The organism is Streptomyces sp. NPDC001700 (assembly GCF_053596435.1).
The window spans coordinates 110,307-166,024 of record NZ_JBSFGE010000005.1 but is presented as its reverse complement, the minus strand read 5'-3'; the positions used below and the strand labels follow the sequence as shown (position 1 = coordinate 166,024).

53 protein-coding genes and 1 tRNA gene (2 of these 54 cut by a window edge) are annotated in these 55,718 nt (G+C 71.9%); 36 read left to right on the top strand and 18 right to left on the bottom strand.

The window, feature by feature from the left end; all coding sequences use genetic code 11:
- Positions 1-64, top strand: the 3' portion of a protein-coding gene (locus ACWC5C_RS11870; protein WP_450875295.1) for a TetR family transcriptional regulator. Its footprint begins 563 nt before the window's first position; 64 of the gene's 627 nt are visible here — the last part of the coding sequence; its start codon lies off the left edge, out of view; its stop codon occupies positions 62-64.
- Here ACWC5C_RS11870 and ACWC5C_RS11865 read toward each other — a convergent pair.
- Positions 30-1,355, bottom strand: coding sequence for a M6 family metalloprotease domain-containing protein (locus tag ACWC5C_RS11865; RefSeq protein ID WP_450875294.1), 1,326 nt, complete (start codon positions 1,353-1,355; stop codon positions 30-32). The two genes, ACWC5C_RS11870 and ACWC5C_RS11865, sit on opposite strands and share 35 nt — an antisense overlap.
- 278 nt (positions 1,356-1,633) lie before the next feature.
- Between ACWC5C_RS11865 and ACWC5C_RS11860 the strand changes: the two genes are divergently transcribed.
- Positions 1,634-2,299, top strand: a complete 666-nt coding sequence (locus tag ACWC5C_RS11860; protein WP_450875293.1) for a TetR/AcrR family transcriptional regulator — start codon at positions 1,634-1,636, stop codon at positions 2,297-2,299.
- A gap of 191 nt (positions 2,300-2,490) precedes the next feature.
- Positions 2,491-4,011, top strand: coding sequence for an MFS transporter (locus tag ACWC5C_RS11855; protein ID WP_450875292.1), 1,521 nt, complete (start codon positions 2,491-2,493; stop codon positions 4,009-4,011).
- 118 nt (positions 4,012-4,129) lie between these two features.
- On the opposite strand, the gene ACWC5C_RS11850 is transcribed toward ACWC5C_RS11855, so the two are convergent.
- Entirely contained in the window at positions 4,130-4,648 is a 519-nt protein-coding gene (locus ACWC5C_RS11850) for a MarR family winged helix-turn-helix transcriptional regulator (protein WP_385444467.1), read from the bottom strand.
- A gap of 145 nt (positions 4,649-4,793) precedes the next feature.
- On the opposite strand from ACWC5C_RS11850, the gene ACWC5C_RS11845 reads away from it, so the two are divergent.
- Entirely contained in the window at positions 4,794-5,555 is a 762-nt protein-coding gene (locus tag ACWC5C_RS11845; protein WP_450875552.1) for a dioxygenase family protein, read from the top strand.
- Between the two features lie 92 nt (positions 5,556-5,647).
- Here ACWC5C_RS11845 and ACWC5C_RS11840 read toward each other — a convergent pair whose 3' ends face one another.
- Positions 5,648-6,058: a hypothetical protein gene (locus ACWC5C_RS11840; RefSeq protein WP_450875291.1), complete on the bottom strand. Its 411-nt coding sequence runs from the start codon at positions 6,056-6,058 to the stop codon at positions 5,648-5,650.
- 350 nt (positions 6,059-6,408) lie between these two features.
- Between ACWC5C_RS11840 and ACWC5C_RS11835 the strand changes: the two genes are divergently transcribed.
- Positions 6,409-7,410, top strand: a complete 1,002-nt coding sequence (locus ACWC5C_RS11835; RefSeq protein WP_385444372.1) for a sigma-70 family RNA polymerase sigma factor — start codon at positions 6,409-6,411, stop codon at positions 7,408-7,410.
- 118 nt (positions 7,411-7,528) lie between these two features.
- Here ACWC5C_RS11835 and ACWC5C_RS11830 read toward each other — a convergent pair whose 3' ends face one another.
- Positions 7,529-8,266: a 3-oxoacyl-ACP reductase family protein gene (locus tag ACWC5C_RS11830; RefSeq protein WP_450875290.1), complete on the bottom strand. Its 738-nt coding sequence runs from the start codon at positions 8,264-8,266 to the stop codon at positions 7,529-7,531.
- Between the two features lie 310 nt (positions 8,267-8,576).
- Here ACWC5C_RS11830 and ACWC5C_RS11825 point away from each other — a divergent pair, with 310 nt between their 5' ends.
- The 3 genes from ACWC5C_RS11825 to ACWC5C_RS11815 all read left to right on the top strand — a co-directional run bounded on the left by ACWC5C_RS11825 (position 8,577) and on the right by ACWC5C_RS11815 (position 12,446).
- The gene (locus ACWC5C_RS11825; RefSeq protein WP_385444376.1) at positions 8,577-9,338 is read left to right on the top strand and encodes a DeoR/GlpR family DNA-binding transcription regulator; all 762 of its coding nucleotides are present in this window, start codon (positions 8,577-8,579) and stop codon (positions 9,336-9,338) included.
- Positions 9,335-10,279 (top strand): 1-phosphofructokinase, encoded by a 945-nt coding sequence (gene pfkB, locus ACWC5C_RS11820; protein ID WP_450875289.1) that lies wholly within the window; start codon positions 9,335-9,337, stop codon positions 10,277-10,279. The genes ACWC5C_RS11825 and pfkB overlap by 4 nt, the downstream gene beginning before the upstream one ends.
- An 85-nt stretch (positions 10,280-10,364) precedes the next feature.
- The gene (locus ACWC5C_RS11815) at positions 10,365-12,446 is read left to right on the top strand and encodes a PTS fructose transporter subunit IIABC (RefSeq protein WP_450875288.1); all 2,082 of its coding nucleotides are present in this window, start codon (positions 10,365-10,367) and stop codon (positions 12,444-12,446) included.
- A 7-nt stretch (positions 12,447-12,453) separates the two neighbouring features.
- On the opposite strand, the gene ACWC5C_RS11810 is transcribed toward ACWC5C_RS11815, so the two are convergent.
- Together ACWC5C_RS11810 and ACWC5C_RS11805 are read right to left on the bottom strand one after the other, a co-directional pair.
- Positions 12,454-13,416, bottom strand: a complete 963-nt coding sequence (locus ACWC5C_RS11810; protein WP_450875287.1) for an FAD-dependent oxidoreductase — start codon at positions 13,414-13,416, stop codon at positions 12,454-12,456.
- Between the two features lie 60 nt (positions 13,417-13,476).
- On the bottom strand, positions 13,477-14,643 hold the full coding sequence (locus ACWC5C_RS11805) for a P1 family peptidase (RefSeq protein WP_450875286.1): 1,167 nt from the start codon (positions 14,641-14,643) through the stop codon (positions 13,477-13,479).
- A gap of 169 nt (positions 14,644-14,812) precedes the next feature.
- Here ACWC5C_RS11805 and ACWC5C_RS11800 point away from each other — a divergent pair, with 169 nt between their 5' ends.
- On the top strand, positions 14,813-15,388 hold the full coding sequence (locus ACWC5C_RS11800; RefSeq protein WP_450875285.1) for an AMP-binding protein: 576 nt from the start codon (positions 14,813-14,815) through the stop codon (positions 15,386-15,388).
- A 3-nt stretch (positions 15,389-15,391) separates the two neighbouring features.
- Positions 15,392-15,580, top strand: coding sequence for a hypothetical protein (locus ACWC5C_RS11795; RefSeq protein ID WP_385444387.1), 189 nt, complete (start codon positions 15,392-15,394; stop codon positions 15,578-15,580).
- Positions 15,581-15,656: 76 nt separating this feature from the next.
- On the opposite strand, the gene mscL is transcribed toward ACWC5C_RS11795, so the two are convergent.
- The 5 genes from mscL to ACWC5C_RS11770 form a co-directional block, all read right to left on the bottom strand.
- A complete protein-coding gene (mscL, locus tag ACWC5C_RS11790) occupies positions 15,657-16,142 on the bottom strand; it encodes a large conductance mechanosensitive channel protein MscL (protein WP_450875284.1) in 486 nt (161 codons plus the stop codon).
- Between the two features lie 93 nt (positions 16,143-16,235).
- Positions 16,236-16,847 carry an RcpC/CpaB family pilus assembly protein gene (locus tag ACWC5C_RS11785; protein ID WP_450875283.1) on the bottom strand — a complete coding sequence of 204 codons (612 nt, stop codon included), beginning with the start codon at positions 16,845-16,847 and terminating at the stop codon, positions 16,236-16,238.
- Positions 16,848-16,996: 149 nt separating this feature from the next.
- Positions 16,997-17,845, bottom strand: a complete 849-nt coding sequence (locus ACWC5C_RS11780) for an S-methyl-5'-thioadenosine phosphorylase (protein ID WP_450875282.1) — start codon at positions 17,843-17,845, stop codon at positions 16,997-16,999.
- 96 nt (positions 17,846-17,941) lie between these two features.
- Positions 17,942-18,322 (bottom strand): FmdB family zinc ribbon protein, encoded by a 381-nt coding sequence (locus ACWC5C_RS11775; protein ID WP_450875281.1) that lies wholly within the window; start codon positions 18,320-18,322, stop codon positions 17,942-17,944.
- 110 nt (positions 18,323-18,432) lie between these two features.
- Positions 18,433-19,941 (bottom strand): potassium/proton antiporter, encoded by a 1,509-nt coding sequence (locus tag ACWC5C_RS11770; RefSeq protein WP_450875280.1) that lies wholly within the window; start codon positions 19,939-19,941, stop codon positions 18,433-18,435.
- Positions 19,942-20,275: 334 nt separating this feature from the next.
- On the opposite strand from ACWC5C_RS11770, the gene ACWC5C_RS11765 reads away from it, so the two are divergent.
- Positions 20,276-23,044: a penicillin acylase family protein gene (locus ACWC5C_RS11765; protein WP_450875279.1), complete on the top strand. Its 2,769-nt coding sequence runs from the start codon at positions 20,276-20,278 to the stop codon at positions 23,042-23,044.
- Between the two features lie 190 nt (positions 23,045-23,234).
- Here the strand turns inward: ACWC5C_RS11765 and ACWC5C_RS11760 are convergent, their stop codons facing one another.
- On the bottom strand, positions 23,235-23,834 hold the full coding sequence (locus ACWC5C_RS11760; protein WP_450875278.1) for a 5-formyltetrahydrofolate cyclo-ligase: 600 nt from the start codon (positions 23,832-23,834) through the stop codon (positions 23,235-23,237).
- Positions 23,835-23,907: 73 nt separating this feature from the next.
- On the opposite strand from ACWC5C_RS11760, the gene galU reads away from it, so the two are divergent.
- The 9 genes from galU (at position 23,908) to ACWC5C_RS11715 (ending at position 31,500) form a co-directional block, all read left to right on the top strand.
- Positions 23,908-24,810: a UTP--glucose-1-phosphate uridylyltransferase GalU gene (gene galU, locus ACWC5C_RS11755; protein ID WP_450875277.1), complete on the top strand. Its 903-nt coding sequence runs from the start codon at positions 23,908-23,910 to the stop codon at positions 24,808-24,810.
- A 4-nt stretch (positions 24,811-24,814) separates the two neighbouring features.
- Positions 24,815-26,149, top strand: a complete 1,335-nt coding sequence (gene glp / locus ACWC5C_RS11750; RefSeq protein WP_450875276.1) for a molybdotransferase-like divisome protein Glp — start codon at positions 24,815-24,817, stop codon at positions 26,147-26,149.
- 62 nt (positions 26,150-26,211) lie between these two features.
- Positions 26,212-26,694: a cyclic pyranopterin monophosphate synthase MoaC gene (gene moaC / locus ACWC5C_RS11745; protein WP_385444405.1), complete on the top strand. Its 483-nt coding sequence runs from the start codon at positions 26,212-26,214 to the stop codon at positions 26,692-26,694.
- Positions 26,691-27,299 (top strand): MogA/MoaB family molybdenum cofactor biosynthesis protein, encoded by a 609-nt coding sequence (locus tag ACWC5C_RS11740; protein ID WP_450875275.1) that lies wholly within the window; start codon positions 26,691-26,693, stop codon positions 27,297-27,299. The genes moaC and ACWC5C_RS11740 overlap by 4 nt, the downstream gene beginning before the upstream one ends.
- On the top strand, positions 27,296-27,919 hold the full coding sequence (locus tag ACWC5C_RS11735) for a GNAT family N-acetyltransferase (RefSeq protein ID WP_450875551.1): 624 nt from the start codon (positions 27,296-27,298) through the stop codon (positions 27,917-27,919). Before ACWC5C_RS11740 ends, ACWC5C_RS11735 begins: the two co-directional genes overlap by 4 nt.
- A gap of 142 nt (positions 27,920-28,061) precedes the next feature.
- Positions 28,062-29,243, top strand: a complete 1,182-nt coding sequence (gene sepX, locus ACWC5C_RS11730; protein ID WP_450875274.1) for a divisome protein SepX/GlpR — start codon at positions 28,062-28,064, stop codon at positions 29,241-29,243.
- A 75-nt stretch (positions 29,244-29,318) separates the two neighbouring features.
- Positions 29,319-29,392: transfer RNA gene (locus tag ACWC5C_RS11725), tRNA-Ala, on the top strand.
- Positions 29,393-29,458: 66 nt separating this feature from the next.
- Entirely contained in the window at positions 29,459-30,127 is a 669-nt protein-coding gene (locus ACWC5C_RS11720) for a LysE family translocator (protein WP_450875273.1), read from the top strand.
- Positions 30,128-30,336: 209 nt separating this feature from the next.
- Positions 30,337-31,500 (top strand): trypsin-like serine peptidase, encoded by a 1,164-nt coding sequence (locus ACWC5C_RS11715; RefSeq protein ID WP_450875272.1) that lies wholly within the window; start codon positions 30,337-30,339, stop codon positions 31,498-31,500.
- Between the two features lie 75 nt (positions 31,501-31,575).
- Here ACWC5C_RS11715 and ACWC5C_RS11710 read toward each other — a convergent pair whose 3' ends face one another.
- Positions 31,576-32,124: a GNAT family N-acetyltransferase gene (locus ACWC5C_RS11710; RefSeq protein WP_450875271.1), complete on the bottom strand. Its 549-nt coding sequence runs from the start codon at positions 32,122-32,124 to the stop codon at positions 31,576-31,578.
- Between the two features lie 64 nt (positions 32,125-32,188).
- On the opposite strand from ACWC5C_RS11710, the gene ACWC5C_RS11705 reads away from it, so the two are divergent.
- Positions 32,189-32,992, top strand: coding sequence for an exodeoxyribonuclease III (locus ACWC5C_RS11705; protein ID WP_450875270.1), 804 nt, complete (start codon positions 32,189-32,191; stop codon positions 32,990-32,992).
- Here ACWC5C_RS11705 and ACWC5C_RS11700 read toward each other — a convergent pair.
- Entirely contained in the window at positions 32,986-33,744 is a 759-nt protein-coding gene (locus ACWC5C_RS11700; protein WP_450875269.1) for a MerR family transcriptional regulator, read from the bottom strand. The genes ACWC5C_RS11705 and ACWC5C_RS11700 overlap by 7 nt on opposite strands.
- A 153-nt stretch (positions 33,745-33,897) precedes the next feature.
- On the opposite strand from ACWC5C_RS11700, the gene ACWC5C_RS11695 reads away from it, so the two are divergent.
- From ACWC5C_RS11695 to ACWC5C_RS11680, 4 genes are all read left to right on the top strand, one after another.
- Positions 33,898-35,424, top strand: coding sequence for a flavin-containing monooxygenase (locus ACWC5C_RS11695; RefSeq protein WP_450875268.1), 1,527 nt, complete (start codon positions 33,898-33,900; stop codon positions 35,422-35,424).
- Positions 35,421-36,392, top strand: a complete 972-nt coding sequence (locus ACWC5C_RS11690) for an alpha/beta fold hydrolase (protein WP_450875267.1) — start codon at positions 35,421-35,423, stop codon at positions 36,390-36,392. Before ACWC5C_RS11695 ends, ACWC5C_RS11690 begins: the two co-directional genes overlap by 4 nt.
- Positions 36,389-37,294: an SDR family oxidoreductase gene (locus ACWC5C_RS11685; protein ID WP_450875266.1), complete on the top strand. Its 906-nt coding sequence runs from the start codon at positions 36,389-36,391 to the stop codon at positions 37,292-37,294. Before ACWC5C_RS11690 ends, ACWC5C_RS11685 begins: the two co-directional genes overlap by 4 nt.
- Before the next feature lie 121 nt (positions 37,295-37,415).
- A complete protein-coding gene (locus ACWC5C_RS11680; RefSeq protein ID WP_450875265.1) occupies positions 37,416-37,688 on the top strand; it encodes a hypothetical protein in 273 nt (90 codons plus the stop codon).
- 164 nt (positions 37,689-37,852) lie between these two features.
- Here the strand turns inward: ACWC5C_RS11680 and ACWC5C_RS11675 are convergent, their stop codons facing one another.
- Positions 37,853-41,203, bottom strand: a complete 3,351-nt coding sequence (locus ACWC5C_RS11675) for a S41 family peptidase (RefSeq protein WP_450875264.1) — start codon at positions 41,201-41,203, stop codon at positions 37,853-37,855.
- Positions 41,204-41,351: 148 nt separating this feature from the next.
- On the opposite strand from ACWC5C_RS11675, the gene ACWC5C_RS11670 reads away from it, so the two are divergent.
- From ACWC5C_RS11670 to ACWC5C_RS11620, 11 genes are all read left to right on the top strand, one after another.
- Positions 41,352-41,921, top strand: coding sequence for a TetR/AcrR family transcriptional regulator (locus ACWC5C_RS11670; RefSeq protein ID WP_450875550.1), 570 nt, complete (start codon positions 41,352-41,354; stop codon positions 41,919-41,921).
- A gap of 126 nt (positions 41,922-42,047) precedes the next feature.
- Positions 42,048-44,312 carry an MMPL family transporter gene (locus ACWC5C_RS11665; RefSeq protein WP_450875263.1) on the top strand — a complete coding sequence of 755 codons (2,265 nt, stop codon included), beginning with the start codon at positions 42,048-42,050 and terminating at the stop codon, positions 44,310-44,312.
- A gap of 165 nt (positions 44,313-44,477) precedes the next feature.
- Positions 44,478-45,641: an energy-coupling factor ABC transporter permease gene (locus ACWC5C_RS11660; protein WP_450875262.1), complete on the top strand. Its 1,164-nt coding sequence runs from the start codon at positions 44,478-44,480 to the stop codon at positions 45,639-45,641.
- 1 nt (position 45,642) lies between these two features.
- Positions 45,643-46,407, top strand: coding sequence for a cobalt ECF transporter T component CbiQ (gene cbiQ / locus ACWC5C_RS11655; RefSeq protein WP_450875261.1), 765 nt, complete (start codon positions 45,643-45,645; stop codon positions 46,405-46,407).
- Positions 46,404-47,171 (top strand): energy-coupling factor ABC transporter ATP-binding protein, encoded by a 768-nt coding sequence (locus ACWC5C_RS11650; RefSeq protein WP_450875260.1) that lies wholly within the window; start codon positions 46,404-46,406, stop codon positions 47,169-47,171. The genes cbiQ and ACWC5C_RS11650 overlap by 4 nt, the downstream gene beginning before the upstream one ends.
- A 55-nt stretch (positions 47,172-47,226) precedes the next feature.
- Positions 47,227-48,450, top strand: a complete 1,224-nt coding sequence (locus tag ACWC5C_RS11645; RefSeq protein WP_450875259.1) for a serine hydrolase domain-containing protein — start codon at positions 47,227-47,229, stop codon at positions 48,448-48,450.
- A 298-nt stretch (positions 48,451-48,748) separates the two neighbouring features.
- Positions 48,749-50,134, top strand: coding sequence for a hypothetical protein (locus ACWC5C_RS11640; protein WP_450875258.1), 1,386 nt, complete (start codon positions 48,749-48,751; stop codon positions 50,132-50,134).
- On the top strand, positions 50,131-51,081 hold the full coding sequence (locus ACWC5C_RS11635; protein ID WP_450875257.1) for a sigma factor-like helix-turn-helix DNA-binding protein: 951 nt from the start codon (positions 50,131-50,133) through the stop codon (positions 51,079-51,081). The genes ACWC5C_RS11640 and ACWC5C_RS11635 overlap by 4 nt, the downstream gene beginning before the upstream one ends.
- Before the next feature lie 172 nt (positions 51,082-51,253).
- A complete protein-coding gene (locus ACWC5C_RS11630; protein WP_450875256.1) occupies positions 51,254-51,682 on the top strand; it encodes a hypothetical protein in 429 nt (142 codons plus the stop codon).
- Entirely contained in the window at positions 51,676-51,990 is a 315-nt protein-coding gene (locus tag ACWC5C_RS11625) for a hypothetical protein (protein ID WP_450875255.1), read from the top strand. Before ACWC5C_RS11630 ends, ACWC5C_RS11625 begins: the two co-directional genes overlap by 7 nt.
- Before the next feature lie 39 nt (positions 51,991-52,029).
- Positions 52,030-53,115 carry an ATP-binding protein gene (locus tag ACWC5C_RS11620; protein ID WP_450875254.1) on the top strand — a complete coding sequence of 362 codons (1,086 nt, stop codon included), beginning with the start codon at positions 52,030-52,032 and terminating at the stop codon, positions 53,113-53,115.
- A gap of 10 nt (positions 53,116-53,125) precedes the next feature.
- Here ACWC5C_RS11620 and ACWC5C_RS11615 read toward each other — a convergent pair whose 3' ends face one another.
- The 3 genes from ACWC5C_RS11615 to ACWC5C_RS11605 all read right to left on the bottom strand — a co-directional run.
- Positions 53,126-54,010, bottom strand: coding sequence for an EamA family transporter (locus ACWC5C_RS11615; RefSeq protein WP_450875253.1), 885 nt, complete (start codon positions 54,008-54,010; stop codon positions 53,126-53,128).
- On the bottom strand, positions 54,007-54,501 hold the full coding sequence (locus ACWC5C_RS11610; protein ID WP_450875252.1) for a YbaK/EbsC family protein: 495 nt from the start codon (positions 54,499-54,501) through the stop codon (positions 54,007-54,009). Before ACWC5C_RS11610 ends, ACWC5C_RS11615 begins: the two co-directional genes overlap by 4 nt.
- A 204-nt stretch (positions 54,502-54,705) precedes the next feature.
- Positions 54,706-55,718, bottom strand: the 3' portion of a protein-coding gene (locus ACWC5C_RS11605) for a penicillin-binding transpeptidase domain-containing protein (protein ID WP_450875251.1). 631 nt of this gene lie beyond the right edge of the window; only the last 1,013 of its 1,644 coding nucleotides appear in the window; the start codon falls outside the window, past its right edge; the stop codon is at positions 54,706-54,708.

Genomic DNA, 55,718 nt, shown 5'->3' with positions numbered 1-55,718 from the left:
CGTCACCGCCCGTAAGCAGCTGCTGCTGGTCAGCCTCGGGCGCCGGCACTGGCGCGGCGCGTGACCTCGACGCGGTAGGAGCCGTCCGCGTCCCGGCCGGTGACCCGGACGCGGACGCGCACGCCGTCCGCGTCCCCCTGGTACGTCTCGCCGGGGCCGAAGGCCGCGTCGCTGAGCCCGGGGTGGACGTTGCGCTCCTGGGTGCATCCGTGGCCGCCGGGGGAGCTGTCCATGACGGTGACCGGGCCGCCGCCCGAGTCAATACGGGTGTCCACCCAGGTCACCAGGACGCCGGGCTTGCACACCGCCTCGTCGTTGCCGCCCTCGGCGCGCGCCTCCAGGGCGTATCCGGCGGAGTCCGAGACCGGGACGAAGACGAGCTTGGTGCCCTCCGGCCGGTGCAGCGGCGACAGCGCGTGCACCGTGGTGCCGGGGCGGGCGGCGCAGCCGACCTGGCGGGGGCCGAGCCAGCCGAGCTTCCACTTGTGCCAGGCCAGCACGTCGTTCCCGGCGCCCCAGTCCTCGGACATCACATCCCAGTGACCGACGTTGTCGCCGCCGCCACGGGTGTAGAGGTCGGGCAGGCCGAAGACATGGCCGTTCTCGTGGGGGAGGACCCGGAAGCCGGTCTTCCGGAGCGAACCGGAACCGTCGTCCTGGCGGCTGTAGACAAAGGAGACATTGGCCAGCGGAACCCCGTCCGCGGTCGGGGCGCGCTGGTTGTCGGCGTACGTCACGGAGAGCACCGCATGCGCGGCGGGCGGCCCGGCGTTGGGCGTGACCAGGACGTTCACCAGGTCGTAGCGGCGGAAGTCCACCTTCGGGTCGGCCGTTCTCGCTATGTCCGCGACCAGCTTGCGGTAGCCGGGCTCGAAGGGGCTGCCGCGCTTTATGCCGTACGAGCGGAACGAGTGCGGCATCCGCAGCCAGTGGCCGACCGGCATCGCGGGCCGGTAGTCGAGCCGTCCGTAGGAGCTGCGGGCGAACCACCGCGAGGTCTGCGGGAAGAACTCCTCGAAGCGCTCGCGGGCCGTGCCCTTGCCGCGCACATCCGGGAAGTCGATCATCAGGTTGAGGGCGTTGACCGTCCCCGTACTGCGGCTGTAGCCGTGGCTGGTGGGGATGCCCTCGGACATCTGCAGCCCGGGACCGGGGGCGAGGGAGCACGGTTCCAGCGATCCGGCCCGCGCGGTGGTCACGGGAGCCGGGGCCCGCTTGGCGGCGGCCGGTTTTCCCGGACGTGGCATCGCCGCCGGGGCGACCACCGCGACCGTGAGCACGGTGGCGATGGTGAACGCGCTGCCTCGGCGGAGCCTGCGTATTCGAGGGCGGGGGGCCTCGCGGGTCTGCTTCATTGCCGTTCACGGTGTGCCGGTGCGCGCGGGGGCGCCCGTGGGGTGCGTCCGTTCCGGCGAATCGGCTGGGCCGGGCGGGCGAAATGCGCGCGAATCAGGTGTGATGCAGGTCACTCGTGGACCGGGAAATTCCGGGGAGTGGTTCCCCGTTTAAACCGGTGATCGCACAAACGGGGACTGACTCCCCGGAAATCTTGAACCTCGAACCTCGAACCTCGAACCGAGCATCGTCGGATGCTCTGATCCCAGGACGATCGGACACGGAAGGGGAAGCTGCCATGGCCGGAGTCACCGCCGCACGCGCCGCGGATCGCGCACGGCACGCACCGCCCCGGCTGCGTGCCGACGCCCTGCGCAACCGGGAACGGATCGTCGGGGCCGCGCGCGAAGTGCTCGTCGAGTACGGGGCCGAGGTCCCGCTCGACGAGATCGCCCGGCGGGCGGGGGTCGGCAACGCCACCCTCTACCGCCACTTCGCGGACCGCCGTGAACTGATCCACCACGTGACCCTGTCGGTGATGTCGCGCGTCGCCGAACAAGCCGAATCGGCCCTGGTCGAGGAGCCCGACGCCTTCCTGGCGCTGCGGCGCTTCGTCCACGCGGCGGCGGATGAGCGGATCGGCGCGCTGTGCCCGCTGCTCTCCGACGGCATCGACAAGGAACACCCTGACCACATCGCCGCCCATGACCGTCTGGACGCCGGTATCGACGCCCTGATGGTGGCCGCCCGGGCGACCGGCCAGCTGCGCGCCGACATCGACGTCGGCGATCTGATGGTCGCCCTCACCCAGCTCACCCGCCCGCTGCCCGGCAGCGGCTGCGTGGACTTCGACGCCTTCGTGCACCGGCACCTACAGCTCTTTCTGGACGGGCTGTCGGCTCCGGCGCGCTCCGAACTTCCCGGCTCCGCCGTCACCTTGGAGGATCTGCAGCACCGGCCGTGACGTAGCTCGCACCCGGCCGCTCACCGCACACCGCTTATTTTTCGCGCGTCCACCGGTCTTCACCTTCGTGTGACGTCCTTGTGCGACGTCGCGCGGCGTCAGCTCTCTCACTCAATGACTCCGCCCGGTGCGAACCGGGTGACAACTCGTTCCGTTTTTCTCACTCTCCGCACCGCTAGGTAGGCCCATCCATGCCTGAAACGGCCCCACATAAGACGTCATATGCTGATCCCCGGCGATGGAACGCGCTGATATTCATCGCCCTCGCCCAGCTGATGGTCGTCCTCGACGCGACCATCGTGAACATCGCACTGCCCTCGGCCCAGGCCGACCTGAACATCTCCGATGGCAACAAGCAGTGGGTCATCACCGCGTACGCCCTCGCCTTCGGCGGCCTGCTGCTGTTCGGTGGCCGGGTCGCGGACCTGTGGGGGCGTAAGCAGACCTTCATCGTCGGGCTGGTCGGCTTCGCCGCGGCCTCGGCGCTCGGCGGCGCCGCGGTGAGCAGCGGCATGCTGCTCGGCGCCCGCGCACTGCAGGGCGTGTTCGGCGCGCTGCTCGCACCCTCCGCGCTCTCGCTGCTCGCCGTGATGTTCACCGACGCCAAGGAGCGGGCCAAGGCGTTCGGCGTCTTCGGCGCCATCGCGGGCGGCGGCGGTGCCGTGGGCCTGATCCTCGGCGGCGTCCTCACCGAATACCTGGACTGGCGCTGGACGTTCTTCGTCAACATCCCGTTCGCCGCCGTCGCCGCGGCCGGTGCGATCGCGGTGATCCGCGAGCCCAGCGAGAGCCGTAACCCCTCCAAGCTGGACATCCCCGGTGTGCTGCTGGCCACTTCGGGCCTGGTCGCGCTGGTCTACGCCTTCACCCGCGCCGAGTCCGACGGCTGGAGCGCGCGGCCGACCATCGCCCTGTACGTCGCGGCCGCGGTGCTGCTGACCGCCTTCGTGATCGTCGAGTCCCGGGTGAAGGCGCCGCTGCTGCCGCTGCGCGTCATCACCGACCGCAACCGGGGCGGGGTCTACGCCTCGCTCGGCCTCGCCGTCATCGGCATGTTCGGGCTGTTCCTCTTCCTCACCTACTACATGCAGATCGTCAAGGGTTACAGCCCGGTCGAGACCGGGCTCGCCTTCCTGCCGATGGTCGCGGGCATGATCACCGGCTCGACGCAGATCGGCGCGCGGCTGATGACCAGGGTTCCGCCGAGGCTGCTGATGGGGCCGGGCTTCCTGGTCGCCGCGTCCGGCATGCTGCTGCTGACCCAGATCGACCTGGACACCTCGTACCCGGCGGTGATCCTGCCCGCGATCCTGCTGCTCGGCCTCGGCATGGGTACGGCCTTCATGCCCGCGATGAGCCTGGCCACCCATGGTGTCGAGCCGCGCGACGCGGGCGTCGCCTCCGCGATGGTCAACACCTCGCAGCAGGTGGGCGGCGCGATCGGCACCGCGCTGCTCAACACCATCGCCGCCAGCGCCACCACGGCGTACGCCACGGGCCACGCGGCCACGGCCTCTTCGCCGAAGCTGCTGCAGCTGCAGTCGATGGTGCACGGCTACACCGCGGCCATCGCCTGGGCGGTGGGCATCCTGCTGCTGGCGGCGGCGATCGCCACCACGCTGATCAGCGCCGGGAGGCAGGACGGCGGCGGCGCGGTCGCCGGTTCGGGCGACGAGGCGGTGGAGGACGCCGTTCCGGTCATGGCGCACTGATGGCCCGTATGGGTGACGGCCCCTGCGGATGAGACAGCCCTAGCGGATGAGACGGCCCCGCTCCCCGGTGTTGCCCGGTGGAGCGGGGCCCTCCCTGTTGTTTGGCTCAGCTTTTGGCTCAGCGCAGCCAGGGGAGGTCGGCGCCCTCGGGCTGGAGTCCGTCGGCGATGATCCGGCAGGCGTCGCCGAACTGGGCGATCTGCTCCGTGGTGAGCCGGTCGAAGATCGCCGAGCGAACGGCGTCGACATGGCCGGGGGCGGTTTCCTTGAGGACGCCGAACCCCTTCTCGGTGAGCACCGCGTTCTGTCCGCGCTTGTCGGAGGAGCAGTCCTCGCGCCGTACCCAGCCGTCCTTCTCCATGCGGGTGATGGCGTGGGAGAGCCGGGAACGGGTGATCTTGGCGGCCTCGGCCAGTTCGGTCATCCGCATCCGGTGGCGGGGTGCCCAGGAGAGCTTCACCAGCAGGCTGTAGTAGACGTGCGGCATGCCCGCGTCACGCTGCAGCTGACGGTCGAGATGGTCTTCCAGCAACATGCTGGCCTGGATGTAGGCCAGCCAGGTGCGCTGCTCGTCATCGTTCAGCCAGCGCGGCTCGTCGGCGTCTTTGCCTGCGTCTGCGTCTGCGGGGGAGTTCATGGCATCCACATCGTTCATAGTAAGTCTACTTCTTGAAATTTAAACAAGTGTGCGGTACCGTCATCTCAGCTACTGCTTGAGACTTCAAGCTTTACTGCGTTCGTCTGGTCATTCGTCTGGTCGAGGAGCCGTCGCCGTGTCGCGTATGCCCGCCCTCTATCTCAGCCATGGTGCTCCGCCGCTCGCCGATGACCCGGTCTGGCCCGGACAGCTCGCCGCCTGGGCGGCGGAACTGTCCCGTCCCACAGCCATTCTGATGATCTCCGCGCACTGGGAGGAAGCCCCCCTCGCCATCGGGGCCACCACGACGATTCCGCTGGTCTACGACTTCTGGGGCTTCCCCGAGCACTACTACCGGGTTCGCTACGCCGCGCCCGGCGCCCCCGAACTGGCCGAGCGCGTCCGCAAGACGCTGCGCGCGGCGGGCACGCCGGTCCAGGACATCCCCGACCGGGGTCTCGACCACGGTGCCTACGTCCCGCTCGCCGAGATGTACCCGGACGCCGACATCCCCGTCCTACAGGTCTCGATGCCGACCCTGGACCCGCGGAAGCTGATGGACATCGGCCGCAAGCTCGCCCCACTGCGCGACGAGGGCGTGCTGATCGTCGGCAGCGGCTTCTTCACCCACAACCTGGCGGCGCTGCGTCACACCGGGCCGACCCCGCCCGGCTGGTCGACCGAGTTCGACGACTGGGGGCAGCGGGCGCTCGCCGGGCAGGACGTCGACGCCCTGCTCGACTTCGAGCACGCCTCGCCGAGCGGCGCCCTCGCCCACCCGCGCACCGAGCACTTCGCCCCGCTGTTCGTCACGCTGGGCGCGGCGGAGGCGGAGCTGGGCAGCCAGCGGAGTGTGATCGACGGCTTCTGGATGGGGCTGGCGAAGCGGTCGGTGCAGTTCGGCTGAGCCCTGGTCCTGGCTGCTGCTCAGCCCGACCGGGCGCGTCAGTCCGACCGGGCACGTCAGCCCGACCGGGCACGTCAGTCCGACCGGGCGCGTCAGTCCGACCGGGCGTGGATGACGTAGAACGTGACCGCGGCCATCGCCAGCGCCACCCCCAGGCCGACGCCGGACGCCCGCCCCACCGCCGCCCCGCTCAGGCAGTAGAGGAAGCCGATCACGCAGCCGAGGAGCGTTCCGTACAGCCCTGCCCGGACCTCCGGCAGTACCCGCCCCTGGACCCGCCCGGCCACGTAGCAGGCCACGCCGACGACGACCGCCGCCACCAGGCCGAGGAGTGCGGCGGAGGGCAGGGTCGAGCCCTGGTTGTGGTCGATGAACATCGCGTAGCCACCGCTGAGGACGCCCAGCACCACGGGGACCACCCAGGAGGCGGAGGCGTGGAGCGGGGTGGCGGGGAGACGCGGCCGGTGGCGCCTGCGCTCCGGGGCCGAGACGGAACTGTTCATGGCAGAACCTCCTCCCCTCCAGCGCACACCCGCGCCGGGTCTCCGGCAAGCCCGGACCGGGCAACCAGAAGGCCGTGGGATCCGTCTTGTGGAGTGAGAGGTAAGGCGGGAAGGCGAGGGGAAGGCGGGGCGGTCCCGGCGCCAAGGGGCGCCCCTGACCTGCGCTTTCTCGACGCTACGGCGTCACGCTGAACCCCCTGTGGCGGCACAGGGTACTGCATGATCGTAAAAAGGTGGGCGCGGCTTGGGAATTCTGTCCGGATTCCAGTCGTTGTTTCCATCGGACGGGGCACCCGCCCAGGGAAGGTCCGTTCATAGTCCGCGCCCGATCCATCTGTAAGGGAGCACGCATGGCAACCCGTGCCGTCGCCCGCAATCAGGCCACCACAGGTGGCGCTGATGGGGCCAACAGTGTTCGCGCCACAGGCGGGGAGATCGCCGATCGCGACCTGGTCGGCATGTATCTCGACGAGATCGCTCGCACCCCGTTGCTGGACGCGGCGAAGGAGGTCGAGCTGTCCCAGGCTGTCGAGGCGGGTGTGTATGCCCAGCAGATCTTGGACGGAGAGGCCGAGGACACCGGAGCCGCGGGTGCGAGCCGAGAGGAGCTCGAGGCCATAGCGGCCGAGGGCGCCCGCGCCAAGGATGTCTTCATCCGCTCCAACCTGCGCCTGGTCGTGGCCGTGGCGCGCCGTTATCCGCGCAGTGGTCTGCCCTTGCTCGACCTGATCCAGGAGGGCAACGCGGGCCTGGTGCGCGCCGTGGAGAAGTTCGACTACACCAAGGGTTTCAAGTTCTCGACGTATGCCACGTGGTGGATCCGCCAGGCCATCACGCGCTCGATCGCGGACCAGTCCCGTACGATCCGGCTGCCCGTCCACCTGGTCGAGGAGCTGGGCCGGATCCGCCGGGTGCAGCGTGAGTTCAACCGTGAGCACGGCCGCGAGCCGGAGCACGCGGAGATCGCCGAGGAGCTGGGCTCCACACCGGAGCGGGTCTCGGACGTGCTCGACTGGGCGCGCGACCCGGTGAGCCTCAACATGTCGGTGGACGACGAGGGCGAGACCCAGTTCGGCGACCTGCTGGAGGACACGTCGGCCGTCTCGCCCGAGCAGTCGGTGATGACGCTGCTGCGCAGTGAGGAGCTGGAGGACCTCATCGGCCGCCTCGACGACCGGACCGCCTCCATCATCAAGGCGCGGTACGGCATCGACGACGGGCGGGAGCGCACGCTCACCGAGGTCGGCAAGCAGCACGGGCTCACGCGTGAGCGCATCCGCCAGATCGAGAAGCACGCCCTGCTGGAACTGAAGAAGATGGCCCGCCAGACCGGCTTCGACGCCGCGGCCTGAGCCCGCCGCGCCGCCGCATGGACCGACTGTCCGCCACAGACCCCATAGACCGAGCCCCGGCGCACTCCCCCGAGCGCCGGGGCTCTTCCTTTCCTTTCCTTTCCTTTCCGGGTTTCGGTCAGGCGGCGAAGCCGCCGTCGACGGCGATCGACGCCCCGCTGATGTAGCGGCCGCTGTCGCCCGCGAGGTGGGAGACGGTCGCGGCCACCTCCGACGGCAGTCCGTAGCGGCCGAGCGCTGTGAAGCCGCTCTGCATGGGGGCGCTTTCACCGTCTGCGGGGTTCATGTCGGTGTCGATCGGGCCGGGGTGGATCAGGTTGACGGTGATCCCGCGCGGGCCCAGCTCGCGGGCGAGCGCCTTGGTCAGGCCGGTGAGCGCGGTCTTGCTGGTCGCGTAGAGGCTGCCGCCGGGGAAGGCGACGCGCTCGGCCATGCAGCTGCCGATGTTGATGATCCGCCCGCCGTCGGCCAGCCGCTCGACCGCCGCCTGGGCGGTCAGGAACGGCGCCCGGACGTTGACGTCCAGGACGCGGTCGACGTCCTCCAGCGACAGCTCGGTGACCGGACCGAGGGCTCCCGCGCCCGCGTTGTTGACGACGATGTCCAGGCGTCCGAACTCGTCGGCGGCCCCGGCCACGGCCGCCCGCACCGCCTCCGGGTCCGCGCTGTCGGCCCGTATCGCCAGGGCCCGGCGGCCCAGCGCCTTGATCTGCTCGACGATGTTCGCCGCGCGGTCGGCCTGGTGATGGTAGGTCAGGGCGACATCGGCGCCGTCCTCGGCGAGCCGGTGGGCGATGGCCTCACCGATGCCGCGGCTGCCGCCGGTGACCAGGGCCGCCTTGCCGTCGAGTGTCATGTGTGCTCCCAGATGCGATGCATACGAAGAATGTGAGGTGAGCGAGGGAGATCCGGATGTGCTGTGATTCCCTCGGACATGACTGATCCTGCCGGGGCGGGGCGGGGGTGTCTGGCGGCATTCGGACCTCGCATTGAAGGCGAGGCCAGGCCGGGCGGTGCTTTCGAAGATGACCCGAGTCTGTCGTGAAGATGATCAGACTCTGCCCGGTCGAGTTTGTTTCGTGCCCGAGTCTGTTTACTTTCCGGAAGTGGCGACGTAATCTGGCCGCGAAATCACAGGTTCGGGCATGGAAGGGACGTAAACCCACATGTACGCACCGGAGCGTCAGCAGGAGATCCTCCGGCTCGCCCGCGACAGCGGACGGGTGGATGTCCTGTCCCTCGCCGAGGAGTTCCAGGTCACCGCCGAGACCGTGCGGCGCGATCTGCGGGCCCTCGACCGGGCGGGTCTGGTGCGCCGCGTGCATGGGGGCGCGATCCCGGCCGGACGTCTCGACTTCGAGCCCGACCTCGCCGAGCGCGAGGGCACCGCCGCCGATGAGAAGGACCGCATCGCGCGCGCCGCCCTCGCCGAACTCCCCGCCGACGGCAGCGTGATCATCGACGCCGGGTCGACGGCGGCCCGGTTCGCCGCCGCCATCCCGCTGGAAGCCGGGCTCACCGTCGTCACCCACGCGCTGCCGATCGCCGCCCGCCTCGCTGACCACCCCGGCATCGCCCTGCACCTGGTCGGCGGCCGGGTCCGCCACCGCACCCGGGCCGCCGTCGACGCCTGGGCGCTGCGCGGCTACGGCGAGGTCAGGGCCGATGTCGTCTTCCTCGCCACCAACGGCTTCTCACCGGAGAGCGGGCTGACCACCCCCGACCTCGCGGAGGCCGCCGTCAAGCAAGCCATGATCAGCGCCGCCCGCCGGGTCGTGCTGCTCGCCGACTCCGGCAAGTTCGGCCAGGAGCACTTCGCCCGCTTCGGCGGTCTCGACCACGTCGACCTGCTCATCACCGACACCGGCCTCAGCCCACAGGACGCCCTCGCCATCGAAAAGCAGGGCACGGAAGTAGCACGCGCATGATCCTCACCGTCACCCCCAATCCCAGCCTGGACCGTACGTACGAGATTCCGGCGCTTGAGCGCGGCGCCGTGCTGCGGGCCACCAGCGACCGGGTCGACCCCGGTGGCAAGGGCGTCAACGTCTCGCGCGCCGTGGCCGCCGCCGGGCACCGCACCGTGGCGGCGCTACCGCTCGGCGGCCCCGAGGGCGCGCTGCTGGCCCGGCTCCTCGAAGAGCTGGGCATCGAGGCGGCGGGCGTGCCGGTGCGCGGCTCGACCCGGGTCAACATCTCCGTCGCCGAGCCGGACGGCACCCTCACCAAGCTCAACGCGAGCGGGCCCGAGCTGAGCGACACCGAGGCCGAGGCGCTGCTGGAGGCGGTGCGCAGCCGGGTCGCCGACGCCGACTGGATCGCCTGCTGCGGCAGCCTCCCGCTCGGGCTCGCCCCCGAGTGGTACGCCGAGCTGGTCGCCCGGGCCCACCGCGCGGGGGCCAGGATCGCGCTGGACACCTCCGGCCCCTCCCTGACCGCGGCCCTGCGCGAGCGCCCCGATGTGGTGAAGCCCAACGCCGAGGAACTGGCCCAGGCCGTCGGCCGCCCGATCTCCACCGTGGGCGAGGCGGTCAAGGCCGCCGAGGAGCTGCGCGAGCTGGGTGCCCGCGCTGTCCTGGCCAGCCTCGGCGCCGACGGTCAGCTGCTGGTCGACGGGACCGGTACGTACTTCGGCACGGCCACGGTCGCGGCCGTGCGCAGTAATGTCGGTGCGGGCGATGCCTCGCTCGCCGGATTCCTCGCCGCAGGCGGCACCGGAGCCGCGGCGCTCGCCTCGGCCGTGGCCCACGGCGCGGCCGCCGTGCAACTGCCGGGCAGCGTGATGCCGACCCCGGCCGACCTGAACCCGTCCGCCGTCACCACGACCTCGGACGTCCCGCTGGATCGCGTGCTCAAGGAGCCCGCGTGACCGGCCCGATCCACTCCCACCCCCTAGTCCCCACCCCCTCCGCCCGCCTGACACAGGGCGGCATCGCACCCAAGGGAGCCGCGAGATGAGTGAGCTGATCACCGCGGATCTGGTCGACCTTGACCTGTCCGCCGACACCAAGGAAGCCGCCGCCCGGTCGCTGGCCGAGCGCATGGTCGCGGCCGGCCGGGTCACCGACCTCGACGGCTTCCTCGCCGACGTGGCGGCCCGCGAGGAGCAGATGCCGACCGGTCTGGACGGCGGCATCGGCATACCCCACTGCCGCAGCGAGCACGTCACCGAGCCGACGCTGGCCTTCGGGCGGAGCGCGGCCCGGATCGACTTCGGCGCGCCGGACGGACCGGCCGACCTGATCTTCCTGATCGCGGCCCCCGCGGGCGCGGACAGCGATCACCTGACGATTCTGTCCAGCCTCGCCCGGTCTCTGATGAACGCCGAGTTCACCGGCGCCCTGCGGGCCGCCGACGACCCGGCCCGGGTGGCCGCCCTGATCCGCGGTGACGAGGAGCCGTCCGCCGAGGCGGACAGCACCCCGGACGGCGCCACGGACAGCGCCGCTGAGGAGCCCGCGGCCGAGGAGCCGAAGGACGCGGCGAGCGCTCCGGAGGAGCCGACGGAGCCGACGGCTCCCTTCCGGATCGTCGCCGTCACCTCGTGTCCCACCGGTATCGCGCACACCTACATGGCCGCCGAGTCGCTGGAGAACGCGGCCCGTGAGGCCGGTGTCGAGCTGGTGGTGGAGACCCAGGGCTCGGCCGGGTTCGAGAAGCTTCCCGCCGCCACCATCGCCGCCGCCGACGCGGTGATCTTCGCGCATGACGTGGAGGTCCGGGACAAGGAGCGGTTCGCCGGGAAGCCCACGGTGGACGTCGGGGTCAAGGCGGGCATCAACCGCCCGGCCGAGCTGGTGGCCGAGGCGCGCGACAAGGCGGCGCGCGGCGAGACCAGCGCACCGGCGGGCGCGGCCGATGACGCCTCGGAGGGCTCCGCTCCGATGGACGCGGGCGGCGACGGCTTCGGCACCCGGCTGCGCAAGTGGCTGATGACGGGCGTCAGCTACATGGTCCCGTTCGTCGCCGCGGGCGGTCTGCTCATCGCGCTCGCCTTCGCGATCGGCGGCTACGAGATCGCCAGCGCCAAGTCGGTCGCGGACCACTTCACGTGGACCGAGAGCGTCAGCTGGGCGGCGCTGCTCTTCCAGATCGGCAGCGCGGCCTTCACCTTCCTGGTGCCGGTCCTGGCCGGGTACATCGCCTACGGCATGGCCGACCGGCCCGGGCTCGTGCCCGGCTTCGTCGGCGGCTTCATCGCGACCACGATCAAGGCGGGCTTCCTCGGCGGTCTGGCCGCGGGCCTGATCGCGGGCGCGGTCGTCATGGCCATCCAGCGGTTCAAGGTCCCGGCGGCGATGCGCGGCATCATGCCGGTCGTGGTGATCCCGCTCGTCTCCTCGGCGATCGTCGGCTTCCTGATGTTCGTGGTGATCGGCAAGCCCATCGCCTCCGCCCAGGAGGCCATGACCGACTGGCTCAACGGGCTCTCCGGCGCCAACGCCATCGGCCTCGGTGTGATCCTCGGCCTGATGATGTGCTTCGACCTTGGCGGCCCGGTCAACAAGGTCGCGTACGCGTTCGCGACCGGCGGCATCGCGGTGTCCAACCCGAGCGACGGCAGCCTCAAGATCATGGCCGCGGTGATGGCCGCCGGTATGGTCCCGCCGCTGGCGATGGCGCTGGCCACCACCGTGCGCGGGAAGCTGTTCACCAAGACCGAGCGGGAGAACGGCAAGGCCGCCTGGGTGCTGGGAGCCTCCTTCATCAGCGAGGGCGCCATTCCGTTCGCGGCGGCGGACCCGCTGCGGGTGATCCCCTCCTCGATGGTGGGCGGCGCGATCACCGGTGCGATGTCGATGGCCTTCGGCTGCACGCTGCGTGCCCCGCACGGCGGCATCTTCGTGGTCCCGCTGATCGGGCAGCCGTTCCTCTACCTGCTGTCCATCGTGGCGGGCACCGTGGTGTCGGCCGGACTGGTGGTCTTCCTCAAGGGGCTGCGGAAGAAGACGGAGGCCGGTGCCACGGCTCCGGCCGGTGACGCCTCCGCGAAGGGCGCCGCCGGGGACGAGGAGAAGGTGGCGGTCGCGGTCTGACCCCATCTCAACCACCCCCTAACTCATCCGTGGCGAGGCCGCGCGCAGCGTAGTAGGCGCTGAGCGCGGCCTCGCTGCCTGAGCCCATCGCGGTCGCGATGCGCTGGAAGCGGGCGGAGCGCAGATCACCGGCGGTACGGATCCTCGGGTGCTGGCGCCCGGGCGGGTAGTAACCGGACCCGCCGGAGACCAGAGACTCGCCGGAGACGAGGGATCCGCCGGGCGGCGCCGGGGCGCTGCCCAGATTCAGGAACACCAGGTCGGCCGCGAGAGCACGCCGTTCGCCCGCGACGGTCAGCGCCTCGGCTCGCGGCGGCGCCGACGGCAGCCCCAACTCCAGCCGCCGCACGGCCACCAGCTCCACTCGGGCGTCCTGCCCGATCTCCTCGGTCTTGTAGGTGTCCTCGGGCGGATGAGCGACCAGGAACCGGGTCCGCAGCTCCGGGTGGGCGCGGACGAGGGTGCCCAGTGGACGGTCCGCGCCCAGGACCAGCACCGTGCGGCCGGTGATCGCCTCGGCGTCCGCCTCCCACAGCGGGCGCAGGCCACGGCCCTCCGCCCCCGCGAGCCACCCGGCGGCCGTGGGCGCCAGCGGCCCGACTCCGGTGGCGACAACGGCATACGGCGCCGTCAGCCGCACACCGGCCGCCATGGTTCCCTCAGGACCCTCGACTGTCACCTCCACGCGGTCCTCGAACGCGTCGATCCGCGTGGCACGCCGCCCGAGTTCGACCCGGCAAAGGTCACACCGATCCACGTCGGCCTCGATCGCCGCCGCCAGCCCGGGGCCGGTGGTGAAGCCCAGCACGTTTGCCACCACCGGGATGCGCCGCAGCCCACCGCACAGCACATCGCCCGACTCGACGAGGACGGACCGCATCCCGACGCTCGCCGCCATCACGGCGGCCGCGCAGCCCGACGGACCGCCGCCGACAATCAGCAGATCGGCGTCCAGCAGATCGGCATCCATGGCACATCCCCTCCCTCTCAGCCCTGTTGGTCCCTCTCGGCCCCACTCGGAGCCGTCCGGTCAGAACGGTCCGCCGTACAGATCCCGGTACGCGGGGAAGACCCCGCCCGGGCCGTCCACGCCCTCCGCCGCCAGCACCGCCTTGACCACGGCCCGGGTCAGCGCGTCCGCCCCCGCTGCCAGCACCTCGTTCAGCGCCCCGCTCTCCCGGTGCACCCCGAACGCCGGATCTTCCCCGCCGCTCCCGCTCTCCTCCGGCACCAGCGGGCGATCACCGGTGGCCAGGGCGAAGACCGTGTCGCCGTCGGACATCAGATGCACCGGCCGGATCGCCCGGGCCAGACCGTCGTGCGCCGTGCCCGCCAGCTTGTGCGCCTGGGCCCGGGTGAGCGCGGCGTCGGTGGCGACCACGGCCAGGGTGGTGTTCAGCGGAGGCCGCACCGACGCGGCCTGGCGCCGCTCCGACTCGGTCCGCGCGGCGGTCAGACGGCGCACCGCCTCCGCGTGCTCCTCCCGGCCGGGGCGGTAGGGCCCGCCGTCACCGGACGGCTCGTACCCCTGCCCGTACAGCACGCCGGTCCGTGGGTCGACAACCGATCCGACCGCGTTGACCACCACCAGCGCCGCCACCGTGATGCCCGATGGCAGCACCAGCGACGCCGAACCCGTGCCGCCCTTGAGCCCACCGGCCACCGCGCCCGTGCCCGCCCCCTCGTTGCCCTGCCCGAACGGCGCGCCCGGCTCCGTACCGGCTGCCGCCTCGGCGGCCTCCCGGCCCAGGGCCGCGCCCGGCCGGGCCCGCCAGTCACCACCCCGCCCGAGGTCGAAGAGGGCGGCCGCCGGGACGACCGGGACGACCTGCGCCGGATCGGGGCCGACCCGGAAACCGCGGCCGCGCTCCTCCAGCCAACCGGCCACCCCCGAGGCGCTGTCCAGCCCGAACGCGCTGCCGCCGGTCAGCACGACCGCGTCCACGCGCTGGACGAGATTGCGCGGATCGAGGGCGTCGGTCTCCCGGGTGCCCGGGCCGCCGCCGCGCACATCCACGGCGGCGACCGCGCCGCCCTCGGGAGCCAGCACGACGGTGGTGCCGGTCAGCCACCCGTCTCCGGTGCGCCGCGCATGACCGACGCGCAGCCCGGGTACATCCGTCAGTGCGTCGGCCCGGCCGGCTCGCGGGAACTCGTCGGTCGCTTGCTCGGCGTTGGTCGTTCGCTCGGCATCCATGAACGCTATGCGTAGCACGGCGACTCGTGCCATGGTCGTACACCGAGGCGTACCCGGCCCCGGAGCGAAGGCCCTCAAAGACACTTCGGGAGGGCGAGCGCCGGGCCAACGCGGCCCCATATAGCGGGCGTTCATCAGACGTTGATGCCGTGACAGCAGGCTGTGCGTTATGCCGTTCGTCCCCGCCTCAATGAAGACCGCCGCGCTCCGAACCTCCCGTACGGAGGAGCTCCCGACGCTGGCCGCCGCCACCCGGCAGACCGCCCCAGTGGCCCTCCGGTGGATCAGCGAGCCCGACTGCACCGAGGAGCTGACCCACGCCGAACTGCTCGACCAGGCCGCCAGGGCCGCCGCCGCTCTCACCCGGCTGGGGGTCCGGGCCGGTGACCGGGTGGCGGTGCACCTGCCGCTGGTGCCCGAATCCGTGATCGCCACGCTCGCCTGCGGCCGCCTCGATGTCGTACGCGGCAGCCTGCCGGTGGGACTGCGCCCGCATGAACTGCGCGACCGGATCAGAGAGATGGACGCCAAGATCGTCATCACCGCGGACGGGGAACAGCGCTGCGGTGAGCAGTACCCGCTCAAGCAGGTCGTCGACCGGGCGCTCACCGGCTGCCCCGGCGTCCGGAACGTGCTGGTCGTGCACCGCCTCTCCCGCCCCGTGTCCTGGAAGCCCGGCCGGGACCTGTGGTGGCACGACGAGCTCGGCCGGTACACCGAACCGCTGCCGCGGTCGTACGCTTGAGCCATGAGCACCGCCCCCGCCCCTGAACCGCGCGATCCGGCCGCCGCGCTGATCTTCGACGATCCGCTGGCGCAGCCGTCCTCGGACGATACGGACCGCGGGTGGGGCGAGCGGGCTTCCGGCGGCCACGGCGCCGACAGCGCCGCGGATCTGGCCCGGTTCCTCGACGAGAAGCCGCCCCACCACCTCTGAGGGCACAAGGCCCCACGCCGGGGGCCCTGACGGCGCAGGGAGCCCAGACGGCGCGCGATGCCGAGCAGGCGCTCGGCTAGGTGCTGGGGCCGCCTTCGCGCCGGGCCACCAGCTCGTCCCGGATCTCGCGGAGCAGGCTGATCTCCTCGGCCTCCGTCTCGGCCAGCTCCTCCTCGGCCTGCTGCTCCCTGGCCGCCTTGCGCGCCAGATAGCGCGACATCGGCAGCACCATCAGGAAGTACACCACCGCCGCGGTGATGAGGAAGGTCAGGATGGCGGACAGCACGCTGCCCCACAGGATCGGGATGCCGTGCACCACCTCGCCCGCCGCGTTCGTCTCGCAGGGTGCCTTGAGGCACGAGCGGTACTTCTCCAGGTCCTTCGTGCCGAAGGCACCCACGATGGGATTGATGAAGCCCTTCACTACGGAGTTCACGACGGAGGTGAAGGCGGCTCCGATCACGACCGCGACCGCCAGGTCGATCACATTGCCGCGTATCAGGAAGGCTTTGAAGCCCTCCAGGACGCTCTGCTTCTCCTCGGGCACCTTCTCTGTGCTCAACCCTCTGCCTTTCTCTCGCCGCCACGGTGCTGGAGCGGACGGTTCCGCAACCTACACCGGCGCCGAGCTGGGCTTGGAGGCGAGGCACGCATGTCAGGAGCGGCACAGGGTCACCGCCAGCCGTGAGGTGGCTCCGGCCCCGGCGAGCGAGGCGGCGGCCGCGCGCGGAACCCTGAGCACCACCAGCGCCCCGTCATCCGGCGGGCCGCTGTCCCGGGGGCCGGGAACGGCGGCCACCCGGACACCGCGCGTGACCACCCGCGCCGGGGCACCGGATCCGTTGCGCCGGACGGCGTCGGGCGCGGGCGTGGCCAGCACGTCCACCCGGTCGCCGGGGCGCAGCAGCCGCACCGCCGCCGCGTCGGCGATCCGGACCGGCGCGGACACCATGGCGGGGCGCGGCGGCTCGTAGCGGCCCCCGGCCGGGGCGGCGGGCGCGGACTCCGGGCGCGCGGATCCCTGACCGGACGGTGCCGCGGCCGCGAGCGCGGCGGCCGTCAGCGCCAGCCCGGCCGCCATCGAGCGCCGCCGTCGCCGCGCGGACCGCCGCAGCCGGTATCTGCCGTCGCGCGCCACCCGCACCGGACCGAAGCGCGGCACCGCCCGGGCCGGGGGAGTGGCACGGGTCAGCGGAGAAGAGCCGGGGGAGAGGGGCGCGGGAAACGGGGACGCGGGGGACGGGGACGCGGAGAACGGATGGGACATGGCACAACACCGCCTGCCGTGAGGAGCCGGGAGCTTCTGGGCCCCTTCACCATGCCCGGCCCCGCCCGATCCCGCTGGGGCCTGTGGACGGCCGCCGCCTTGTGGACAACTCGGCCACCCACACCAGCGCGGCCCCGCCAGTCCAGCCGCTACGGCAGCTCGATCCCCAGGTCCCAGCCGTCGTGCCCGTGCGTGCACAGGCAGTCCCGCTCGGCGTTGTCCGGAAGGCCGCTCACCGCGTCGAAGAGCACCTCGCGCAGCCGCCCGACGTTCTCGCCGAACACCTTCATCACCTCGGCGTGCGAGACGCCCTCACCCGTCTCCACCCCCGCGTCCAGATCGGTGACCAGCGTCAACGACGTGTAGCACAGCTCCAGTTCACGGGCGAGCACCGCTTCCGGGTGCCCGGTCATCCCGACCACCGACCAGCCCTGCGCGGCATGCCAGCGCGATTCCGCGCGAGTGGAGAAACGCGGCCCTTCGACCACGCACATCGTCCCGCCGTCCACCGGCTCCCAGCCGCGTCCGCGCGCCGCCGTCACCGCGGCCTGCCTCCCCACCGGGCAGTACGGGTCGGCGAAGGTCGTGTGCACCACGTTCGGCACCCGCCCGTCCGGCAGCGGCTCACCGTCGAAGTAGGTCTGCGTACGTCCCTTGGTGCGGTCCACCAGCTGGTCCGGCACCAGCAGCGTCCCCGGCCCGTATTCCGGCCGCAGTCCGCCCACCGCGCACGGTCCGAACACCTGCCGCGCCCCGAGCGCGCGCAGGGCCCACAGGTTGGCGCGGTAGTTGATCCGGTGCGGCGGCAGATGGTGCTTGCGGCCGTGCCGGGGCAGGAAGGCGACCCGCCGTCCCGCGATGTCGCCAAGGAAGAGCGAATCGCTCGGAGCCCCATAGGGAGTCTCTACGGTGACCTCGGTCACATCGTCGAGGAAGGCGTAGAACCCCGACCCTCCGATGACCCCTATGTCCGCTTGTGTGCTGCTCGTCTCAGCCATGCGATCACCCTAGTCAGCAGCCGCCCACGGTGCCCGCACGCACCGCGCCCCCGCGGCTTCCCGGGAGGGAGCGGCGGGGGCGCGGTGACGTGAGTGTCAGGCGGCCGAGCTGGTGCTGCTCGACGATGACGTGGTCGACGAAGAAGAAGACGTCGACGAGGAAGACGAGGAGGACGAAGACGACGACCCCGAGGAGCTGTCCGAGGAGGAGGGCGAGGACGACGAGCCCTTGTCCGACGACGAACCGCTGTCACTCTTCGCCGCGGGCTTCGCCGAGCTGCCGCTCGAGCCGCTGGACGAGGAACGGCTGTCGTTCCGGTAGAAGCCGGAGCCCTTGAAGACGATGCCGACCGCGGAGAACACCTTCTTCAGGCGTCCCTGGCACTCGGGGCATTCGGTGAGCGCGTCGTCGGTGAACTTTTGCACCGCCTCGAGGCCCTCGCCGCACTCGGTGCACTGGTACTGGTAGGTCGGCACGTACTTCCTCCTGGCACTCTCACTCGTTGAGTGCTAACGACGCTCCATAGTGCAGTATTCCGGCCCGCCAGTCCACTGCGGTACGGCAGACGGTGACCTACGCCACGCCATCAGCCGCCACCGGTGCCCAGCCAGCCCGCCAGCTTGCCGCCCCGGCCGACCGCCCGCAGCCGCTGCTCGGCCGCGTCCCGCACCGGATCGGTGGCCACCACCAGGAGTTCGTCGCCGCGCCGCAGCACGGTCGATGGCAGCGGTACGAAGCTGGTGCCGTCCCGGACGACGAGGGTCACCGCGGCCCCGGGGGGCAGCCGCAGCTCGGCGACCTCCACGCCGTGCATCCGGGAGTCCCTGGGGATCGACACCGACAGCAGATGGCCGCGCAGCCGCTCCAGCGGTGCCGATTCGATGCCGAGGTCAGCGGTGCCCTCCGCCTCCTCCAGCCGCAGCCGGGTGGCGAGCCAGGGCAGTGTCGGCCCCTGGATCAGGGTGTAGATGATCACCAGGACGAAGACGATGTTGAAGATCCGACGGCTGTCGGGCACCTCGCCGACCATGGGGATGGTCGCGAGCACAATGGGCACCGCGCCGCGCAGTCCGGCCCACGACAGCAGGGCCTTCTCCCGCCAGGCGACGCGGAACGGCGCCGTGCTCACCAGCACCGACACGGGCCGGGCGACCACGGTCAGCACCAGTCCGACGACGACGCCCGGCAAGATGTCGTCGGCCAGCTCGTGCGGCGTCACCAGCAGTCCGAGCAGGACGAACATCCCGATCTGGGCGAGCCAGCCGAGCCCCTCGGCGAAACCGCGGGTGGCCGGCCAGTGTGGCAGTTTCGCGTTGCCCATGACGAGCGAGGCGAGGTAGACGGCGAGGAAGCCGGAGCCGTGCGCCAGCGCGCCGCCCGCGTACGCGACGACCGCGATGGCCATCACCGCGATCGGGTACAGGCCTGAGGCGGGCAGGGCCACCCGGCGCAGACCGTACGAGCCCAGCCAGCCGATCGCGAGACCGATCGCCGCGCCGATCGCCAGCTCCAGCGCGATCAAGCCGATCATTTGGTACCAGGGATCGATCGAGCCCTGGCTGGAGAAGGCGACCACAAGGATCACCACCGGGGCGTCGTTGAAGCCCGATTCGGCCTCCAGGACACCGGTGAGCCGCTTGGGCAGCGGCACCTTGCGCAGCACGGAGAAGACCGCCGCCGCGTCCGTGGACGACACCACCGCGCCGATGATCAGCGCCTGCCGCCAGTCCAGCCCCACCACATAGTGCGCCGCCGCAGCGGTGACCCCCACGCTCACCGCGACGCCCACGGTCGACAGTGCGGCGGCGGTCGGCAGCGCGGGTTTGATTTCTCGCCACTTGGTGCCCAGGCCGCCCTCGGCCAGGATCACCACCAGCGCGGCGTAGCCGATGACCTGCGTCAGTTCGGCGTTGTCGAAGGTGACGCCGAGCCCGTCCGTGCCCAGGGCGACGCCCATCCCGAGGTAGAGCAGCAGGGTGGGAAGCCCGCTGCGGGAGGAGATCCTTACGGCCGCCACCGCGACGAGCAGGACGAGAGAGCAGACCAGCAGCAGTTCATTGAGGTGGTGGACAGTCAGGGGCCGAACCTTTCTCACGTGAGCGGCGGGACCTTCGGGGACGAGATGAACGGTTCCCGGCCGACCGGAACTTCATTGCCTTACCTAACATTTTACGGGTTCTTGACGCGGGCCTTCCACGCGGGCCGCCCGCGGAGGTGTGGGAGGCCCGGTCCGGAGTCCGGTGGCGCGGTCCGCTGAGCCGGTCCGAGCGACCCGGTCCGGGTGGCCGGTGGCGCGGTCCGGGGAGCCGGTGGCGGGCCGGGGTGGCCGGTGGACGGCGTCAGTCATGACTCCGCGTAGGGGCGGCGACAGCCCTGCGCCTATGGTTGCTCCAGCACTCCAGGATCACCCTGCCCCTCGAAGGACAGCGATGCCCGCCAACACAACCGGCTCTCCTCCTAAGAAGAAGAGCCGACGTCTCCGCCTGATCGTGATCGCAGTCGTGCTGCTGCTCCTGGGGGGTACCGGTTTCGGCACGTACTGGAGTATCAGTACCGTGCGGGCCTCTTTCCCGGAGACCACGGGGTCGCTGCAGGTCAAGGGTCTCGACGACCCCGTCCAGGTCAAGCGCGACGGAAATGGCATACCCCAGATCTACGGCAATTCATCCGAAGACCTCTTCCGCGCCCAGGGCTTCGTCCAGGCGCAGGACCGTTTCTGGGAGATGGATGTCCGCCGTCATATGACGGCCGGTCGGCTCTCGGAGATGTTCGGTTCCAGCCAGGTGGAGACCGACGCGTTCCTGCGGACCATGGGCTGGCGCCGGGTGGCGCAGCAGGAGTACGACACCAAGCTGTCGCCCGAAACCAAGAAGTATCTGCGGGCCTACTCCGACGGCGTCAACGCCTACCTCAAGGACCATGAGGGCAAGGCGCTGTCGGTCGAGTACGCGGCGCTGGGCTTCGAGAACGACGGCTACAAGCCCGAGAAGTGGACCCCGGTCGACTCGGTCGCCTGGCTCAAGGCCATGGCGTGGGACCTGCGCGGCAACATGCAGGACGAGGTGGACCGCGCGCTGGCGTCGAGCCGGCTGAGCGCCAAGCAGATCGAAGAGCTGTACCCGTCGTACCCGTACAGCCGGAACAAGCCGATCGTCCAGGGCGGCGCGCTCAACGAGGCCACCGACGAGTTCGACCCCAAGGCGACGTCCACGGGCACCACGGGCAACGCGGGGTCTACCGGCACGGTGAACGGGAGCGGGGCCACCGGAGCGGCCCAGGGCCTGCAGAGCCAGCTCACGTCCATGTCCAAGACCCTGGAGAAGGTCCCGGCGCTGCTCGGCCCCAGCGGCAGCGGCATCGGCTCCAACTCGTGGGTCGTCTCCGGCCGGTACACGACCACCGGCAAGCCGCTGCTCGCCAACGACCCGCATCTGGCGCCCCAGCTGCCGTCCGTCTGGTACCAGATGGGCCTGCACTGCAATCAGGTCAGCAGCAAGTGCCCGTTCGACACGGCGGGGTACACCTTCTCCGGGATGCCCGGCGTGGTCATAGGCCACAACCAGGACATCAGCTGGGGGATGACCAACCTGGGTGCCGACGTCAGCGACCTCTACCTGGAGAAGGTCAACGCGACGCACTACCTCTATGACGGCAAGCAGGTCCCGTTCCGCAGCCGTGAGGAGACCATCAAGGTCGCGGGCGGCAAGAGCCGCACGATCACGGTACGCGGCACCAACAACGGGCCGATCGTCTCCGACCGGGACGACGAGCTGACGAACGTCGGCAAGAACGCGCCGGTCGGCAGCGGAGCCGATGACGTCGCCCCTGACCGCGGCGACGGTTACGCGGTCTCCCTGAAGTGGACCGCCCTGTCGCCGTCCAACAGCATGGACGCGGTCTTCGGGCTGAACAAGGCACGGAACTTCGACGAGTTCCGCACGGCGGCCCGCGACTTCGCGGTCCCCTCCCAGAACCTCATCTACGCCGACACCAAGGGCAACATCGGCTACCAGGCCCCGGGCCGGATCCCGGTGCGCTCCAAGGGCGACGGCCGCTACCCGGCGCCCGGCTGGGACTCGCGCTACCGCTGGTCGAAGTCCATCCCGCAGTCGGCGCTGCCCTGGGAGTACAACCCCGAGCGCGGCTTCATCGTCACCGCCAACCAGGCCGTCATAGACAAGAAGAAGTACCCGTACCTGCTGACCGACGACTGGGGATACGGCGCGCGGAGCCAGCGCATCACCGACCTGATCGAGTCAAAGATCAAGGACGGCGGGAAGATCTCCACGGACGACATGCAGACCCTGCAGACGGACAACAGCAGTGAGATCGCCAAGGTGCTGACGCCCTATCTGCTGAAGATCAACATCAAGGACCCGTTCGTCCGCGAGGCCCAGAAGCTCCTGGAGGGCTGGGACTACACCCAGGACGCCGACTCGTCGGCCGCCGCGTACTTCAACGCCGTCTGGCGCAACACCCTGATGCTCGCCTTCGGCGAGAAGATGCCCAAGGAGCTGCGGGTCAAGGGGCAGTGCCTGCGGGTGCGCCCGGCCGGGGACTCCGGTCCGATCGAGGACCTGGACGGCAACACCCGGCTGGTCCGCGAGTGCGGCACGCGCGACGCCGACCAGGCCCAGCCGGACGGCGGCGACCGCTGGTACGAGGTCGTACGGAAGCTCCTCAAGGAGCCGGGCAGCGACTGGTGGAAGACCGCGGGCACCCGCAACCAGCCGGGCGCGGCCAACCGTGACGAACTGCTCGCCGAGGCCATGAAGGACGCGCGCTCCGAGCTGACCGCCAAGCTGGGCAAGAACATCAACACCTGGAGCTGGGGCCGGCTGCACCGGCTGACGCTGAAGAACCAGACGCTGGGCACCGCGGGCCCGGGTGTCGTCCAGTGGATGCTCAACCGCGGCCCGTGGGACCTCGCGGGCGGCGAGGCCGCGGTCAACGCGACCGGTTGGAACGCGGCGGGCGGCTACGACGTCACCTGGGTGCCGTCGATGCGGATGGTCGTCAACCTCGACAACTTCGACAAGTCGCGGTGGATCAACCTCACCGGTGCCTCCGGTCACGCCTACAACGCGCACTACACGGACCAGACCGAGAAGTGGGCGAAGGGCGAGCTGCTGCCCTGGGCGTTCAGCAAGACCGCGGTGGACAAGTCGACGGACGATCAGCTGGCCCTCACGCCCTGAGGCCGCAGACGGCCCGCTGCGGGCCGCTCCCGCCCCCGGTCCGGGGAAGGGGGCCCGCGAACCTCCGGCCCCGCCACAGCGCCTTCGGACGCCCGTGGCGGGGCCGTCGCGTTGCCGGGCTGGGCCGCTGCCGGGTGGGGGCTGCTGCCGGGCGGGGCTGTTGTGGTGCGGGGCCGTCGCCGGTCGGGGCTCAGGTGAAGCGGTGCGCCCCCGACGGCGTCACCGCCGCGTGCACCGGCCGGTCGTGGGGTTCCTCCGGGATCGCGTCCAGCAGCTCGCCGTCGTACAGCAGCACCACCAGCGCGGGGTCGGCCCCGGCCCGCGCCAGCCGGGCCAGCACCCGGTCGTACGAACCGCCGCCGCGCCCCAGCCGCATACCGCGCCGGTCCACCGCGAGCCCCGGCAGCAGGACCGCGTCCGCCCGGGTGACCGCCTCCGGGCCCAGCCGCGGCCCGCCGGGCTCCAGCAGCCCCCGTCCGGCGCGCACCAGCCCGTCCGGGCCCTCGTCCGCGCCCCAGTCGAGGTCGTTGTCCGGCAACAGGACGGGGAGCAGCACCCGTACGCCCCGCGCGCGCAGCGCGTCCCGCAGCGCGCGCGTACCGGGCTCGCGCCCCACCGAGACATAGGCCGCCACGGTGTCCGCCCGGGCCAGCTCCGGCAGCTCCAGCGCGCGACACGCCAGGGAGGCCCCGGCCGCCTCGATGTCATCTGCGGTCAACCCGGACCTCACCGTCAGGAGACGTCTCCGCAACGTGGGCTTATTAGCGTCGGGGGTGCTCACTGAGTGCACATACTTCCTGTCTCATGTCATATTCACCGTATCCTCATCAATTGCCTAAAAGGCACCGGATAAGGTTCGGGACATGACTCAATCGCGTACTCGGATCAGCAAGGCTGTCATCCCTGCCGCGGGGCTCGGAACCCGCTTCCTCCCGGCCACCAAGGCCACCCCGAAGGAGATGCTGCCGGTCGTCGACAAGCCGGCGATCCAGTACGTCGTCGAGGAAGCCGTCACCGCCGGCCTGTCCGACGTTCTTATGATCACCGGTCGCAACAAGCGGCCCCTGGAAGACCACTTCGACCGCAACTACGAGCTCGAAGAGGCTCTGACGCGCAAGGGCGACGAGACCCGCCTCGCTCGCGTCCAGGAGTCCAGCGACCTGGCGACCATGCACTACGTCCGGCAGGGTGATCCCCGGGGCCTCGGCCACGCCGTGCTGTGCGCCGCCCCGCACGTAGGTGACCAGCCCTTTGCCGTCCTCCTCGGCGACGACCTCATTGATGCCCGCGACCCGCTTCTGGCCCGGATGGTCGAGGTACAGGAGCAGCACGGCGGCAGCGTCATCGCCCTGATGGAGGTGGACCCCGCGCAGATCCACCTCTATGGCTGCGCCGCCGTGAAGCCCACCCTGGACGAGGGCGTCGTCCAGGTCACCGGACTGGTCGAGAAGCCCGACCGGGCCGACGCGCCCAGCGCGTACGCGGTCATCGGCCGCTATGTGCTGGACCCGGCCGTCTTCGACGTGCTGCGCCGCACCGAGCCCGGCCGCGGCGGCGAGATCCAGCTGACCGACGCGCTCCAGGCGCTCGCCTCGGATCCGGACCTCGGGGGCCCGGTGCACGGCGTCGTCTTCAAGGGCCGGCGGTACGACACAGGCGACCGTGGCGACTATCTGCGTGCCATTGTCAGACTCGCGTGCGAACGTGAGGACCTGGGCCCGGACTTCCGGGAATGGCTTCGCAGTTACGTCACCGAGGAGATGTAGCACTTTGAGCAGCACCGCGGCACGGGCCGCCGATCAGGGCACGGACGAGGGCCGGGAGCGTCACCGGGTCTGGTCGGTGGCCGAGCACCTCGACGACATCCTCGGGCACATCCACCCGCTGGACCCCATCGAGCTGCAGCTGCTGGACGCCCTGGGCTGCGTCCTGGTCGAGGACGTCACCGTGCCCGCCGCCCTCCCACCCTTCGACAACAGCTCGATGGACGGCTATGCCGTCCGCACGGCCGACGTCGGGGCGGCGACGGGCGAGCATCCCGCGGTGCTGACGGTCGTCGGGGACATCGCGGCGGGCAGCGGCGAGCTGCCCGCCGTCGGCCCCGGTGAGGCCGCCCGGATCATGACCGGCGCCCCGCTGCCGCCCGGCGGCCAGGCCGTCGTCCCGGTCGAGTGGACCGATGGCGGACTGGACGACGGTCCGGTCAGCGGCATGCCCGCCCGCAGCTCGGATCCGCACGGCGGCAGCGGCCTGGTGCGGGTCTTCCGGCCGGTCCGGGACGGGCAGCATGTGCGCACCCGGGGCAGCGACGCGGGGGCGGGAGAGCTGGCGCTGAGCGCCGGTACGGTCCTCGGGGCGGCACAGATCGGGCTGCTCGCCGCCATCGGCCGGGCCACGGTCAGGGTCCGTCCGCGGCCCCGCGTCGTGGTGCTGTCCACCGGCAGCGAGCTGGTCCAGCCCGGTGAGGAGACCGGGCCCGGCCGCATCTACGACTCCAACAGCTACCAGCTCACCGCCGCCGCCCAGGAGGCCGGGGCGATCGCCTACCGGGTGGGCGCGGTCGCCGACGACGCCGGGACGCTGCGCTCCACCGTCGAGGACCAGCTGAGCCGCGCCGACATCGTCGTCACCAGCGGCGGAGTCAGCGTCGGCGCGTACGACGTGGTCAAGGAGGCGATGCACGAGGTCGAGTTTCGGACCGTCGGCATGCAGCCCGGCAAGCCCCAGGGCTTCGGGCGGGTCGGCTCCGACCGGACTCCGCTACTCGCCCTCCCCGGCAATCCGGTCAGCTCGTACGTCTCCTTCGAGCTGTTCGTGCGGCCGGTGATCCGCACCATGCTGGGCGCGGGGCTAGTCCACCGCACCACCGTGCGGGCCGTCTGCCCGGAAGGCATCGCGTCCTCGCCGGAGGGCCGTCGCCAGTTCCTGCGGGGCTGGTACGAGCCGTCGGCGACGCCGGGCGAGCCGGGCACGGTCGCCCCGGTGGGCGGTGCCGGATCGCATCTGATCAAGGCTCTCGCCCGGGCCAACGCGCTGCTCGTGATCCCCGAGGACGTGGCCGAGGTGGAGCCCGGGACCGAGGTGGACGTCGTCCTTCTCGCCTAGCCGGGGTCTACGGCGGGTACGGTGTCGTCGCACAGAGCCACCTGGCCCGGACCGGGAGAACGATGAGCAGCGCCCAGGACCACCTCACCCATCTCGACCCGGCAGGCGCGGCGCGTATGGTCGACGTCTCGGCCAAGGACGTCACCGCGCGCACCGCCCGCGCGAGCGGCCGTGTGCTCGTCGCGCCGCGCGTCGTCGAACTGCTCCGGGGCGAGGGCGTCCCCAAGGGTGACGCCCTCGCGACCGCCCGGATCGCGGGCATCATGGGCGCCAAACGCACCCCGGACCTGATCCCGCTGTGCCATCCGCTCGCCGTGTCGGGCGTGAAGGTCGACCTCACGGTCGCCGACGACGCGGTCGAGATCACCGCGACCGTGAAGACCACCGACCGTACGGGCGTCGAGATGGAGGCCCTGACGGCGGTCTCGGTCGCCGCCCTGACGGTGATCGACATGGTCAAGGCCGTCGACAAGGGCGCGGTCATCACCGACGTACGGGTGGAGGAGAAGACGGGCGGCAAGTCCGGCGACTGGAGCCGGGAATGAGCGCCCCCACCACCCCTGCCGGTCCTGGCGCCCCTGACAGGGCGTCGCGGTACCGCGCCCTGGTCGTCACGGCCTCCAACCGCGCCGCCGCCGGGGTCTACCCGGACAAGGGCGGTCCGCTGATCGCCGAGGGGCTGACCGCGCTCGGCTTCGCGGTCGACGGCCCGCGCGTGGTGCCCGACGGCGACCCGGTGGAGGCCACGCTGCGGGAAGCGGTGGCCGCCTCGTACGACGTCGTCGTGTCCACCGGCGGCACCGGGCTCACCCCGATGGACCGCACCCCCGAGGCCACCCGCCGGGTGCTGGACTACGAGATCCCCGGCATCGCGGAGGCCATCCGCGCCGAAGGGCTCGCCAAGGTGCCCACCGCCGCGCTCTCCCGGGGGCTGGCCGGGGTCGCGGGCACGACCCTGATCGTCAACCTGCCCGGCTCGACCGGAGGCGTCCGCGACGGCCTCGCGGTGCTCGGGCGGCTCCTGGTGCACGCGGTCGACCAGATCCACGGCGGCGACCACCCCCGACCCGCCGAACCCGCCGAACCCGCCGAACCCGCCGAACCCGCCGATGCAGCCGATGCCGCCGGTCCCGCCGGGAGCGCGAGCTGAACGCGCCCTGGCCGGTCGTGCTGGCGGATGGTGACACGGTCCTGCGCCCCATAAAGCTGCGCGACCAGCGCGTCTGGCGCGAGGTCAACCAGCGCAACCGGGATTGGCTGCGGCCCTGGGAGGCGACCATCCCGCCGCCCGCGCCCGGTGGCCCCCTCACCCAGCGGCCCACCTACCGGCAGATGGTGCGCCATCTGCGCGCCGAGGCGCATGCCGGGCGGATGCTGCCGTTCGTCATCGAGCATCAGGGGCGACTGGCCGGGCAGTTGACGGTCGCCGGGATCACCTGGGGCTCGATGTGCTCGGGCCATGTCGGCTACTGGGTCGACCAGGCGGTGGCCGGGCGCGGCGTCATGCCGACCGCGGTCGCGCTCGCCGCCGACCACTGCTTCCGCACTGTCGGACTGCACCGCATCGAGGTGTGCATCCGGCCGGAGAACCTGCCGAGCCGCCGGGTGGTGGAGAAACTGGGATTCCGCGAGGAGGGGCTGCGGCCGCGCTATCTGCACATCGACGGCGCGTGGCGCGACCACCTGGTCTTCGCGCTCACCGTGGAGGAGCTGTCGGAGGGACTGCTCACCCGGTGGCACCGGACCCGACCAGGGGCATCGCAGAAATAAAAACTCTGTTCGATTACATTGGGCCCATTCCCAGCCTGGTCATCCCAACAATCACAAAAAACTTTCGAGATATCAGCCAGATCGTGCGACACACCGCGCCAATTGGCAGATGGCCTCATGCGGACCCCTCTACCGTGTGAGCGTGAGTAGCAGTGGCCTCATCTACGCAGTCATCGTCGGGGCCTGGGCCGCCTATTTGGTGCCGATGTGGCTCCGTAGGCAGGACGAGCTCAATGAGGCCCGTCCGACGGAACGCTTCAGCACGGCCATCCGGCTGCTGTCCGGACGGGCGGGCATGGAGCGCCGTTACGCCAAGGGGCTGGAGGACCGAGAGCGCCCGGGGACCCCGGACGACCTGGCGGCACGTGCCGCCCAGGAGACGGACGCCCCCGATGCCGGGGGTCGCTCCGCCGACCCGGAACGCTACTCAGCCGACCCGGAAGCCGTCACCGACGCGGTCGATGTCCGGGCCTTCGCCGAGCCCGTGACTCTGCTCGCGCCCGCTCCCGGCGGCCCGGACGCGCCGCAGGCGGACGCCGGGGCCGCGGCCCCGGCCGCCTCGGCTGCCCCGGCGGCCTCCGCCGTGGCCAGCGCGCTGGAGCGCGGGCGGCGCGCGCGGGTGCTTGCGCGCCGTCGCCGCACCACCGTGATCCTCTTCGTCGCCTTCACCGTCGGCGCGGTCGTCGCGGCGGTCGGCGGTCTCGCCTTCCTGTGGGCCCCGGCCATTCCGGCCATACTGCTCAGCGCGTACATCGCCTATCTGCGCGCCCAGGAGCGCCGCCGCTTCACCTTCACCATGGACCAGCGCCGCGCCGAGCAGGCCGCGCAGCGCCTCCGGGAGCGCCGCCCGCGCAGCCACCCGCCCGCCGACGGCCCCTCCGCCGACGACCGTCCCGCCGAGCCGCCCGTCCCCGCCGAGGCCGAGCCCGCCGGTGTCCCGTCCGCCTCCCCGCACGCGGCCGGGCGCCGCGCCCTGGTCGAACAGACCGACCACGCGGAGTGGGTGGACCAGGAGCGCGAGCGCGAGCGCGGCCCGGCCGCCGGGGAGGGCTGGGATCCGGTGCCGGTCCCGCTGCCGACGTACGTCACGGCGCCCGTCGCCCCCCGCGCGACCGGCAGCGTCGACCTCGCCGCCCCCGACGCCTGGAGCTCCGCCCGCTCCAGCACCGTCGACCGAGCCCCGGCCCAGGACCCGGCACCGCGCGCCGAGCCCGACCCCGGCCAGGGCTCCACGGCCCCGTCCCGCACCCCCCGGGAGCGCGGCCGCACCCCCCTCTTCGACCAGTACGCGGACGAGGACCGGCCCCGCGCCGCCAACGAGTGACGCGCACTCCATTGACCAGCGGGGAACGGATTTCCAAGCACCCCGCAGGGGATGCTAGAGTTTCACTCGTTGCAAGGGCCTGTGGCGCAGACTGGTAGCGCACCTCGTTCGCATCGAGGGGGTCAGGGGTTCAAATCCCCTCAGGTCCACCGCAGCTCGAAGCCCCCGCCGGGAAACTGGCGGGGGCTTTGCTTGTGAGGGGTTAATCTCCGGGCATGCTCACTTCAGCTCTTGCCTTCGCGGGTGTTGCCGCGCTTATCAATGTCACTCCGGGGCTCGACACCCTGCTCGTGCTGCGCACGTCGGTGTCCCAGGGGCGGAACGCCGGGCTGGCCGCGTCGGTCGGGATTCTCGCCGGGTGTCTGGTGTGGGGGTTCGCGACGGCGGTCGGGCTTACGGCGCTGCTCACGGCTTCGCGTGTGGCGTACGACACGCTGCGGGTCGCGGGGGCGGTGTATCTGGTGTGGCTGGGGGCTTCGGCGCTGTGGCGGTCGCGTCGGGGGGCGGTGACGGAGGCGGAAGGGGAGCCGGAACCGGTGGGTCCGGGGGCGGTGGACGGAACGGAGTCGCGGGGGCGGTGGGCGGCGTTCCGCGCGGGGGTGGGGACCAATCTGCTCAACCCCAAGGCGGGGGTCTTCTATATGAGCCTGATTCCCCAGTTCACCCCGGACGGCGCCTCGGTGTTCACCGCGACCTTGGTGTTCACCGCGATCGACATCGTCGAGCTGGCGCTCTGGTACTGGGTGGTCTCCGGTGCCGCGTCCGCGCTGAGCGACCGGATCCGGCGGCCCGCGTTCCGGCGCCGGATGGAGCAGGTGAGTGGGGTGGCGTTCTTCGGGTTCGCGGCGAACCTCCTGGTGGAGGGCGGGCGTAAGACGGCGTGATGTGGCCCTGGTGGCGCCGTCCTGACGGGGCGTCCGATGTCAGGGAATCGTGCTGACACCGTTCTTGTTGTGTGCGGGCCGTGAGACGGGTGATGGCCCTGGCGAGAGGCACCGGCATAGTGGGGGCGTCCTGGAAAGGATGTGGCGCGAAAGCGCCGCTGCAGAACTCCGCACAGCAGAACAACAGCAGCACAGGGGGATAAGGCGCCATGCCACTCATACGCCGTTCCACGGCGGCGGCCGCCGCCGTGGCCGCACTGCTCTTGGTCACTGCCTCGGCCTGCGGGTCGAGTGAGGACAAGGCCGGTTCCGAGTCGAGTGAGACGTCCGCGGCCGGTCAGCCGGGCGACAACGGGCTCAAGCTGCCGGAGGGCGTTCCGACGAGTCTGGACGACCTGAAGGAGTGGAAGGAGGGCGGGTGGAAGAACTGGGACAAGTGGGCGCGCGACGCGTCAGATTTCGCCAATCCCGTCATCAAGAACTTCTGGCAGCCGTCCCGGATGTCCAAGGCGAAGGACTCGCCCAACACGCTCTCCACGCAGAGCGCGGGCGAGGGCCAGGCCGCGACCGATCCGGAGCCGCCCGCCGTACCGGCCAAGCAGGTCTCGCGGCCGTACCACCAGAACATGGCGCCGGTCGGGAAGGTGTTCTTCGACAGCCCCGAGGGGCCGATGGTGTGCTCGGGCACGGTCGTCGAGGACCCGGCGCACCCCGGCAAGTCGAACCTGGTGTGGACCGCTGGCCACTGTGTGCACTCCGGCAAGAAGGGCGGCTGGATGCGCAACATCGTGTTCGTGCCGTCGTACAACGACGACGGGCTGCCCGCCGCCAAGGCGGAGACCGCGGCCCAGCGTGAGGTCACCCCGTACGGCGTGTGGTGGGCCGACTGGTCGCAGACCTCGTCCCAGTGGATCGACACAGGCGGCAAGACCGGCAACGTGGGCTCCACGTACGACTTCGCGGTGCTGCACGTGAAGCCGGAGAACAGCGGCGGCAAGTCGCTGCAGGAGACGGTCGGGGCCGCCGTGCCGGTGTGGTTCGGGGCGCCGTCGGCCAACAAGGTCAGCTCGATCGGGGCGTACGGCTACCCGGCCGCACCGCCCTACGACGGAGCGAAGATGTTCAACTGCACCAGCAGGCCCGGCCGGTTGTCGTTCACGCCGACCACGCCGACCATGTACCGCATCGGCTGCTCGATGACAGGCGGTACCTCCGGCGGCGGCTGGTTCGTCAACCGGGGCGGAAAGACGGTGCTGGTGTCGAACAGCTCGATCAGTTCGAACGAGCACACCTGGCTCGCCGGTCCGCACCTGGGGGCCGAGGCGAAGGGCGTGTTCGGCGCGATGAGCAAGAAGTTCGCCAGCAAGGGCTGAGGCCCGGTCGGCGTGTGGCGGAACCCGCTCCGGGGGCGGAGCGGGTTCCGCCCTTCCGTTTATCCGCTCATCCGTTTATCCATGCGGTGAAGACGCGTCACATGGGCTCGACTGGTCCATCTGGTGCACGGCGGCGTCGTCAGAGAGTGCCAGCGGCTTGCCGAAGCAGCGGCTCAGCTCTTCGAAGCGGTACAGCCCGAACTTCTTCACCAGCTCATAGCCCGATGAGGTGTACAGCGCGATCGCCTCGGGCTGCTTGAGGCCGGTCTCCAGCACCATACGGGTGCGCCCCGCCGCCCGGGCGCTGTCCTCCAGCGCCGCCAGGATCAGGCGGGCCAGGCCGCGTCCGCGCGCCTCCTGTATGACGAACATCCGCTTCAGCTCGGCGTCCCCGTCCTCGTACCCCTCGTCGTTCCGATCCTGGCTGCGCCAGCCGCCGGTGGCCACGGGGCGGCCGGTCTCGTCGTAGGCGATCAGGTAGAGGCCGTGGGGCGGGTCGAATTGGGTCGCGTCCAAGGGGGTCATGTCCCCCTCGTCGTCGTAGCGCTCGGCGTACTCCGCCTGCACCTCGTCGTTGAGCCGCACCGCGTCGGGGTGATCAAAGCGAACCGCTCGGATATTCATGCGCTGGATCGTACTTCTATGCGACTGGGGCGGCATCGGAATTTCCATGTCGTATCGTGCCGTAGTGCTCTCCGTGACGACCGTGAATGTGAACGGGCTGCGTGCCGCCGCCAAGAAGGGCTTCGTGTCCTGGCTGGACGGTACCGCGGCCGATGTGGTGTGCCTCCAGGAGGTGCGCGCCGAGCCGCGCGAACTGCCCGAGGCCGTGCGCGAGCCGGACGGGTGGCATGTGGTGCACGCCCCGGCGGCGGCCAAGGGCCGGGCGGGGGTGTCGGTGTACGCGCGGCGCGAGCTGGAGGGCGTACGGGTCGGCTTCGGCTCCTCCGAGTTCGACGGCAGCGGCCGCTATGTGGAGGTCGATCTGCCGGGCGTGACGGTCGGCAGCCTGTATCTGCCCTCCGGGGAGGTCGGCACCGAGCGGCAGGACGAGAAGGAACGCTTCATGGCGGAGTTCCTTCCGTACCTCAAGGAGCTGCGCGAGCGGGCGGCGGCCGACGGGCGCGAGGCGCTGGTGTGCGGCGACTGGAACATCGCCCACCGGGAGGTCGACCTGAAGAACTGGAAGGCCAACCGGAAGAAGTCCGGGTTCCTGCCGGAGGAGCGCGCGTGGCTGTCGCGCGTCTTCGAGGAGGCGGGGTACGTGGACGTGGTGCGCGCGCTGCACCCGGACGTCGACGGTCCGTACTCCTGGTGGTCGTACCGGGGCAGGGCCTTCGACAACGACGCGGGCTGGCGCATCGACTACGAGGTGGCCACCCCTGGGCTCGCCGGTCGGGCGCTGAAGGCGGTCGTGGAGCGGGCTCCGGCGTACGACCAGCGGTGGAGCGACCACGCCCCGGTGACGGTCACCTACGGCGCCGCTCACTGATCCGGCGGCGGGCGCCCGGCGTCGTCCGCGTGCTCGCCCGCCCGTTCCTCCAGGCCCGCCCGCAGCCGGCGGTCCATAGCCATCGACAGCTCGGCGTCCACGACGCTTTTCGCGAGCGGCCGCAGCCGCTCCACGGTCTCGCCGATCTCCTCGCCGCGCTTCCGGGCGTCCGCCAGCACATGGCTGATCAGCAGGGTGGCGAAGGTCTCGGCGATGGCGTCCACATGCTCCCGGACCTCGCGCCCGGCCGCGAGGACGGCCGCCAGCGGGATGCCCTGGTCGACCAGGGCGCGCGAGGTGTCCAGCAGGCGGCGGCTGATGTGCACGATGTCGTCGCCGTCGACCGCGAGATAGCCGATGTCGAGTGAGACGGTGAGGTTCTCCGCCGTGGCCTCGCTGTCGAAGTAGTCGGCGAGCGCCTGCGGGGTGAGCCGGACCGGGGTCTCCTCGGACCAGGACGGAAGGGCGCCGTCCAGCCCCAGCAGTTCGCCGACGTCCCGCCGCCCGCTCTCGAACGCGGCTATCAACTCGGCGATCCCGCCCAGGGTGTGGCCGCGCTCCAGCAGGGCGGTGATGGTCCGCAGCCGGGCCAGGTGGTGGTCGTTGTACCAGGCGATACGGCCTTCCCGGCGGGGTGGCGGGATCAGTTTGCGCTCGCGGTAGAAGCGCAGGGTACGTACGGTGATCCCGGCCTTCTCCGCCAGTTCCGTCACCCGGTACTCGCGTGCCTGGTCCGCTTCGCTCGTCGCCACAGCAGCAGCCTATGTCGAGGGCGGTGGGGTGTGACCGCCGGTAACTGAGTTATCCACAGCCCCTACCGCTCGCCGGATCCCTGTCTTACGCTCCCATCGTGCCAGTGAACGCTGGCACGGTTTCGAGCAGTTCGAGCGGCGGGAGGCGGCGGCATGGCGGCTGGGCTGACGCGTGAGCACGTGCGGGTGGCGGTGATCGGGTCCGGATTCGGGGGCCTGGGCGCGGCGGTGAGGCTGCGCCGCGCGGGCATCACCGACTTCGTGGTCCTGGAGCGGGCCGGTGCGGTCGGTGGGACCTGGCGGGACAACAGCTATCCGGGCTGTGCCTGCGATGTCCCGTCCCATCTCTACTCCTTCTCCTTCGCCCCCAATCCCGACTGGCCGCGCACCTTCTCCGGGCGGCGGCACATCCACGCCTATCTGGAGCGGGTCGCCGACACCTTCGGGCTGCGGCCGCATCTGCGCTTCGACGCCGAGGTGCTCGCCCTGCGCTGGGACGGCGCGGCGCTGCACTGGGAGATCGAGACCGCGCGCGGGCCGCTGACCGCCGATGTCGTGGTGAGCGCGACCGGCCCGCTCTCCGATCCGAAGATCCCGGATATCCCGGGGCTCGACGGTTTCCCCGGCAAGGTCTTCCACTCCGCGCGCTGGGACCACGGCTATGACCTGCGCGGCAAGCGGGTCGCGATGGTCGGCACCGGCGCCTCGGCCATCCAGATCGTGCCCGAGATCCAGAAGGAGGTGCGCAGGCTCACCCTCTTCCAGCGCACCCCGCCCTGGGTGCTGCCGCGCATGGACCGCCGGATCACCGGCGCCGAGCGCTGGCTGCACAGCAGGCTGCCGGTGTCCGGGGCGCTGCGGCGCGGGCTGCTGTGGGGGATCCGGGAGTTGCAGGTCGGGGCGTTCACCAAGCGGCCGTCCGAGCTGGGATTCGTGGAGCGGCTGGCCGGGGCGCATATGCGGCGGGCCGTCAAGGACCCGGTGCTGCGGGCCAGGCTGACCCCGCGCTACCGCATCGGCTGCAAGCGCATCCTGCTGTCGAACGATTACTACCCGGCGCTCGCCAAGCCGCATGTGGAGGTGGTCGGCGGGCTCAAGGAGATCCGCGGCACCACGCTGGTCGGCTCGGACGGCACCGAGACCGAGGCGGACGCGATCATCTTCGGGACGGGATTCCATGTCACCGACATCCCCATCGCCGAGCGTGTGACCGGGGCGAGGGGCACCACCCTCGCGGAGGAGTGGAAGGGCGGCATGGAGGCGCTGCGCGGCGCCAGCGCGGCGGGCTTCCCCAACTTCCTGACGATCATCGGGCCCAATACGGGGCTCGGCAACAGCTCGATGATCCTCATGATCGAGGCCCAGCTCAGCTATCTGACCGACTATCTGCGGCAGTTGGACGGCCTCGGCGGCAAGGTCGCGCTGGACGCCCGGCCATCGGCGGTCCGCGTCTACAACGACATGATCCAGGAGAGGATGAAGCGCACGGTGTGGAATTCGGGCGGCTGCGACAGCTGGTATCTGGACGACAACGGCCGCAATACGACCCTGTGGCCGGGCTCCACCGGCGAATTCACCAGGGCCACCCGGCACGTGCGGCTCGCGGAGTACGACGTGCTGCGGCAGCGGCCCGGAGCCGGTCAGGGCGCCGAGGCGGCCGCGGGGAGGGGATCGCGGTGAGGCGCACTCCTTATGCCGCCTCAGGGCCGTACGCCCCGCCCGGCGGCGCGCACGAGCTGGCCGTCACCTCGGCGGACGGCGCCCGGCTGCACGTGGAGCTGTACGGGCCCGCCGACCCCGCCGCTCCCGCCGTCGTCCTGGTGCACGGCTGGACCTGCTCGACCGCCTTCTGGGCACCGGTCCTGCGCGAACTGGCCGCCGACCACCGGGTGATCGTGTACGACCAGCGCGGCCATGGCCGCAGCACCGCCCCCGGACCCGGCGGCTACCGGACGGACACGCTCGCCGACGACCTGGAAGCGGTCCTGGAGCAGACCCTGGAGCCGGGCCGCCGGGCCGTGGTCGTGGGCCACTCCATGGGCGGGATGACGGTGATGGCCGCCGCCGGGCGCCCGGCGCTGCGCGAGCGTGCCGCCGCCGTGGTGCTGTGCAGCACCGGCGCCTCCCGGCTGGTCGAGCGGGCGCGCGTGGTGCCGCTGCGCTCCGAGCGGGCACGGGCGCGGATCCATCGCGCGATCCTCGGCGCGCGCGTCCCCATGGGGCCGGTCACGCCCGTCGCCAAGCGCCTGCTGCGGTACGGGACGATGGGCCCCGGCGCCGCGCCCGCCATGGTGGAGGCGTGCGCGCGGATCGTGCACGCTTGCCCCCGCGTCGTGCGGGCAGGGTGGGCGCATGTCATGAGCGACCTCGACCTGGACGCCCGCGTCGGCCTGCTGACCATGCCCGCCGCCGTCATCGTCGGCACCGCCGACCGGCTGACCCCGCCCGAGCACGCCCACGCCATCGCGGCCGCGCTGCCACAGTGCACCGGCCTCACCGAGCTGCCGGGCCTCGGCCATATGACCCCCGTGGAGGACTCCGGGGCGGTGAGCCGGGTGATCCGCCGCCTCGCCGCGGAATACGGGGCGGCTGCACGGGACACCGCCACCGGCCACGCCCCCCACCCGGTCGAGGAGCGGACGACATGAGCGCGCGCAGGAGTCTGGAGGGCCGGGTCGCGGTGGTGACCGGCGCGGCGCGGGGAGTCGGCGAGCTGCTGGCCCGCACCCTGTCCGCGCGCGGCGCCAGGGTGGCGCTGGTGGGTCTGGAACCGGAGGAGCTGAAGCGGGTGTCGGGGCGGCTGCCCACCGACTCCGATCACTGGTACGCCGATGTGACCGACTCGGACGCGATGACCCGGGTCGCGGAGGAAGTGGTGGCGCGGTTCGGCGCGGTCGACATCGTCTGCGCCAACGCCGGGGTGGCCACCGGCGGTCCGTTCCTCGACACCGATGAGACGGCCTGGCGGCGGGTCGTGGAGGTCAATCTGCTGGGCAGCGTCACCACGGCCCGCGCGTTCCTGCCCGCGCTGATCGCCAGCCGTGGCCATCTGCTGCAGATCGCCTCGCTCGCCGCGCTCGCGCCCGCGCCGATGATGACCGCGTACTGCGCGTCCAAGGCGGGGGTCGAGGCCTTCGCGCACTGTCTGCGCGCCGAGGTGGGCCACCGGGGCGTCACGGTCGGCGTCGGCTATCTCAGCTGGACCGACACCGACATGGTGCGCGGCGCCGACCGGGACGAGGTGATGCGCGAGTTGCGGTCGCGGATGCCGTGGCCCGCGGGGCGTACGTATCCGCTGGGCCCGGCCGTGGAGCGGCTCGTCGCGGGGATCGAACGCCGCTCGGCCCATGTGTACGCGCAGTGGTGGCTGCGCGGGATGCAGCCCATACGCGGCTATCTGCCCGCGCTGATCGGGGCGGTGGGGCGGCGTGAGATGCGCCGGGCCGAACCCCGGCTGGCGGCCACCCGCGAGCAGCGCGGCCATCTCGTGGGCGAGGGCGGCGCGGCGGACGAGCGGGCGCGCACCGCCCGTACGCAGCGTTACCGGTAACCCTCTGTCAACCATGCTGACCTGGGAATTCGATAGATGTGGTCGATCGAAATGCGGAGTATGTCCCTGCGTGTAACTCTGGTCGGGCCCGATCCCTTTCACCCGATGAGGAGTGACGCAGATGGGGAAGGACGAGTTCAGCGAGAAGGCCCAGCAGGCCAAGCGCAAGGCGCAGGGCCAGCAGGGCCAGCAGACCCAGCGCGGTCAGCAGGGTCAGCGAGGCCAGCAGGCGCAGGAGGCCCAGCGAGGCGAGCGAGGCCAGCGGGGCCAGGAGCAGCGCCGCGACCAGGACCGGCCCGAAAGCCGGGAGCAGGCCGAGCGCATGGGCCGGGAGCGCCGTCAGCAGGGCATGAGCGACGAGAGGCGGGACCAGGAGCCGTTCGAGGAGATGTAAGTCGTCTCGTCGGCAGGTTCCTTGGCGGGCCCGTCGGCGGGTCTCTCGCCGAAGGGCTCGCGGAGAGTGTGCGCGAGGGGGCGCATCCGTCAGGGGATGCGCCCCCGGCACGCAGGCGGGCCGCACTTATCTCATGGCTCAGCTCAGGCGCTCAGCTCATCCGCTCAATTCTCGCCCCGCGGGGGGAGTTTCGGGCGTCGCCGGTCCGGGACCTGCCCGTAGCCCGGCGGGGCCGCGGCCGGATGCCGCTCCAGCAGTTCCAGCGCCGTCCGCACGGCGACCCCCAGCTGCGGGTAGCGGCCCTCCGCCCAGTCCAGCGGGGATCGGGGCGCCGGGATGTCCGGCTCCACACCATGGTTCTCGACCCCCCAGCCGAAGGCGTCGAACCAGGCGGCGTTCATCGGCACCGTGATCGCCGTACCGTCGCCGAGCGGATGGCGGCCGGTCATGCCGACCACGCCGCCCCAGGTCCGCAGTCCCACCACCGGGCCGATGCCCTGGATCTTGAAGGCCGCGGTGATCATGTCGCCGTCGGAGGAGGTCGCCTCGTCCGCGACCGCGACGATCGGCCCGCGCGGCGCGTTGCTGGTGTACGACACCGGCTGGGCGTTGCGCGTGAGGTCCCAGCCCATCACGGTGCGGGTCAGCTTCTCGACCACCAGCTCGCTGATGTTGCCGCCCGCGTTCCCCCGGACGTCCACGATCAGCGCGGGGAACGACACCTCCCGGCGCAGATCCCGGTTGAACTGCGCCCAGCCGGAGCCGCCCATGTCCGGGATGTGCAGGTAGCCGCACCGCCCGTCGCTCAACTCCCGTACCACCGCCCGCCGCCTGGCCACCCAGTCCTGGTAGCGCAGCGGCCGTTCGTCGATCAGCGGGACGACCGCGGCCCGGCGCGGCGGGCCTTCGCCGTCAGGGGAGGCGAAGGTCAGCTCGACCGTGGTGCCGCCCGCCGCGGTCAGCAGCGGATAGGGACCGGCCACCGGGTCCACCGGGCGGCCGTCGACATGGGTGAGCCGGGCGCCTTCGCGGATGCCGGAGCCCGCCAGCGGCGAGCGCGCCCGGGAATCGGAGGACTCGCCGGGCAGGATGCGGGACACCTGCCACGCCCCGTCCTCGGCGCGCGTGAGGTCGGCGCCGAGCAGTCCGATGGGGCGCTGGTAGTGGGCCGGGCCCTCGTTGCGGCGCGCGGCGCTCACATACGCGTGCGAGGTGCCCAGTTCGCCCAGGACCTCGCGCAGCAGATCGGCGAACTCGTCGGGGGAGGCGACCCGTTCGACCAGCGGCCGGTACTGGTCGAGCACCCCGTCCCAGTCGACGCCGCACATGCCCGGCTCCCAGAAATAGGCGCGGGTGATGCGGCCCGCCTCCGCGTACGCCTGCCGCCACTCGGCCGCCGGGTCCACGGTGTGCTGGATGCGCCGCATGTCGATCTGGACCGTGGAGTCGCTGTCGCCCGACTCGGTGGCGGGCACCGCCCGCAGATCGTCGTCGTCGACGACCACGAGCCGGGAGCCGTCGCCGCTGACCCGGAACCAGTCCAGCTCACTGGTGAGTTCGGTGCGCTTGGCCTTGGCCAGGTCGAAGTGTTCGAGGGTGGGGCGGTCGGAGGTGTCGGCGGGGTTGGCGAACGTCTCGCCGAGCGCACCCGAGATCGGCCAGCGCAGCCACACCAGACCGCCGCCGCTGACCGGCCACAGAGAGGAGTACTTGGAGGCGGCCACCGGGAAGACGGTGACCCGGCTGGACAGCCCCTCCACCTCGACGGTCACCGTGCCGTCGCCCTCCCCGCCCCCGGCGTCGTCGTCCGGGTCGAGTCCGCCCGCCGCCGGGCGGCCCTCGGGGGAGAGCGCGAAGGGCGACGGCGTGGCGGAGGACAGCGGTACGAGATACGGGCGGCAGCCGAGCGGGAAGGAGAGGTCACCGGTGTGCACGTCGTAGACGGGGTCGAAGCCGCGCCAGGAAAGGAAGGCGAGATAGCGGCCGTCGCTGGTGAAGACCGGTTCCTCGTCCTCGAACCGCCCGCTGGTCACGTCCACTATGGTCCGGTCAGCCAGCCGCGCGATCTTGATGGAGCGCAGGGTGCGGCCGATGCCCGGGTGGGACCAGGCGAGCCAGGCCGAGTCGGGTGAGAAGGCGAGGTCGGCGACCGGGCCGTTGAGCGACCGGACCAGCTCGGTGACCTCGCCGTTCCCGTCCGCGGAGGTGTCCACGAGCAGCAGCCGGCCGTCGTTGGCGGCGACGGCGAGCTGGTCGCCGTCGGGCGAGGGTTCCATCTCGTGCACTCGGCCCAGGCCGCCCGCGGCCAGCCGCCGCGGCTCGCCGGTCTCGCTCGCCCGTGGCAGATAGGCGATCTCGATCGCGTCCTCGCCCTCCGCGTCCGTCACATAGGCGACCCGGCCGCTGGAGCCCAGGATCTCGGGCGTCCGCACCCGGACGCCGGGGGTGTCGGCGAGGGTGCGGGCGGGGCCGTCGCGATGGGTGAGCCAGTACAGGCTGCCGCGTACGCACACCGCGCTGGCCCGGCCGGTGGTGTCCACGGACAGCGAGTCGACATGGGAGGCGGCGGGCACCTGGTAGGGCCGCCGACCGGTCCGCGCGCCGCCGAGCCGCACCCGCAGCCGGCGGGGTTCGGTGTCCGGGCCGAGGTCGTCCACCAGCCACAGTTCGCCCGCGCACTGGTAGACGACGCGGCTGCCGTCGGTCGAGGCGTGGCGGGCGTAGAAGTCGTCGTGGTCGGTGTGGCGGCGCAGACCGGTGCCGTCGGGCAGACAGGAGTAGAGATTGCCGACGCCCTCGTGGTCGGAGAGGAAGGCGACGCGGCCGCCGACCACCATGACCGAGTCCAGGTGGCCGTCGAGTTCGGGCAGCAGCCGGACGCCGCCGAGCCACAGCCGGCCGGTCGCGCCGCCCCGGTAGCGCTTCCAGCTGGCGGGCTCGTGCGGCGGCTTGCCGGTGAGCAGCAGGGTGCGCCGGTCGCCGCCCTGCCCGGAGGAGGTGCCCGTGGCGTCGGAAGTGCTGGCGGTGGCGGCGAGGTCGGCTACGGCGATGTCGGCCACCGGCCCCCAGGGCAGTCGGCTGCCGGGGCTGCCGTCGGTGGGCAGGCTGTAGGCCCAGGAGAAGTGCGAGAACGGCTGGCCGTGCGAGGACACGGCGAGGATGTGGGTGGCGCCGTCCCGGTCGGGCGGCGTCCAGCCGCAGACCCGGGCGTCCTCGCTGCCCCAGTAGGTCAGTCTCCGGGCGGGGCCGCCGTCCACGGGGGCGAGATGGATCTCCGGGTCGAGGCTGCGCCAGTTCGTGTAGGCGATCTGGGAGCCGTCGGGGGAGAAGCGGGGGTGGCCCACCCGGGTGCGGTCGACGGTCAGCCGCCAGGCCCGCCCGGGGGGTTCGCCCCGTGCGGTCAGCGGGGCGACCCAGAGATCGTCCTCGGCGACGAAGCACAGCAAGTCGCCGTGCAGATGCGGAAATCGCAGATAGGCGCGGTCGGTATCGCTGGTTTCCCTCACCTCATCCATGGTTTCGGCCCTGGTCCGGCAAAGCAACTCCAATCTGTGACGCATACCACGAGCGAAACGGCTTGGTTTCGCTAAAAGGGCGGCGGATGCGGTCGTATGCTTGAACGAGTACGAAACCGTTTCGTTCGGGAAGGGGGATGTCATGACGCTGCGCCGCAGCAGGCTGTCCCCCGAGCGGGAGGGTGAGCTGTACGAGGCCGTGGTCGAGCTTCTCGGGGAGGTCGGTTACGACGCGCTGACCATGGACGCCGTCGCCGCGCGCACGCACTCCAGCAAGGCCACGCTCTACCGCCAGTGGAAGAGCAAACCGCAGCTGGTGGCCTCCGCGCTGCGGCACACCAAGCCCGTTTCGCTCCTGGATATCGACACCGGATCGCTGCGCGGCGACCTGCACGAGATCGTGCGGTGTGCCGACGGCGCCCCGGCGCGCGACGCGGCCCTGATGAGGGGGCTGGCCCAGGCCGTCCACACCCATCCGGACCTTCACCAGGCCCTCCGGGAGCTGCTGATCTATCCCGAGATGTCCGCGCTCGACGTACTGCTGCGGCGGGCCGTCGACCGGGGGGAAGTGGCTCCGGACAGACCCGCCCTGGGTTACGTCGTGCACATGATGTGCGGCGCCCTCGTCGCCCGGTCGCTGATCGACGGCGAAGAGCCGGATGTCGCCTACCTCAGCGAATACGTCGACGCCGTGGTCCTCCCCGCCCTCGGCCTCTGAGTCTCCCCACCCCGCACCACCCCATACGTACCCGGCCGGCGCGCCGCTCTCGTCGCCGGTCCGGTCGCCCACACCTGCCAGCAGTGACCCAGCAGTGACACCGACTCGACGGGAGCACCTCTCCTCGTGGCCACGTTCCTCTACAAACTCGGTCGATTCGCCTTCCGGCGACGCCGGTTCGTCGCCCTCATATGGGTGGCGCTCCTGGCCGTCGCCGGAGTCGGCGCCGCGACCGCCTCGCCGCCCGCCAACGACAGCTTCTCCATCCCGGGGACCGAGGCCCAGAAGGCCTTCGACCTCCTGGAGAAGCGTTTCCCCGGTGGTAACGCCGACGGCGCCACCGCCCGGGTGGTCTTCCGCGCGCCCCAGGGCGAGAAGATGACCGACCCGGACAACAAGGCCGTGGTCACGAAGACCGTCGCCGACCTCAAGGCCAGCTCTCCGCAGGTCGCCTCGGTCGCCGACCCGTACCAGGCCCGCGCCGTCTCCAAGGACGGCTCCACCGCGTACATCCTGACCAGCTACAAGGTCAACGCCATGGAGCTGGAGGAGACCGCCAAGGACGGCCTGACGGAGGCCGGGGAGAAGGCGCAGAAGTCGGATCTCACGGTGGCGATCGGCGGTGACGCGCTCCAGGAGATACCCGAGACGGGCTCCACCGAGGTCATCGGCATCGTGATCTCCGCGATCGTGCTCGCCATCACCTTCGGCTCGCTGGTGGCCGCCGGAATGCCGCTGCTGACCGCGCTCATCGGCGTCGGCATCGGCATCTCCGGGATCACCGCGCTCGCCACCCCCCTCGGGCTGTCCACGACCACGTCGACGCTGGCGATGATGATCGGCCTCGCGGTCGGCATCGACTACGCGCTCTTCATCGTCTCCCGCTACCGCGCCGAACTGGCCGAGGGCCGGGAGCGCGAGGAGGCCGCCGGGCGGGCCGTGGGCACCGCGGGCTCCGCGGTGGTGTTCGCCGGGCTCACCGTCGTCATCGCGCTGGTCGGCCTCGCGGTCGTCAACATCCCGATGCTGTCCAAGATGGGCTTCGCGGCGGCGGGCACGGTGGTCATCGCCGTCCTCATCGCGATCAGCCTCATCCCCGCGCTGCTGGGCTTCGCGGGCAAGCGGGTGTACGGGCGCAAGGCGCGCGAGCGGATGGCCGCCGCGTCGGCCGCCGCCGCGGAGGGCGAGCAGGCGGAGGAGAAGCCCAACATGGGCACCCGCTGGGCCCGGTTCGTGCTGCGCCGCCCGGTGGCGGTCCTGCTGCTCGGCGTGCTCGGCCTCGGCGCCGCCGCGGTGCCCGCGCTCAGCCTGGAGCTGGGGCTGCCGGACGACGGTTCGCAGCCGGTCAGCAGCCAGAAGCGGCAGGCGTACGACATGATCTCCGACGGCTTCGGCCCGGGCTTCAACGGCCCGCTGATGGTGGTCGCCGACACCAAGGGCAGCGACGACCCCAAGGCCGCCGTGAACAAGGTGACCAAGACGATCGCCGGTATCGACGGCGTCGCGGCCGTCACCCCGGCGACGTTCAACAAGGCCGGCGACACCGCGATGCTCACCGTCGTGCCGAAGTACAAGCCGAGCAGCGTCGACACCGAGAAGGTCGTCGCCGACATCCGGGACGAGGCGGGCTCCTTCACGTCGGACACCGGCGCCGAGGTGCTGGTGACCGGACAGACGGCGATGAACATCGACATCTCGCAGAAGCTGAACGACGCGCTGGTGCCGTACCTGGCACTCGTCGTCGGGCTGGCCTTCCTGCTGCTGATGATCGTCTTCCGGTCCATCCTCGTCCCGCTCAAGGCGGCGCTCGGCTTCCTGCTGTCCGTCGTCGCGGCGCTCGGCGCGGTGGTCGCGGTCTTCCAGTGGGGCTGGGCGGCGGAGCTGTTCGGCGTCGAGGAGACCGGCCCGATCATGAGCATGATGCCGATCTTCATGATCGGTGTGGTGTTCGGGCTCGCCATGGACTACGAGGTCTTCCTGGTGACCCGGATGCGGGAGGCGTACATCCACGGCGAGCGCCCCGGCCAGGCCGTCGTCACCGGCTTCCGGCACGGCGCCCGGGTGGTCTCCGCGGCCGCCGTCATCATGATCAGCGTCTTCGCGGGGTTCATCGGCTCGTCCGAGGCGATGGTGAAGATGATCGGCTTCGGCCTGGCCACCGCGGTCCTCTTCGACGCCTTCGTGGTCCGCATGGCCATCGTCCCGGCGGTGCTGGGGCTGCTCGGCAAGTCCGCGTGGTGGCTGCCGCGCTGGCTCGACAAGGCGCTGTCGAACGTGGACGTCGAGGGTGAGGGGCTGCGCGAGCAGCTCGAAAAGGACACCCCGGGGCAGGGATCGCACGTCAAGGACGTCAAGGACTCCGACAAGGACCCGGAGCTGAGCCGGGTGTGAGCCGGTCGTAAGACGGCCGCAATTCGGCCAACGCACGCCCCGGCGGCGGCTCTTCCCTCGCGGAAGGGTCGCCGCCGGGGCTTTCGCGTGGCAGGCGCTCTTGCGAACGATGTGCAGGTAGGTCACCATCGACCGGATACCCGCAGCTCAGGAGCGGAGCCCCGCATGCATGTCCCCGATGGATTCATCGACGCCCCGGTGTCGGTGGCGACCGGTGCCGTCGCCGCCGCCGCGGTCGCGGTCAGCCTGCGCGGTGCGCGGCGTGAACTCGACGAGCAGGCCGCGCCGCTGGCCGGTCTGGTCGCGGCGTTCATCTTCGCCGTCCAGATGCTGAACTTCCCCGTCGCCGCCGGCACCAGCGGCCATCTGCTCGGCGGGGCGCTGGCCGCGATCCTCGTCGGCCCCTACACGGGCGTGCTGTGCGTCTCCGTGGTGCTGCTCATGCAGGCTGTCCTGTTCGCGGACGGCGGCCTCACCGCGCTCGGCGTCAACATCACGGACATGGCGGTGGTCACCACGGTCGTGGCCTACGGGATCTTCCGCGCCATCCTGAAGATCGCCCCGAACCGGCGCCGCACGGTCACCGTCGCGTCCTTCGTGGCCGCCCTGATATCGGTCCCGGCCGCCGCCATCGCCTTCACCGGGCTCTACGCGCTGGGCGGCACGGCGGACGTCGCGATCGGCAAGGTCTTCACCGCGATGGTCGGCGTGCATGTGCTGATCGGCATCGGCGAGGCGGCCATCACGGCCCTGACGGTCGGCGCCGTGATGGCCGTACGGCCGGATCTCGTCCACGGCGCGCGGGACGTGGCCGTGCGCCGTCTGGAACTGCGTACGGGTGCTCCGGTGAGCACCCCGGGGTCCGCAGCACCCGCCGGGTCCGCAGCACCCGCCGGGTCCGCAGCACCCGCCGGGTCCGCGGCCCCCGCCGGGGCCGCGCCCGCCACCGCCCGTACGGTCACGGCGGCGCCCGCCGCCAACGACGCGGAGGCCCCCGCGCCTGCCGCACCGCGCCGCTCCGCGCGTCGCGTGTGGGCGGTCGGGCTCGGGGCCGCGCTGCTGTGCGCGGGCGTCGTGAGCTTCTACGCCTCCGCCAGCCCGGACGGACTGGAGAAGGTCGCCGCCGACAAGGGCATCGACAAGAAGACCGAGGACCACGCAGTCAAGGACTCCCCGCTCGCCGACTACGGCGTCAAGGACATCTCCAACGCCCGGCTCTCCGGCGGCCTCGCCGGGGTGATCGGGGTCGGCGCGACGCTCGCCGTGGGCACCGGGGTCTTCGTCGTCGTACGGCGCCGCCGGGCCGGGGCCGACGCCGAGGCGGGCTGAGATGGGCGCGGGACACGCGCATACGCTCTACCGGGCGGGCCGCTCCCCGGTGCACGCCCTGCCCCCGCACTGCAAGATCGCCGCCGTCTTCTGCTTCGTCCTCGTCGTCGTCGCGACGCCCCGCGAGGCGCTGTGGGCGTTCGGCCTGTACGCCGTGCTGCTGGCCGGGGTGGCGGCGACGGCCCGTATCCCGGCCGGGTTCCTGCTGAAGCGGTTGCTGATCGAGATCCCGTTCGTGACGTTCGCCCTGCTGATGCCGTTCGTCGCGGAGGGCGCGCGGGTGGACATGCTCGGGCTGTCGCTCAGCCAGTCCGGGCTGTGGGGCGCCTGGAACATCCTGGCCAAGGGCACGCTCGGGGTCGCGGCGTCCGTCATCCTGGCGTCCACGACCGAGCTGCGCGCGCTGCTGCTGGGGCTGCAGCGGCTGCGGCTGCCACCGCTGCTGGTGCAGATCGCGTCGTTCATGATCCGCTACGGGGACGTCATCACCGACGAGATGCGCCGGATGCGGATCGCCCGCCGCTCGCGAGGGTTCGAGGCGCGCGGGGTGCGGCAGTGGGGCGTGCTCGCGAAGTCCGCCGGGGCGCTGTTCATCCGGTCCTACGAGCGCGGCGAACGGGTCCATCTGGCGATGCTCAGCCGCGGCTACACGGGCACGATGCCGGTGATCGACGAGGTGACCGCGTCCCGTGCACAGTGGAGTTACGCCGCAGCACTACCGCTGACCGCTCTCGCGGTCTGCCTGACCGGATGGATGCTCGTATGACCGGCCCCGACGCCACCCCGCCCTCGCTCCAGGTGTCCGGCCTCGCCTACGCCTACCCCGACGGCCATCAGGCGCTCTTTGGCGTCGAGCTGACCGTGGCGCGCGGGGAGCGGGTGGCGCTGCTCGGCCCCAACGGGGCGGGCAAGACCACGCTGGTGCTGCATCTGAACGGCATCCTGGAGGCGGGCGCCGGATCGGTCACGGTCGCCGGGCTGCCCGTGGCGAAGCGGAACCTGGCCGAGATCCGCCGCCGGGTGGGCATCGTCTTCCAGGACCCGGACGACCAGCTGTTCATGCCGACCGTGCGGGAGGACGTGGCGTTCGGCCCGGCCGCTGCCGGGATGCGCGGCGCGGAGCTGGCGGAGCGGGTGCACCGGGCGCTGGACCGGGTGGGGATGGCGGAGTTCGCGGACCGGCCGCCGCACCATCTGTCGTTCGGGCAGCGGCGGCGGGTGGCGGTCGCGACCGTGCTGGCGATGGAGCCGGAGATCCTCGTCCTGGACGAGCCGTCCTCCAACCTCGACCCGGCCTCGCGCCGTGAACTCGCCGACATCCTGCGCTCCCTGGACGTCACCGTGCTGATGGTCACCCACGACCTGCCGTACGCGCTGGAGCTGTGCCCGAGGTCCGTGGTGCTCAGCGGGGGAGTGATCGCGGCCGATGGGGGTACGCAGGAATTGCTGTGCGACCAGGAGCTGATGCGGGAGCACCGGCTGGAACTGCCCTTCGGCTTCGATCCGCGCTCGGTGAAGGCCCCGGTCTGACGTCCCGGCCGGGCACGTTGCACCATAAGGACGACAGCACGGTCGGATCAGCAGGGTGGGAGTCGGATCAGTGGTGGACGTCCAGGGCACGGTGGCCGACGGATTCGAACCGGTCCGGGACGCCTTCGCGGCGAACTTCGCGAAGCGCGGTGAGCGCGGCGCGGCCCTGGTCCTCTACCGGGACGGCGAGAAGGCCGTCGACCTGTGGGGCGGTACGCGGGACCCCGGCCAGGAGGGCGACGGCGAGCCGTGGGCCCAGGACACCGCGCAGGTCGTCCGCTCCGTCACCAAGGGCGTCGCCTCCGCCGTACCGCTGCTGCTCCACCAGCGCGGCCAGCTCGACCTGGACGGCCGGGTCGGCACGTACTGGCCCGAGTTCAAGGAGAACGGCAAGGAACGGGTGCTGGTGCGGCATCTGCTCGCCCACCGCGCCGGGCTGCCCGCCCTCGACACCCCGCTGACCCCGGCCGAGGCCATCGACGGCATATCCGGGCCGCGGGCCGTCGCCGCCCAGCACCCCGACTGGGAGCCCGGCACGGCCCACGGCTATCACGCCCAGACCTACAGCTGGCTGCTGAGCGAGCTGGTGAAGCGCGTCACCGGGCGCACCATCGGCCGCTGGATCGCGGAGGAGATCGCCCGGCCGCTCGCCCTGGACCTGTGGCTCGGGCTGCCCGAGGACCAGTTGCACCGGACCGGCCGGATCGAGCGGGTGGAGGCCCCGGCGGCGCCTGCCGGGCAGGGGCTGCGGCTGCGGCCCAAGCGGTCGGTGGCCGAGGCGTACGCCGACCCGGAGTCGCTGACCCGGCGGGCGTTCGGCGCGATCAGCCCGGCGCCCGACGAGAACGATCCCGCGTACCTCGCCGCCGGGCTGCCCGCCTCCGGCGGGGTCGCCACCGCCGACGCGCTGGCCCGCTTCTACGCGGCGCTGATCGGCCCGCTGCCGTCGGCGCGCACGGCCCGCGCGGGCGGCCGCCTCTTCGCCCCGGCGACGCTGACCCTGGCGCGTACGGAGGAGTCGGCCGGGCCGGACCGGGTGCTGGTGGTCGGGACCCGCTTCGGGCTCGGCTACATGCTGCACGGCCCGGCCTGCCCGCTGCTGGGCCCGGGGTCCTTCGGCCACCCGGGGCGGGGCGGTTCGCTCGCCTTCGCCGATCCGGGGGCGCGGATCGGCTTCGCGTACGTCACCAACGGCATGCAGCGCGGCGTCACCGCGGACCCGCGGGCGCAGGCCCTGGTGCGCGCCGTAAGGACGGCGCTGGCGGCCCAGGAGGCGTAGCCAGGAGGCGTAGCCCGGAGGCTTAGCGCGCTGTTCGCGCGCCCCTTCGTGCCTTCACGCGCCCTCTCGCACACGCACACGCCGGGTCCGTGGGGCCAAGGGGCCCTGTCGCGTGGTTCCGGCCCTGCCCAGACTGGGGATCCTTCCGGGGGTGAGAGTCGTAGGGGGCGGCTCTCCCGGGGGGAATCACGGGGGACAACGCGTGGAGCGGACACGGGGGTTACGGGGCGCACGCGCGCGTACGGGGGAGCCACCGGCTCAGCGGCACCGGCTCGCGCGGCGGGACATGGAATGGCAGATGCTGCGCATCCTGCTGATCTTCCGGCTGATGCACGCCATCCAGTTCGCGGTGACCGTGCCCGGTATCGCGGGCCATCTCGCCCACCGCACGGGCGGGTTGGTGCTGCTGGTGGCAGTGGTGGCCGAATCGCTGTGGTTCACCCTGTACATCGTCCGCAACCACCGGCGGGTGGCGGCGCGCGACGAGGAGGACCGCGCCGCCGACGACCGGGGCGACGCCCGGCCGGTCGTGTACGACGGCCTCGCGGCCGGTGTCGAACTGTGCTCCGCCGTCGCCTCCCTGTGGGCCTGCGTCGTGGTCATGGGCCCCGACCGGGCGCAGGACATGGCCCCGCTGCTGGTGCTCACCACCGAGCAGATCTCCGGCGCGAGCATCGGCTCGGCGCTCGGCCAGCCGCTGCGCGTCCTCGTCGCGGGCACCGGCGCGGTCGCCGCCTCGTACGCCGCGGTGATCGCCCTGGGTGTCCCGGAGGCGCTGACCCACTCCGATGTGCTGATCGGGCTCACCGGCTACGCGGCGCTCGCCTATCTGATCCGGCGCGGCGCGCTGTATCTGCTGCAACTCGCCGCCGACCTGGGCGATATGAGCCTTCAGCTGCACGAGGTGCAGCAGCGGCGGCTGCTCGCCATCGAGCTGCACAACCACATCGGCCACACCCTGGGCGCGTTCCAGCGGATCGACGTGACCGACACCGATCAGCTCGCCTCGCTGCGCACCTCCGCGATGGTCGCCCTGGAGCGGCTGCGCACCTTCATCAGCACCGGCCGGTTCAGCGCGTCTGTGCCGCTGATCGGCATGGTCCACCGGCAGGTCGCGCTGGCGGCCAACGACACCCTCACGGTGGAGCCCATCGTCACCGAGCGCGTGGTCGGCGCGGCGGCCCGGGTCCGTCCGCACGAGGTGGAGCTGCTGGAGGCCGCGCTGCGCGCGCTGCTGATCAACGTGGAGCGCAGCGCCGGGGTGCGCGAGGCGCTGCTGCACGTGGACATCGTGAACGGCCCGGCCGCCGGTGCGGGGGAGCTGGTGGAACTGGTGGTCACCGACGAGGGCGCCGGGTTCCCGCCCGAGGCGCTGGCGGCCGGGGTCGCCGGGATGCGCTCCCTGGCCGTCCATCAGCGGCTGCTGGCGGAGTACGGCGGGGCGCTGCGGGTGCTCTCGGTGCCCGGCCTCACCCAGGTGACGCTGACCCTGCCGATCGCCCCCGCACCGGCGGCGGCCGAGCGCGCGCCCGGCGCGCGGGACGGGCGCGTACGCGGCGTACGGGGGCGCGGTGGACGGGCCCGGGGCGGACGCGCGCAGGGCGGGCGCGCACAGGGCGAACGGGCGCGGAAAGCGGTCACGGCGGGAGAGCCGGGGGAGCCGGGGAAGGAGGCGTCGGCATGACGGACGAGAGCGGGCGCGGCAGCGGGCAGCCCTTACAGGTGGCGGTGGTCGAGGACCACGAGATGACCAGACGGGGCCTGGTGGCCGCGCTGAACGCGGACCCGCGGCTGACCGTGGTGAGCGCGGTCGACTCGGTGGAGGGGCTGGACATCAGCGGCGCCGAGTACGACGTGTGCGTGGCCGACCTGATGGGCGTCGGCACCGCCGAGCAGTTCGCCGACCTGGTGCGCCGGTCGGACGTGGTGGTGTGCACGGCCGCCGAGCAGTGGCGCCAGCGCGTCGCCCCCTGGGTGTGCGGGGCGCGGGCGGTCTTCGGCAAGACGGTCGGCGCGGCCGTCCTCGCGAACGCCGTATGGGACGCCCGGCACCATCCGCACTGGCTGAAACCGCATCTGGCGTCCGCCCTGGAGACCGCCGTCCGCGAATGCGGGCTCACCATCCCGTCGTACCTCGCCGAGCTGCTCGCCCGCACCGCGCGCGGCACCCGGGTGGCCTGGATCCTGGAGGAGCTGGACGTCGCGGACAGCCGCTACCGGGAAGACCTGGAGCTGTTCCGGATGCAGTGCGCCCGCACCGGACTGGGCCAGCTGACCCTGCTGGACACGCTCTACATGGCCTCCTCGGCCGAACAGCCGCCCGCCCACCAGCCCGTGGTGTTCTCCCACTGGGCGGCGGGCCTGAGCGAGGGCCAGGTGCGGGCGCTGGAGTGGTACGCGGACGGCTATTCGTACGAGGAGACCGCCGCCCAGCTCGACGTGAAGGTCTCCACCGTCCGCACCCAGATCGACCGGGCCATGACCGCCTGCGGCATCAGCTCCAAACCGGCTGACATCCGCATGATGTTCGCGATGTACGTCTGCTCCCGGCACACCAAACCCGACCAGCTGCTGCGCCGCCTCACCGCGCTCGGCGCCCATGCGCCGCGCCGGGGCAACGGAGCGCCGTAGGCCCCGTACGTCCCGTACGCGGGCCGGTGTCGGTTTCTGTCGTACGCGGTGACGACAGCGGCGCCCCGAAATTCCCGCCGCGCCGTGGGACGCGCGGCGACACGCGGGGCGAGGAGCATCGGAGGTGCCGGGCCCGGCACCTCAGCCGGGCCCGCCCCACGGGAGGTCACCCATGGCAGAACCCCTCGTCCCCGACGACAAGCCCGCCGCCAACCCCCTGCTCGACACCGTCGACCTGATGCTGCGGCAGATAGACACCCTCATCGACTGGGGCGACCAGGTCGGCGAGGCCCGGGACGGGCTCGCCGCCAGGCGCGCCCCGCTGCGCCCCGTCCTCGGCTACGCCGACGTGGTCGCGTTCCTGGTCCGCAACCGCCCCCGGGTGCCGGAGGCGGAGGCCGGGGCCGTGCTGCGGCGGCGCCGGGGCCGCGAATACCTCGTCCAGACCTTCTTCCTCGACGCGGACAACGCCCCGGTGCGCGGCACCGGTACGCCCGCCCCGGTCTGGGTCTGCCGCACCCGGCAGCTGGACGAGGAGCTGTCCGCGGCCTTCGGCGACAAGGACCTCATCATCTTCGGGAAGGCGGTGCCCTCGTGCTGAGCCTGCTGGCCATGGTCCTCGTCGCGCTCGGCGGGCTCGGGGCGGTCGCGGTGGTCTACGTGGTCGTCGTGACCATCGAATACCTCGCCGACTGGTTCCGGGCCCGCAGCGAGCGGCTGCAGACCGACCCCGATCTGCGCTGCGTCACCGTCTCCGAGTCCATCCGCGACGGCAATGTCGCCTATGTCCAGGGGTTATTCGACACCTCGCGCGAGCAGTTCGTCGAAAGCCGCCGCGTCGAGGGCAAGCAGGCCGACGAGCGCGTCCGCAACGCCCACGCCAACCACCAAGTCGCCGTCTGGGGCTGACCCCCGCCACCCGCCCTCGGGCGGGGAGAGAGGACACCGGTGAAACACCACGGAGCCACCGCCACCGCCTTCGCCGTCACCGGCATACCGCACGGCGCGGACGACGTGGAGGCGGGCTTGCTGCGCACCCGTCTGATCGCCGCCGCCAAGGCGTTCAGCGGCCATCACGGACCCCAGCCGCTCACCGTCACCATCACCAACCAGCCGCCCGGCGCCCCCACCGCGCCCCCGCGCGCCGATGAGCCGGGGCCGCGGCGCGAGGCGGACGAACCGTCGGAGGCCGAGCGGGCCGCGCGCTTCACCGCGACCGCCCCGCTGCACAGCTTCGACCGCCTCGTCCTCCCCGCCCGCACACTCGACCAACTCCTGCGCGCGGTGCACACCGTGGAGCAGCGGCGGGTCCTGTACGACGACTGGGGGCTGCGCAGCATCCAGCCGCACCCCAGCTCGGCGGTCAACCTGGAGGGCGCCCCCGGCACCGGCAAGACCCTGGCCGCCCACGCGATCGCGGACCGGCTGGGCCGCCCGGTGATCGCGGCCCGCGCCTCGCAGCTGGAGAGCAAGTTCCACGGGGAGGGGCCGAAGAACCTCGGCGCGCTCTTCCACGCCGCCCGCGAACAGGGCGCGGTGCTCTTCCTGGACGAGGCGGACGCGCTGATGTCCGCCCGCTTCGAGACCACCAGCCACGGTTCGGAGCACGCGGTGAACGCGATGCGCAGCGAGATGCTGACCGCGCTCGACGGCCATGAGGGGCTGGTCGTGCTCGCCACCAACCTGGTGACCAGCTACGACACCGCGTTCGACAGCCGCGTCTGGCATGTGCGCTTCCCGAGCCCGGACCGGGCGGCCCGTGTCGAGATCTGGCGCCGCCATCTGCCCGACGCCCTGCCGCTGGACGGCGACGTCTCCCCGGAGCAGCTGGCCGCCGTCGACGACGTCACCGGGCGCGACATCTGCCGCGCGGTGATCGACGCGGCCGCGGAGGTGCTGCGCACCGGGCGGCCCCGGGTGACCCAGGTCGACCTGCTGGCGTCCGTGCACCGCATCAAATCCACCCGCCCGCACCGCCCGGCCCCGACCCCGCTCCCCTCCCAAGCCGCCGCCCCGGCCGCCCGGCCGGACTGAGCCCGCAGGCTCAACCCGGGTGCCACATCAGGCCGATGCCCGCCACCATCAGGCCCGCCGCCGCGATGCGCGGGGCGCCGAAGCGCTCCTTGAAGAAGAGGGTGCCGATGGCCGCGCCCACGATGATGGACGACTCGCGCAGGGCGGCGACGGGGGCGAGCGCGGCGCGCGTCTGGGCCCACAGCACCAGGCCGTACGCGCAGACCGAGAGGACGCCGCCGAGCAGGCCGCGCACGGCGACCGGGCGGAGCTGGGCGGCGAGCGCGCGGCGGCGGGTGGCGAGGGCGTAGGCGGGGATCGCGAACCCCTCCAGGATCATCAGCCAGGCGATGTAGCCGAGCGGGGTGCCGGAGGCGCGCACGCCGAGGCCGTCCACGACGGTGTACGCGGCGATGGACAGCCCGGTGGCCACGGCGGCGGCCAGCGCGAGCCCGGGCCTGCCGCCGCGCCCCGCCGTAAGCGCGCCATCCGCCGCCGTACGGGCGCCCCGCGCGCCCCACAGCGCCACGCCCAGCAGGCCCGCCGAGGACACCGCGATGCCCGCCGCCTGCCAGGCGTCCGGGGTCTCGGCGGCGAAGACCGCGGCGAGCACGGTCACCACCAGCGGCGCGGTGCCCCGGGCGACCGGGTACATCTGGCCGAAGTCGCCCAGGTGGAACGAGCGCATGAGCAGTGCGTAGTACACGAGGTGGATCACCGCTGAGGCGATCAGATACGGCCAGGCGTCCGCCGCGGGCAGCGGGCTGAAGGCGGCCAGCACCACCCCGCACAGCGCCCCGCCGCCGCTCACCAGGGTGAAGGAGAGCAGCTGATCGCGGATGTTGTGGGCGATGGCGTTCCAGCTCGCGTGGGTGACCGCCGCGAGGAGGACCGCGGCGGCGACGAGCGGGGTCATCCGGTGGTGTCGCGTACGTCGGCCAGGGTCCCCTCGGCGTGCGCGATCAGCGACGTGGGGTCGAGGGCGAACACGGAGTGCGGGGTGCCCGCCGCCGCCCAGACGACTCCGTGGTCCAGCAGCCGCCGGTCGGCCAGGACCCGGGTGCGGGTGCGGTGCCCGAAGGGCGGTACGCCGCCGATGGCGTAGCCGGTCGTCTCGCGCACGAGCGCGGCGCTCGCCCGCCGTACCGCGCCCGTGTCCAGCGCGCGGCGCACCAGCTCGACATCGACTCGTGACGCGCCGTCCACCAGGACCACGACCGGCGCCCCGTCCGCCTCGAAGACGAGGGACTTCACGATCTGGCTCAACTCGCAGCCGACCGCCTCGGCCGCCTCGACGGCGGTGCGGGTGGCATCGGGGAAGCGCCGGATCTCCACGTCCAGGCCGAGGGCGCGCAGGGCTTCGGCGAAGCGGGGATGGGCGGCGGTGTCAGAGGTGTGGGAGGCCATGGCGCCGACGCTATCGGCGGCCGCCGGACCCACGCGAGGACATTTCGCGGTCGCCGCGGCGTCGTGCGCCGCACCCCGCACCCCGCACCGCACCCCCGGCCGCGCGGGAGCGCGACCAGACGGGCCCGTCCAACGGCAGAAAAGAAAGCCGGGCGGGCGCGGAATCACCGCGTCCGCCCGGCTCCTCAGCCATATGCCGGGGCGTCAGCCGCCCGCGCGCAGCAGGGCCGACACGATCGGGCCCGCCGTGTCGCCGCCGTGGCCGCCCTCGGGGACCACACCGGCGGCCGCAAGGTCGCCGTTGTACGCGGTGAACCAGCCGTTCGGCTTCTCCTGGTTGTCGACCTCGGCCGAGCCGGTCTTGGCGCCGAAGTCACCGCTCATCCCGGACATCGCCTGGGCGGCGGTGCCGGAGGTGGCGGTCAGGTTCATCAGCTTGCGCAGCTGGTCCTTGGTGCTCGACTTCATCGTCTTGCTCGCCTTGGCCAGCGTCCGGTTGTCCACGGACGGCGCGACCAGGTACGGCTGCCGGAACGTGCCGGTGGACGCCGTGGCCGAGACCGACGCCATGTTGAGCGGGTTCATCCGCACCCCGCCCTGGCCGATCAGCGACGCGGCCTTGGACGCCGCGGACTGGACCGGCACCGCGCCGTCGAAGGTGGGCACGCCGGTCTGCCAGTTGAGGCCGATGCCGAAGACATCACGGGCCTCCTTGGTCAGATCGTCGTCCTTGAGCTTCCCCGCCTGGCTGATGAAGGCGGTGTTGCAGGAACGGGCGAAGCTCTGCTCGAACGTGCCGTTCTTGATCTCGAACTTCTTGTCGTTCTGGAACTTCCAGCCGCCGTAAGAGAAGTACTTCGGGCACGGATGTGCCTTGCCGTACCCGGCCAGCCCCTTGTCGATCAGCGTCGCCGCCGTGATGACCTTCATGGTCGAGCCCGGCGCGTACGAGCCCTGGAGCGCCGTGTTGAAGCCGCTCGCGGGCGAGTTGGCCACCGCGAGGATCTCACCGGTGCTCGGCTTGACGGCCACCACCGACGCCTTGCTGCGCTTGCTCACCTGCTGTTCGGCGGTGGCCTGCAGCTTCGCGTCGATCGTCGTCTTCAGCGTGCCCGGAGTGCCCTTGGAGAGCACCTTCAGCGTCTCGTCGGGGGACTTGGAGCCCTTGCCGCGGGCGATGAAGGTCTCCACACCCGCCTTGCCGCCGGCCTTCTTCC

Excerpts from the sequence above, each read along its gene's own strand:
- ACWC5C_RS11780 (WP_450875282.1), bottom strand. The coding sequence starts at position 17,845 with ATGGCTGAGACGAGCAGCACACAAGCGGACATAGGGGTCATCGGAGGG.
- ACWC5C_RS11680 (WP_450875265.1), top strand. The coding sequence starts at position 37,416 with ATGGGGAAGGACGAGTTCAGCGAGAAGGCCCAGCAGGCCAAGCGCAAG.
- ACWC5C_RS11825 (WP_385444376.1), top strand. The coding sequence starts at position 8,577 with ATGTACGCACCGGAGCGTCAGCAGGAGATCCTCCGGCTCGCCCGCGAC.
- ACWC5C_RS11850 (WP_385444467.1), bottom strand. The coding sequence starts at position 4,648 with ATGAACTCCCCCGCAGACGCAGACGCAGGCAAAGACGCCGACGAGCCG.
- ACWC5C_RS11810 (WP_450875287.1), bottom strand. The coding sequence starts at position 13,416 with ATGGATGCCGATCTGCTGGACGCCGATCTGCTGATTGTCGGCGGCGGT.
- ACWC5C_RS11650 (WP_450875260.1), top strand. The coding sequence starts at position 46,404 with ATGACCGGCCCCGACGCCACCCCGCCCTCGCTCCAGGTGTCCGGCCTC.
- ACWC5C_RS11830 (WP_450875290.1), bottom strand. The coding sequence starts at position 8,266 with ATGACACTCGACGGCAAGGCGGCCCTGGTCACCGGCGGCAGCCGCGGC.
- ACWC5C_RS11685 (WP_450875266.1), top strand. The coding sequence starts at position 36,389 with ATGAGCGCGCGCAGGAGTCTGGAGGGCCGGGTCGCGGTGGTGACCGGC.
- ACWC5C_RS11660 (WP_450875262.1), top strand. The coding sequence starts at position 44,478 with ATGCATGTCCCCGATGGATTCATCGACGCCCCGGTGTCGGTGGCGACC.
- ACWC5C_RS11610 (WP_450875252.1), bottom strand. The coding sequence starts at position 54,501 with ATGGCCTCCCACACCTCTGACACCGCCGCCCATCCCCGCTTCGCCGAA.
- ACWC5C_RS11785 (WP_450875283.1), bottom strand. The coding sequence starts at position 16,847 with ATGTCCCATCCGTTCTCCGCGTCCCCGTCCCCCGCGTCCCCGTTTCCC.
- galU (WP_450875277.1), top strand. The coding sequence starts at position 23,908 with ATGACTCAATCGCGTACTCGGATCAGCAAGGCTGTCATCCCTGCCGCG.
- ACWC5C_RS11840 (WP_450875291.1), bottom strand. The coding sequence starts at position 6,058 with ATGAACAGTTCCGTCTCGGCCCCGGAGCGCAGGCGCCACCGGCCGCGT.
- ACWC5C_RS11865 (WP_450875294.1), bottom strand. The coding sequence starts at position 1,355 with ATGAAGCAGACCCGCGAGGCCCCCCGCCCTCGAATACGCAGGCTCCGC.
- ACWC5C_RS11815 (WP_450875288.1), top strand. The coding sequence starts at position 10,365 with ATGAGTGAGCTGATCACCGCGGATCTGGTCGACCTTGACCTGTCCGCC.
- ACWC5C_RS11635 (WP_450875257.1), top strand. The coding sequence starts at position 50,131 with ATGACGGACGAGAGCGGGCGCGGCAGCGGGCAGCCCTTACAGGTGGCG.
- ACWC5C_RS11765 (WP_450875279.1), top strand. The coding sequence starts at position 20,276 with ATGCCCGCCAACACAACCGGCTCTCCTCCTAAGAAGAAGAGCCGACGT.
- ACWC5C_RS11675 (WP_450875264.1), bottom strand. The coding sequence starts at position 41,203 with ATGGATGAGGTGAGGGAAACCAGCGATACCGACCGCGCCTATCTGCGA.
- ACWC5C_RS11860 (WP_450875293.1), top strand. The coding sequence starts at position 1,634 with ATGGCCGGAGTCACCGCCGCACGCGCCGCGGATCGCGCACGGCACGCA.
- pfkB (WP_450875289.1), top strand. The coding sequence starts at position 9,335 with ATGATCCTCACCGTCACCCCCAATCCCAGCCTGGACCGTACGTACGAG.
- ACWC5C_RS11640 (WP_450875258.1), top strand. The coding sequence starts at position 48,749 with ATGCTGCGCATCCTGCTGATCTTCCGGCTGATGCACGCCATCCAGTTC.
- ACWC5C_RS11805 (WP_450875286.1), bottom strand. The coding sequence starts at position 14,643 with ATGGATGCCGAGCGAACGACCAACGCCGAGCAAGCGACCGACGAGTTC.
- ACWC5C_RS11710 (WP_450875271.1), bottom strand. The coding sequence starts at position 32,124 with ATGAATATCCGAGCGGTTCGCTTTGATCACCCCGACGCGGTGCGGCTC.
- moaC (WP_385444405.1), top strand. The coding sequence starts at position 26,212 with ATGAGCAGCGCCCAGGACCACCTCACCCATCTCGACCCGGCAGGCGCG.
- cbiQ (WP_450875261.1), top strand. The coding sequence starts at position 45,643 with ATGGGCGCGGGACACGCGCATACGCTCTACCGGGCGGGCCGCTCCCCG.
- ACWC5C_RS11695 (WP_450875268.1), top strand. The coding sequence starts at position 33,898 with ATGGCGGCTGGGCTGACGCGTGAGCACGTGCGGGTGGCGGTGATCGGG.
- ACWC5C_RS11845 (WP_450875552.1), top strand. The coding sequence starts at position 4,794 with ATGCCCGCCCTCTATCTCAGCCATGGTGCTCCGCCGCTCGCCGATGAC.
- ACWC5C_RS11630 (WP_450875256.1), top strand. The coding sequence starts at position 51,254 with ATGGCAGAACCCCTCGTCCCCGACGACAAGCCCGCCGCCAACCCCCTG.
- ACWC5C_RS11615 (WP_450875253.1), bottom strand. The coding sequence starts at position 54,010 with ATGACCCCGCTCGTCGCCGCCGCGGTCCTCCTCGCGGCGGTCACCCAC.
- ACWC5C_RS11795 (WP_385444387.1), top strand. The coding sequence starts at position 15,392 with ATGAGCACCGCCCCCGCCCCTGAACCGCGCGATCCGGCCGCCGCGCTG.
- ACWC5C_RS11720 (WP_450875273.1), top strand. The coding sequence starts at position 29,459 with ATGCTCACTTCAGCTCTTGCCTTCGCGGGTGTTGCCGCGCTTATCAAT.
- ACWC5C_RS11800 (WP_450875285.1), top strand. The coding sequence starts at position 14,813 with ATGCCGTTCGTCCCCGCCTCAATGAAGACCGCCGCGCTCCGAACCTCC.
- ACWC5C_RS11835 (WP_385444372.1), top strand. The coding sequence starts at position 6,409 with ATGGCAACCCGTGCCGTCGCCCGCAATCAGGCCACCACAGGTGGCGCT.
- ACWC5C_RS11855 (WP_450875292.1), top strand. The coding sequence starts at position 2,491 with ATGCCTGAAACGGCCCCACATAAGACGTCATATGCTGATCCCCGGCGA.
- ACWC5C_RS11740 (WP_450875275.1), top strand. The coding sequence starts at position 26,691 with ATGAGCGCCCCCACCACCCCTGCCGGTCCTGGCGCCCCTGACAGGGCG.
- ACWC5C_RS11715 (WP_450875272.1), top strand. The coding sequence starts at position 30,337 with ATGCCACTCATACGCCGTTCCACGGCGGCGGCCGCCGCCGTGGCCGCA.